General features: G+C 31.2%; 37 protein-coding genes and 1 riboswitch. Of the genes, 33 read left to right on the top strand and 4 right to left on the bottom strand.

All coding sequences use genetic code 11. The features are described from left to right. Positions 1 to 383: 383 nt before the first annotated feature. On the top strand, positions 384 to 1,997 hold the full coding sequence (locus tag N4A57_RS07155; protein WP_293657154.1) for a diguanylate cyclase domain-containing protein: 1,614 nt from the start codon (positions 384 to 386) through the stop codon (positions 1,995 to 1,997). A gap of 365 nt (positions 1,998 to 2,362) precedes the next feature. Then, complete coding sequence (locus N4A57_RS07160; protein ID WP_293657155.1) at positions 2,363 to 2,524, top strand: hypothetical protein; 162 nt, start codon at positions 2,363 to 2,365, stop codon at positions 2,522 to 2,524. Positions 2,525 to 2,543: 19 nt separating this feature from the next. Here the strand turns inward: N4A57_RS07160 and N4A57_RS07165 are convergent, their stop codons facing one another. Then, positions 2,544 to 3,113: a zinc-ribbon domain-containing protein gene (locus N4A57_RS07165; RefSeq protein ID WP_293657156.1), complete on the bottom strand. Its 570-nt coding sequence runs from the start codon at positions 3,111 to 3,113 to the stop codon at positions 2,544 to 2,546. Positions 3,114 to 3,243: 130 nt separating this feature from the next. Then, a riboswitch (Lysine riboswitch) is annotated at positions 3,244 to 3,434 on the top strand. 156 nt (positions 3,435 to 3,590) lie between these two features. On the opposite strand from N4A57_RS07165, the gene N4A57_RS07170 reads away from it, so the two are divergent. The 5 genes from N4A57_RS07170 (at position 3,591) to N4A57_RS07190 (ending at position 9,199) form a co-directional block, all read left to right on the top strand. Then, entirely contained in the window at positions 3,591 to 4,796 is a 1,206-nt protein-coding gene (locus N4A57_RS07170; protein ID WP_293657157.1) for an aspartate kinase, read from the top strand. 229 nt (positions 4,797 to 5,025) lie between these two features. Further along, a complete protein-coding gene (locus N4A57_RS07175) occupies positions 5,026 to 5,805 on the top strand; it encodes a short-chain-enoyl-CoA hydratase (RefSeq protein WP_293657158.1) in 780 nt (259 codons plus the stop codon). Positions 5,806 to 5,823: 18 nt separating this feature from the next. Beyond that, entirely contained in the window at positions 5,824 to 6,672 is an 849-nt protein-coding gene (locus N4A57_RS07180) for a 3-hydroxybutyryl-CoA dehydrogenase (protein ID WP_293657159.1), read from the top strand. A 212-nt stretch (positions 6,673 to 6,884) separates the two neighbouring features. Then, a complete protein-coding gene (locus N4A57_RS07185; RefSeq protein WP_293657160.1) occupies positions 6,885 to 7,826 on the top strand; it encodes an LCP family protein in 942 nt (313 codons plus the stop codon). A gap of 230 nt (positions 7,827 to 8,056) precedes the next feature. Next, positions 8,057 to 9,199 (top strand): hypothetical protein, encoded by a 1,143-nt coding sequence (locus N4A57_RS07190; RefSeq protein ID WP_293657161.1) that lies wholly within the window; start codon positions 8,057 to 8,059, stop codon positions 9,197 to 9,199. Positions 9,200 to 9,219: 20 nt separating this feature from the next. Here N4A57_RS07190 and murC read toward each other — a convergent pair whose 3' ends face one another. After that, a complete protein-coding gene (gene murC / locus N4A57_RS07195; RefSeq protein WP_293657163.1) occupies positions 9,220 to 10,611 on the bottom strand; it encodes a UDP-N-acetylmuramate--L-alanine ligase in 1,392 nt (463 codons plus the stop codon). Between the two features lie 209 nt (positions 10,612 to 10,820). Between murC and purR the strand changes: the two genes are divergently transcribed. Further along, positions 10,821 to 11,636, top strand: a complete 816-nt coding sequence (gene purR / locus N4A57_RS07200) for a pur operon repressor (protein WP_293657164.1) — start codon at positions 10,821 to 10,823, stop codon at positions 11,634 to 11,636. A 56-nt stretch (positions 11,637 to 11,692) separates the two neighbouring features. Here the strand turns inward: purR and N4A57_RS07205 are convergent, their stop codons facing one another. Continuing rightward, positions 11,693 to 12,613 (bottom strand): EamA family transporter, encoded by a 921-nt coding sequence (locus N4A57_RS07205; protein ID WP_293657165.1) that lies wholly within the window; start codon positions 12,611 to 12,613, stop codon positions 11,693 to 11,695. Positions 12,614 to 12,976: 363 nt separating this feature from the next. Between N4A57_RS07205 and spoVG the strand changes: the two genes are divergently transcribed. The 3 genes from spoVG (at position 12,977) to N4A57_RS07220 (ending at position 16,004) form a co-directional block, all read left to right on the top strand. Next, entirely contained in the window at positions 12,977 to 13,246 is a 270-nt protein-coding gene (gene spoVG / locus N4A57_RS07210) for a septation regulator SpoVG (protein WP_293657166.1), read from the top strand. A gap of 416 nt (positions 13,247 to 13,662) precedes the next feature. Further along, a complete protein-coding gene (glmU, locus tag N4A57_RS07215; protein ID WP_293657168.1) occupies positions 13,663 to 15,039 on the top strand; it encodes a bifunctional UDP-N-acetylglucosamine diphosphorylase/glucosamine-1-phosphate N-acetyltransferase GlmU in 1,377 nt (458 codons plus the stop codon). 17 nt (positions 15,040 to 15,056) lie between these two features. Further along, a complete protein-coding gene (locus N4A57_RS07220; protein ID WP_293657170.1) occupies positions 15,057 to 16,004 on the top strand; it encodes a ribose-phosphate diphosphokinase in 948 nt (315 codons plus the stop codon). 127 nt (positions 16,005 to 16,131) lie between these two features. Here N4A57_RS07220 and N4A57_RS07225 read toward each other — a convergent pair whose 3' ends face one another. Further along, on the bottom strand, positions 16,132 to 16,476 hold the full coding sequence (locus N4A57_RS07225; protein WP_293657205.1) for a DUF805 domain-containing protein: 345 nt from the start codon (positions 16,474 to 16,476) through the stop codon (positions 16,132 to 16,134). A 191-nt stretch (positions 16,477 to 16,667) separates the two neighbouring features. On the opposite strand from N4A57_RS07225, the gene pth reads away from it, so the two are divergent. The 22 genes from pth (at position 16,668) to N4A57_RS07335 (ending at position 45,448) form a co-directional block, all read left to right on the top strand. Further along, a complete protein-coding gene (pth, locus tag N4A57_RS07230; RefSeq protein WP_293657172.1) occupies positions 16,668 to 17,225 on the top strand; it encodes an aminoacyl-tRNA hydrolase in 558 nt (185 codons plus the stop codon). Between the two features lie 64 nt (positions 17,226 to 17,289). Then, positions 17,290 to 20,793, top strand: coding sequence for a transcription-repair coupling factor (gene mfd / locus N4A57_RS07235; RefSeq protein WP_293657173.1), 3,504 nt, complete (start codon positions 17,290 to 17,292; stop codon positions 20,791 to 20,793). Positions 20,794 to 20,887: 94 nt separating this feature from the next. Beyond that, positions 20,888 to 21,910, top strand: a complete 1,023-nt coding sequence (locus N4A57_RS07240) for a peptidylprolyl isomerase (protein WP_293657175.1) — start codon at positions 20,888 to 20,890, stop codon at positions 21,908 to 21,910. A gap of 348 nt (positions 21,911 to 22,258) precedes the next feature. Further along, positions 22,259 to 22,810 carry a stage V sporulation protein T gene (gene spoVT / locus N4A57_RS07245; RefSeq protein WP_293657177.1) on the top strand — a complete coding sequence of 184 codons (552 nt, stop codon included), beginning with the start codon at positions 22,259 to 22,261 and terminating at the stop codon, positions 22,808 to 22,810. A 179-nt stretch (positions 22,811 to 22,989) separates the two neighbouring features. Continuing rightward, positions 22,990 to 24,597: a putative polysaccharide biosynthesis protein gene (locus N4A57_RS07250; protein ID WP_293657179.1), complete on the top strand. Its 1,608-nt coding sequence runs from the start codon at positions 22,990 to 22,992 to the stop codon at positions 24,595 to 24,597. A gap of 269 nt (positions 24,598 to 24,866) precedes the next feature. Beyond that, positions 24,867 to 26,324, top strand: a complete 1,458-nt coding sequence (gene mazG / locus N4A57_RS07255) for a nucleoside triphosphate pyrophosphohydrolase (RefSeq protein ID WP_293657181.1) — start codon at positions 24,867 to 24,869, stop codon at positions 26,322 to 26,324. Positions 26,325 to 26,422: 98 nt separating this feature from the next. Further along, a complete protein-coding gene (locus tag N4A57_RS07260; RefSeq protein ID WP_095135203.1) occupies positions 26,423 to 26,701 on the top strand; it encodes an HU family DNA-binding protein in 279 nt (92 codons plus the stop codon). A gap of 119 nt (positions 26,702 to 26,820) precedes the next feature. Continuing rightward, entirely contained in the window at positions 26,821 to 27,063 is a 243-nt protein-coding gene (locus N4A57_RS07265) for an RNA-binding S4 domain-containing protein (protein WP_293657182.1), read from the top strand. Between the two features lie 103 nt (positions 27,064 to 27,166). Further along, the gene (gene yabP / locus N4A57_RS07270; protein ID WP_293657183.1) at positions 27,167 to 27,457 is read left to right on the top strand and encodes a sporulation protein YabP; all 291 of its coding nucleotides are present in this window, start codon (positions 27,167 to 27,169) and stop codon (positions 27,455 to 27,457) included. 321 nt (positions 27,458 to 27,778) lie between these two features. Further along, positions 27,779 to 28,279 carry a spore cortex biosynthesis protein YabQ gene (gene yabQ, locus N4A57_RS07275; protein WP_293657184.1) on the top strand — a complete coding sequence of 167 codons (501 nt, stop codon included), beginning with the start codon at positions 27,779 to 27,781 and terminating at the stop codon, positions 28,277 to 28,279. A 71-nt stretch (positions 28,280 to 28,350) separates the two neighbouring features. Continuing rightward, on the top strand, positions 28,351 to 28,647 hold the full coding sequence (locus tag N4A57_RS07280; protein WP_293657185.1) for a septum formation initiator family protein: 297 nt from the start codon (positions 28,351 to 28,353) through the stop codon (positions 28,645 to 28,647). Between the two features lie 86 nt (positions 28,648 to 28,733). After that, positions 28,734 to 29,192, top strand: coding sequence for a S1 RNA-binding domain-containing protein (locus tag N4A57_RS07285; protein ID WP_293657187.1), 459 nt, complete (start codon positions 28,734 to 28,736; stop codon positions 29,190 to 29,192). A gap of 334 nt (positions 29,193 to 29,526) precedes the next feature. Then, positions 29,527 to 30,450 carry a Ppx/GppA phosphatase family protein gene (locus N4A57_RS07290; protein ID WP_293657189.1) on the top strand — a complete coding sequence of 308 codons (924 nt, stop codon included), beginning with the start codon at positions 29,527 to 29,529 and terminating at the stop codon, positions 30,448 to 30,450. A gap of 548 nt (positions 30,451 to 30,998) precedes the next feature. Then, the gene (locus N4A57_RS07295; protein WP_293657190.1) at positions 30,999 to 31,979 is read left to right on the top strand and encodes an asparaginase; all 981 of its coding nucleotides are present in this window, start codon (positions 30,999 to 31,001) and stop codon (positions 31,977 to 31,979) included. A 290-nt stretch (positions 31,980 to 32,269) separates the two neighbouring features. Next, positions 32,270 to 34,651 carry a stage II sporulation protein E gene (spoIIE, locus tag N4A57_RS07300; protein WP_293657191.1) on the top strand — a complete coding sequence of 794 codons (2,382 nt, stop codon included), beginning with the start codon at positions 32,270 to 32,272 and terminating at the stop codon, positions 34,649 to 34,651. A gap of 123 nt (positions 34,652 to 34,774) precedes the next feature. Beyond that, a complete protein-coding gene (locus N4A57_RS07305) occupies positions 34,775 to 35,494 on the top strand; it encodes a vWA domain-containing protein (RefSeq protein ID WP_293657192.1) in 720 nt (239 codons plus the stop codon). A 301-nt stretch (positions 35,495 to 35,795) separates the two neighbouring features. Then, positions 35,796 to 36,674 (top strand): protein kinase domain-containing protein, encoded by an 879-nt coding sequence (locus N4A57_RS07310; protein ID WP_293657194.1) that lies wholly within the window; start codon positions 35,796 to 35,798, stop codon positions 36,672 to 36,674. A gap of 44 nt (positions 36,675 to 36,718) precedes the next feature. Continuing rightward, the gene (tilS, locus tag N4A57_RS07315; protein ID WP_293657196.1) at positions 36,719 to 38,101 is read left to right on the top strand and encodes a tRNA lysidine(34) synthetase TilS; all 1,383 of its coding nucleotides are present in this window, start codon (positions 36,719 to 36,721) and stop codon (positions 38,099 to 38,101) included. Positions 38,102 to 38,204: 103 nt separating this feature from the next. Beyond that, positions 38,205 to 40,151: an ATP-dependent zinc metalloprotease FtsH gene (gene ftsH, locus N4A57_RS07320; RefSeq protein WP_293657198.1), complete on the top strand. Its 1,947-nt coding sequence runs from the start codon at positions 38,205 to 38,207 to the stop codon at positions 40,149 to 40,151. A gap of 137 nt (positions 40,152 to 40,288) precedes the next feature. Continuing rightward, positions 40,289 to 42,445: an ATP-binding protein gene (locus N4A57_RS07325; RefSeq protein WP_293657199.1), complete on the top strand. Its 2,157-nt coding sequence runs from the start codon at positions 40,289 to 40,291 to the stop codon at positions 42,443 to 42,445. 4 nt (positions 42,446 to 42,449) lie between these two features. Continuing rightward, a complete protein-coding gene (locus tag N4A57_RS07330; RefSeq protein WP_293657201.1) occupies positions 42,450 to 43,784 on the top strand; it encodes a sigma-54-dependent transcriptional regulator in 1,335 nt (444 codons plus the stop codon). A gap of 278 nt (positions 43,785 to 44,062) precedes the next feature. Next, entirely contained in the window at positions 44,063 to 45,448 is a 1,386-nt protein-coding gene (locus N4A57_RS07335; protein ID WP_293657203.1) for a hypothetical protein, read from the top strand. Positions 45,449 to 45,742 lie beyond the last annotated feature (294 nt).

The raw sequence follows: 45,742 nt of genomic DNA on the forward strand, positions 1-45,742 counted from the left end.
ATCGCTGGTCTACCCATGATTAGGACTCCTTTTCTTATACTATAGATATCTATAATATAAGTTTTTGGAGAAAAAAATTTTATATTCAGTATAAAGCAATTTTAAAACCAAGAAATCTATATAGATTTCGTATTTATAAACCAGCTTTATGTGGGCCTACTTCAGGAAACTATTGAAAATCTTTTCCACCCAAGTCCTTGTCACAAGCGAAAGTGTGAATCTTCGTATATAGGTTCATGTGTCATGTTTAAGTAGCATAGGATGTTGTGACGTTCCAGGGTTCCAAAGATTTTCAATAGTTTCCCTTGTAGGCAAGTTAATGTATAAAATAAATTTAAAACCAAGAAATCTATATACTTCATATAGGGAAGAGGAAATAGTTTATGATTAAGCGGAGTATACGAGTTAAAATACTAATGTACTTACTATTAATAAGTATCATACCTCTTATGTTTATACAATATGTAAGGTTTACAGAAGTAAAAAAAGTCATAGAGGAGAAGGAATTTAGTAAAATAGAAAACTTTTATGAAAATATAGAGAATATATATAAGTCATTTTTAGTTTATTGTGAGGCAGATTTAAATACTTTAACAGAATCTATAGAAAATAGTATGATAAAGGACATAGATGAAGAACATATATATGACAAACTACAAACCTTCCTAAATGATAGACAATATTATAATGAAGTAGCTTATATAGATAAAGATGGAAAAGAGATTATGGCCATAGAAAAGAAACCAGATGGCTTAGGGATTATTTCTACTTGTAAAAATGGAGTGGTTTATGAAAATCTTAGATCCCTATTAAAAAACGAAGAAATATATATGGCAAATATAGAAAAAAGTGAAAAATACCATGGGGATCTTTTAATAAAAGCCCTATACAAAGAAGATCAATTAATAGGATATGTAAAGGTAAAATTAAAGATGAAGATACTTTTAGATAGAATAAAAGCTTACTCTAAAAGGAATGGTTATGAAAACGCTCCCATAATGATAAATCCAGAAAAAACATATGTTTTTCATCCAAATAACAATAAAATATGGACTAAAGTTCAAGATGAAAAAATACTTAATATGATAAAAAGCAATAGTAAGGATATGTTAGTCTATAAGGAAAATAAACAAGTAGTTGTGTTTAAGAAAAGTAAATTAACTGATGACGGAAAACAATCCATATATATGCTTTTGTGTATGGATGAAGATAAGTATATACACGAAGATTTAAACACTAAGATTTTATTTGAAATAATTTATGCAGGAGCCATATTAATAACCCTAGGAATATTAATAACTATTTATTTGGCAAAACCCATATTAAAGCTAGCTGATACAGTAGAAGAAGTTGGACGAGGGAATTTTAATGTGGCTATAGATATTAAAAGTGGAGATGAAATAGAAGTACTAGGAAATAAGATACAAGAAATGGCTAATCATTTAAAATATATGTATCATAATATGGAAAAACTAGTAGATGAAAGAACTAAAGAACTAAAAATGGCCCATAAGGAGTTAAAGGAGTTAGCCAATACAGACTCATTAACAGGTCTTTATAATAGGCACTACTTCAATAGATTTATAGAAACACAGGAAAAAGCAATAAGACATAATAAAAATTCCTTTGGTATATTCATAATAGACATAGATAAATTTAAATATATAAATGATTTTTATGGTCATAATGTGGGAGATGAAATATTAGTTCAAGTGGCCAATATACTAAAGAACTCCACCACTAATGAGGATGTGGTAGTTAGATATGGTGGAGATGAATTTTTAATAGGTCTTGTGGACAGCAATGAAGAAAGGGTAAAAAATATTATAAACAATATAAACCATGGAGTTAATATATTAAATAGGGACAGTTCATTTCTTAGTCGTGATATTTCCCTAAGTATAGGTTATGAAGAATATGACTTTAAATCTACTATAAATGAATGTATTAAAGGGGCAGATGAAAAAATGTATAAAGATAAAAGAAGGAAGGGATAATTCACTTCCTTCTTTTAGGCATATTCAAAAGATAAATTAGTCATTTCACTGGTTATTTGAATTATTTTCTTCGTTATGGAATCGCTTACATATGTTTAATATGCTTGCTCACCATGCCTTGAAAATAATCCAAATCCCTCAGAGAACTGACTGGTTTATTTCTTTCATATGCCTTAATTACTTTATTATTATACTAAATTTTGCTGAAAATAAAGACCCTTTAATGAAAAGTGTATATATGCACTAAAATATACAAAAATAATAATTGGAGATGTCTAAATATTCTTTACAAATCACATGGATTTTTGTATAATGAAATACATAGAGTTGTGTAGAAAAAAGTCGAAAAGGAAGGAAGTTCTATAATGGAATATGTTAAGATGTTGACCAAGAGAAGAAACAATTTAATGGATCGATATACTGACTTAATAAATCGTAATAATTTATCTGAAAAAGAATTGATGATAAAAAGGGAATTAAGAAAGCAGATTATGGATTTAGATTTTGAAATAGAAGAGATAGAATAAAAAAAGACGCTAAGTAAAATTACTCAGCGTCTTTTTCTTCACATTCACAGGGTTCTAAATTATCCTCTATCTTATCCTCTTCTAAGGATGGACATTCTTCTACCTGCAAAGATTCTTCCAAGAAATCTTCATTTTCTTGTAAGGGATCTTCTTTTTTTTGTGATTTCTCACATCCACAGTTACAATCACAATCACATTTGTTACCATCTTTACAATTACAAGTGTCCTTTATGGGATGACCACAATTAGGACAGTAGTTTACATGATCATCTAGTTGAAATTGGCATTGAGAACATTTAAAAATTCCCTTTAATTGATCCATAGTATTTTTACTTTCTTCGATTCTAGAGTCAATTTTGTTCATTTCTTCTAAAAGAAATAGGGATTCTTCAGATAAGTTTTCAATATTATATTTTTTAAAATCCTTATACAGTGCTTTACCAAGGTCATAATAAAGGCTATCTAAACTAGCCATATCCTTAGAAAGACCCATTTTCAATTTAGTCATTTCCGTCACATCAAAGGAAATGTCCTTAATTACTTTAGTACTGTCGATCATACCTTTTTTTACCTTGTTAAAGATACTCATGTGATACCCCCTTTAAAATCATTTCTATATTATTTTATTGACAATAAATTATATATATGCTAAAATGTCAGAAATAAAAAACTTTTATTGAAATTTTGATAAAAGGCACTATTCAATTAAATATGTCAGTTTGTGTGTTATGAGGTTGCAATGATTATAAGTACCAAAAGTGAGAGATAGGGACTCTAGGATCTTATGGGAAAGGAATCATTGCCGAAATGTGTAAATCATCTCTAAATTTACATGTTGGGCATATGCTTAATAGGTATATGACTGTTATTGATAAATTCACCACTTTATCAATAAGGCGCTGATACACAAAGGGTGAAAAGGAAAAATAACAGTCAATGGCCTTTTTACGCTTTGGCTGTTTTTTATTTTGCAAAAAACCATATAAAAGCTTTAATAAATGATCATATAGGAAAATATAAATAAAAGCTTTAATAAATATGTATGAGAATAGGGGAGGTAAATCATATGGCCGTAGTAGTACAAAAATATGGTGGAAGTTCAATTGCTACATTAGAAAAAATAAAAGCCGTAGCAAGTAGAATATCAAAGAGAAGGGAAAGGGGAGATAAAATAGTAGTTGTTGTATCAGCTATGGGAAAGACCACAGATAGCTTGATAAATATGGCTAACTCCTTAAGTGATAATCCTGACAAAAGAGAATTAGATATGCTCATATCTACTGGAGAGCAGGTATCCATATCCTTAATGAGTATGGCCCTTCAAAATGAAGGTTGTGAGTCCGTATCCTTAACGGGAATGCAAGCAGGTATACAAACTAAAGGTTTCCATTCAAAGGCTAGGATTGAACATATAGATTTGACTAATTTAAAGAATCATCTAAATGAAGATAAAGTTGTAGTTGTGGCAGGTTTCCAAGGGGTAAACCATAATGGTGATATAACTACCTTAGGCCGTGGTGGAAGTGATACTACTGCAGTGGCCTTGTCAGCTAAATTAAATTGCAATTGCGAAATATATACGGACGTGGATGGAATATATACAGTAGATCCACGATTATTTCCTACAGCTAGAAAATTAAAGAGTATATCCTATGAAGAAATGCTTGAAATGGCAAGTCTAGGTGCAGGAGTTATGGAAACTAGATCCGTTGAAATTGCACAAAAGTATGGGGTCAAAGTTTATGTGGCATTAAATACAGGGCAGTGGGAAGGGACTTATATAAAGGAGAGTGACAATACTATGGAAAGTAAAGCAATAACAGGACTATCTTTGAGTGATAAGGATTTAATGGTTACTATAGATAATGTTAAATATGATATACAAAATATAAGCTATATTTTTAATGAGTTGGCAAGTAAGGATATTAATATAGATATGATAAGTCAAACGGCTCCAGCAGGAGGTCATGTGAGTTTATCCTTTACAGCCCCTAAGACAGATGAAAAAACTATACTAGATATATTAGAGGATGTGGAGAGAAAAATAGGAAATATAAACGTAGAAATAGAGAAAGATATAACAAAGTTGTCCGTTGTAGGAATAGGTATGAGAAGTCAGTCAGGGGTTGCTGCTAAGGTATTTCATATACTGGCTAGCAATAATATCCAATTTAAGCAAGTAACTACTTCAGAAATTCGAATTTCATATACTATAGATACGTCAGATAGGCAAAGGGCTTTAGAAGCTGTGGCCAATGAATTTAATTTATAGATAAAAAATTAAAGATAGGTAAGGTCAAACATAAAGTGATAAGGTGTTGACCTTACCTATTTTTCTTTTTTCGGAATAATTAGAAAAGAAAATAGAAGGATTTGTTATATATTTAACGAATATAACATTAGACAGGTTATATTTATGGGAAACATAAGAAAATAGATGTTGGTATTTCTATGTAAAAGAGGTATAATTTCCTTGTAGGCTATAATTGGGGGGGAAAGATATGAACTATGAAATGTTAATTCTAGAAAAGAAAGATAGAATGGCTATTTTAAAGTTAAATAGACCAAATGCATTAAATGCATTAAATTCTCAGATATTATTGGAATTAGATAAAGCTATTGATAATATAAAGGAAGACGATTCTGTAGATGTACTTATATTAACTGGAGAAGGGAAGGCCTTTGTGGCTGGAGCAGATATTTCTCAAATGAAGGATTTAAATGCAGAAGAAGGAAGAAAATTTGGTCTATTAGGTCAAAGGGTCTTTAGAAAAATAGAGACTCTAGAAAAGCCATCTATAGCTGCTGTTAACGGTTTTGCTTTAGGTGGAGGCTGTGAGCTTGCTATGAGCTGTGATTTAAGGATCGCAAGTGAAAGGGCAAAGTTTGGTCAACCAGAAGTAGGTTTGGGTATTACACCAGGTTTTTCAGGTACTCAAAGATTACCAAGACTCGTTGGTGTGGCTAAGGCAAAAGAGTTAATATTTACAGGAAACATAATTAAGGCTGAAGAAGCTAGGGACATTGGATTAGTAAACAAGGTTGTAGATAAGGAAAGCCTATTAGATGAAGCTATTAGTATGGCTCAAAGTATAATAAAAAATGCTCAATTAGCCGTAAGATACTCTAAGATGGCAATAGATAGAGGAATGCAAGGTGATATTGATACAGGCATTGAAGTAGAAGCAAATTTATTTGGTTTGTGTTTTGCAACAAAGGATCAAAAGGAAGGTATGACTGCTTTTGTTGAGAAGCGTGAAGCAAATTTTGAAACTAAATAATTTTAGGGGGAACAGCATATGAAAAAAATAGGTGTTTTAGGAACAGGTACAATGGGTGCTGGAATTATCCAAGTTTTTGCTCAAAAGGGTTATGAAGTTTGTGTTAGAGCTAGAAGAGATTCTTCTATTGAAAGAGGATTAGCTACAGTATCTAAAAACTTAGACAGATTAATCAAAAAAGAAAGATTAACTGAAGAGCAAAAAAGTGAAGTAATGGGTAGAATACATACGTCTACAGATATTAGCATAATGAAAGATTGTGATCTAATAGTAGAAGCTGCCACTGAAAATATGGAGGCTAAAAAAGAGTTATTTGCTCAATTAGATGAATTATGTAAAGAAGATACTATTATAGCTACAAATACTTCTTCTTTATCTATAACTGAAATAGCATCAGCTACTAATAGACCAGATAAGGTTATTGGTATGCATTTCTTCAACCCAGTTCCAGTAATGAAGTTAGTAGAAATTATTAAGGGTATTGCTACTTCTGATGAAACTAAGGAAGTAATAGTAGAATTAACTAAGGAGATAGGAAAAACTCCAGTAGAAGTAGATGAAGCTCCTGGATTTGTTGTAAATAGAGTATTAATTCCTATGATAAACGAAGCTATAGGCATATTAGCTGACGGTGTAGCTACTAAGGAAGACATAGATGAAGCTATGAAGCTTGGTGCAAATCATCCAATTGGACCTTTAGCTTTAGGTGATTTAATTGGTCTTGATGTATGCTTAGCTATTATGGAAGTATTATATAATGAATTTGGTGATTCTAAGTATAGACCACATCCATTATTAAGAAAAATGGTTAGAGCTAATCTATTAGGAAGAAAGACTAAAAAAGGATTCTTTGATTATAATAGATAGAGATAAAAAATGCTGCGAAAGCAGCATTTTTTATTTTTGCTTCAAATATGATTTCTACATATATTGCAATTTGTTTTTGGCAAAAATAGTTAATAAAAAATTACAAAAGTAATAAAAAAATGAATAGAAAAGATTTGTAATATATTTTTAACTATTATATTTTTAACATATGTTACAATAGATATGGACATGTATTTGAAAGGGAGATATATATGAAGACATTTATGAAGGTATTTTTCATAGGATTTCTATGTTTTACAATTGTAATGGGAGCTGGTGTATGGGCCTTTACAAAGTTTTATAATCCTCCAGAGGAAATTGTAGTACAAGAGCCAAAGGAAGAAGTAAAGGAAAAAGAAGTACCAAAGGAAGATCCAAAGAGTGAGTTAGAGCTCTTAATAGAAAAAAGTGATAGAATAAACTTTTTATTATTAGGTATGGAAGGTCCTAGAACGGATACTATAATGTTTGCAAGTTTTGATCCAGATACTAACAATATAGATTTAGTATCTGTACCTAGGGATACTTATTATGAGAGAAATAAAAATCATTCTCCAGATAAGAAAAAAATAAATGCAGTTCATGGAGATGAAGGGGTAACAGGAACTAAGACAGCTATTAGTAAAGTTCTTTGTAATGTACCTATAGATTATTATATTAAAGTTAGATATGAGGGTGTAGAGAGTGTAGTAGATTCATTAGGGGGAGTAAAGGTGACTATTCCTATTGATATGAAATATGATGACCCTTATGACAAGCCACCTCTTCATATAGACTTAAGAAAGGGTACACAAGTATTAGATGGTAAAAAGGCTATTCAATTCTTAAGATTTAGAAAGGGTAATGATGGAAAGGGGTATCCAAATGGAGACCTTGGACGTACTAAAGCACAGCAACAGTTTATAAAGGCTGCCTTAAGGAGGGCATTAGGCTTTAGATTACCAGTAGTTGCCAACACCGTCATGAAATATATTGATACGGATCTGTCTGTAGTGGATGGAGTAAAACTTGCTACAGATGCTATTGGTATGAACAGTGATAGTTTAAAGACATATTCTATGCCTGGAGATACTGTAATGAGAAACAGATTATCATACTTTATACATGATAAATCTGGAGCTGAAGATATAATAAAAGAAATATATTCAAGATAAGGGATGCCATGTGCACCCTTATTTATATTTAGGTCTTATTAGACTATATAACTTTTTAAATTAAATTAATATAATGATAGTGAGAAGAAGGACTTTTAAGGCATATGCAGAATATGTATAAAAATATAGTATATGTAAACTTGCTTTATAGACAAGTTAGTGCATAAATAGAGCTTAATATTGATAAATTCATATATAAACATTTTATAATTAACTAGGAGTGGTAAACAGTGAAAAATACGAAAGTAATAGTAAGGTTAATAATACTGTTTTTAGTACTTGGAAGTGTAAGTGGATCTATTACTTTCTTTGTTTTAGATAAAAAGAAAGAAGCAGATGAAAAAAGTACTATAATAGTGGAGGAAGTTAAGGAAGAAGTATCAGTAGTAGAGGAAAAGGATCCTTTTAAAGAAGTTGTTGAAAATATTGATGAACTATATATAGAATGTAAATCTTCTCCTGATAATGTAATAGAAGTGAAGACAGAAGAGTGTAGTAGAATTGTAGATCTCTTAAAGGGATTAGAACTTAATTTACTCATGTCATCTAAGGAAGATAAGGAAAAGTATATGGAGAATTTGTATACTCTTCATGTTAAAAGTGAAAATGTGAAAATAAAATTAAATAAAAACTATATAATAGTGGATAATCCAACTGGTGGAAGTAGTGTATATGAAGGAAATAAGGAAGACATACAAAGGGTTATAGAGGAACTAGGGATCATATATGTGGATGAATATGCTGATCATTTGAGGTTTAAAGATGTGGATAAAATAAGCATTTTAGCTAAGGATATATCTCGTGTATGGACTCTTAACAAGGATGAAATTGAAGGGTTTTTAGGAAATATTACTTTGAAAAATCCAATAGTTATGGAAGAAAACATGAATTTAAGTGCCATATTTCCAAACTATTATATAGAAGTGGCCATAGGAGATAGGGTCCATAATGTAAGACTGTTAAATAAAAAAACCATATTAATCGATTCCTATGATTCTAAGGAATTTTATGAATATGATGGAAAACTTTGGGATTATCTAATGGATAAATATAAAATAGATAAGATCACTAATAGGGATTCAATGGAATATTTATTAAATAGTACAAAGGTAGTAATAGATGATAGGGAGAATATATTTGATTTAGAAGATGAAGTGTTTTATCCTAGGGAATTAGCTAGAATGTTAGTAAACTCCATAAAGTCAGAAACAATGGTAACTCCCTATGAATCAGAATTAAAATACACTTTAACCTTTAATGTGTCAGAAGAGGAACTTGTGGTAAAGATATATGAAAATAGTATTACCTATAGGGATAAAACATATTATAGTGAAAATATAGGGGAAATAATTAAAAGTACTATGAGTATATAATTTGAGGCTAGGATAAAATCCTAGCCCTTTAATTTTTGTACTAACTGTTCTCCAATGCTGTTCACATTTCCAGCTCCCATAGTGATAACCAGATCATTTGGTTTAGCATTTTCATAAATGTAATTTACTATGGAATCAAATTCTTTCATGTATTTCACTTTATCATTATGTTTTTTAATCTTTTTAACTAGATCCTTAGAGTGGATTTCTCCCGTGTCCTTTTCTCGAGCTGCATATATGTCTGTGATAATAAGATTATCTACTTCAGCAAGGGCCTGTGAGAACTCATCTAAAAGGCATAGGGTCCTAGTAAATGTATGGGGTTGAAAAACACACCATAGATTATTGTGATCCATATTAGATAGGGCCTTTAATGTGGCCTCTATTTCTGTTGGATGGTGAGCATAGTCATCTACTATTTTTATATTGTTAATATGACCAAGTAAATCAAATCTCCTATGGGTACCACCAAAGGTATTTAAAGCCTCATTTATATGATCAATATCTATTCCAAAATGATGACAGCATGCAATGGATGCTAGGCTGTTGAATAGATTATGCTCTCCTGGAACTTTCAAATTAATTTTTCCTAGGAATTCATCCCTTTTATACAAGTCAAAAGAAGGATATCCCAGGTCATTGAAAGAAATATTCGAAGGATAGTAATCTGAATTATTATCTTTACCATAAGTAACTAAATTACAATGGACATGGTCTATTATACTTTGTATATTAGGATCATCACCATAGGCTATTAAAAGGCCATCCTTTGGAATTAAATCTATAAATTCTTTAAAAGTTTCTTTTATATGATCTAAGTCTTTGAAGTAATCTAGGTGATCTTCTTCAATGTTTAAAATAATTCCAATGGTAGGGAAGAATTTTAAGAAGCTTCCCACATATTCACAAGCTTCTGTAACAAAATAATCTCTAGAACCAACTTTAACATTACCGCCTATGTTATCTAGTTGGCCACCAACTAATATGGTAGGAGAGTATTTGTTATAGTCTAAAATTACAGAAATCATAGATGTGGTAGTGGTCTTTCCATGGGTACCTGCTACGGCTATGTTGTTTTTGAACTTTTTCATAAGAAGGCCTAACATTTCTGCCCTAGATAGGATAGGAATTTCCTTAGTCCTAGCTTCCACAAGCTCAGGATTATTTTCTTTTACTGCAGCAGTATATACTACTAAATCTGGATTAGATATGTTATTCTTATTATGGCCCATGTGTATAGTGGCCCCTTGAGATGAAAGTTTTTTAGTGATTTCTGAATCATTCATATCTGAACCAGTTACCTTATAATCGAAGTTAATAAGAATTTGTGCTAAGGCACTCATACTTATTCCACCTATTCCGATGAAATGTATGTGGTTTATACTATGTTTATCTAAATCAAAATCAAACATTACAAAATCCTCCAATAAAACTTTATTGTTAATTATAACCATATTTATATATATTTATTAAAATAATGTGAAATGATAAATATGAAGAAAAAGTTTTCTTAGAAAATTATAACATAAAAAGATTTATTAGAAGATAAATGTATTGAATAATTGTGTAAAAAGCAATAATATAATATTAAACGAAAAAATTGAATGGAGAATGGAAAAGAATGAAAATAAAGAGAAATGAACGAATCGGAGCATTAGTTAAAATATTGACTGATAATCCAAATCATTTATTTAATCTTAGTTATTTTACGGATAAATTTAATGCGGCCAAATCTAGTATTAGTGAAGATATTGTAATAGTAAAGAAACTAATGGAAGATCTAGAATTGGGCAAGGTAGAAACGGTGCCAGGGGCTGCAGGAGGGGTAAAATATATACCTGTCTTAACTAAAGAAGAAACTAAGGAAATATTAGATAAAGTGTGTGATAAACTTAAAGATCCAAAAAGAATCATACCAGGTCCATTTTTATACATGGCAGATATAATATATAACCCTGCAACCATGAGAAAGGTTGGGAATATTTTTGCTAGCCAATTTATGGATAAGGAAATTGATTATGTAATCACAGTAGAAACTAAAGGTATTCCCATAGCCATGATGACGGCAAATGCACTTAATGTACCCCTTATAATATTAAGAAGGGATAGTAAAGTTACGGAAGGATCTACTGTTAGCATTAACTATCTATCTGGATCAACGGGTAAAATCCAAACCATGTCCATATCTAAGCGTGCCATTAAACCTGGGTCTAATGTAATCATAATAGATGATTTTATGAAGGCTGGAGGAACGGCTAAGGGTATGGTAGATATGATGCGTGAATTTGACGCAAATGTGGTAGGAATAGGAGTACTAATAAGTACAAAGGAACCAGAAGTTAAGGTTGTAAAAGACTATATCCCCTTACTTGTATTAGATCATATAGATGATAAGGAAGAAAATGTAGTAATATATCCTAATGAAGATTTAGTTTAAAAGGTTAGCCTCGGCTAACCTTTTTTAAAATTTTTTAAGAATCTGTTTAAAGATATTTAATCCTTTGCCTTAAGCAAGAATTTCATTGGTGCTAGGTCAAAATTAGATATGACTATACCAAGAACTATTACCAAACCGGCTACTAATTGTAGTACTGAGAGTTTTTCTCCAAGGACAAGGCCCGCTGTAATAAGTCCAGTGACAGGAACCAATAAGGATAATGGTGCTACTCTACCTGTAGAATATCTAGCAAGTAATCTACTCCATGTGCCGTATCCAAATAATGTTGAGAAAAAAGCAAGATATAAGACAGCGAAAATGGATATGCCATTTAAATTAGTAATTGAGTGTAATAATGTTTCTGGTGTGTCAAACATAAGTGCAAGAATCATAAGAGGTATGGGAGGTACAAGACTTGACCATACAACAAGGCTAAGCATATCCAATTTTTGTCCCTTAGAAGTTGCACGGGCAACAGCATATCTTATTACTATATTGGATCCACTCCAAGAAGCGGCAGCTAAAAGGCTTAATGAAAATGCTCCAATGGGAATAGATAAGGTTCCGTTAGAACCTCCATTTGTACCTATGAGGTAAAGACCTAGTGAAGCAATTATAAGACCTATTATTTGCCTTGTTTTTAGTGGTTCTTTTAAAAGAACTGCCCCAAATAAGATCGTGAAAAATGCTTGAGATTGAAGGATAACAGAAGCAATACCAGCAGGCATTCCTATATCCATAGCATAAAACAAGCAACCAAATTGTCCAACACCTACTGCTAATCCATAGGCAATACAATATTTCCATTCTATGGTGGGACGACTTACAAAAAAAATAGCTGGAAATGCAGTTAGCACATAGCGCAAAACGGCTAATAGCATGGAAGGCACTCCAGCAAGACCCAATTTAATCACAGTGAAATTAGCTCCCCAAACTATAACCACAAGAAAGGCAAGGCCAATATCTTTTTTACTCATTTTTTCATTTGTAATAATTCTCATCTCCCTTCTATTATTAAGTCATTAAAATTATGTTCTTATTCTTATTATTAATAGATTCAATTATACCACGGAGCCCTTATCTTAATAGATATAAATCTTAAAAAATATTAATAAATTTATTTCTTTCATGTGTGTAATTTAAAAATCTTTGTTCTTTTAATATATTCAACTACTATACTGTATCATTCTAAAAATAAAGAATATTTGAAAATACAACTTCCATCATTCAGAAAATTAAAATTTTTTAAAAATTTTCAAAAATAAAGAAGGAAATATTAAATATTTGGAGAACATGTTAAATAGCTTATTTTGTATGAGACCAGGAAGGAGGTAATAGGTATGGAAGTTACAGATGTTCGTGTAAGAAAAATTCAAGATGAAGGAAAAATGAAGGGGATAGTGTCAGTTACTTTCGATAATGAGTTTGTAGTACATGATATTAAAATAATAGAAGGATTAAATGGACTATTTATTGCTATGCCTAGTAGAAAGATAGGAGAAGGTGATTTTAGAGATATAGCCCATCCTATTAATTCAGAAACCAGATCTAGATTACAGGAGAAAATATTTGATGCCTATGAAAAGGCAAAATTAAATCAAGACGAATAGGGTACAAGCCTAATTTTTTAAAGTTTAAAACCTTTATGATGAAAATACTCATTGTAGTTTTCATCAGTAAGGTTTTTTTTATGTGTTTTAGGCATATTCAAAAAATAAATTAGTCATTTCACTGGTTATTTGAATCATTTTCTTCGTTATGGAATCCCTCACATATGTTTAATATGCTCACTCACCATGCCTTGAAAATAATCCAAACCCCTCAATGATCTGACTAGTTTATTTTTTTCATATGCCTTATCTTAAAAAAATTATAAATATTAAGTTTATTATTGGTTATATCTCATAAAAAGTGATATACTATTTATCGGAAAAAAGGAAAAAATAAGGACGTATAACTTGTCGAAAAATAAAGTTTTGTGTTCTATAGTATATATAAATGATGTATAATAGGGAGTGATTGTAAAATGGAAAAGACTACAGCCATTATATTGGCAGCTGGTGCAGGTACTAGAATGAAATCTAAGTTTCCAAAGGTAGTGCATAGGGTATGTGGAAAATCTATGGTAGAACATGTTATACATGTGGCTAAATGTTCGGATTGTGAAGAGACAGTAGTGGTAATAGGTCATGGTGCAGATGTGGTAAAAGAAACGGTTAAAGAGGATGTACATTTTGTTTTGCAAAGGGAGCAATTAGGAACAGGTCATGCTGTAGCCCAAGCAAAAGAATATATTAAAGATGAAGGATATGTACTTTTATTATATGGAGATACTCCTTTAATTCAAGCACACACATTAAAAGCAATGATAAAGTATCATAAGGAAAACAGCTTAGGAGCAACAGTTTTAACAGCTCATGTGGATAATCCTTATGGATATGGAAGAATTGTGAAGGATAGTACAGGGTATGTGGAAAAAATCGTTGAACACAAGGATGCAAATGAAGAGGAACTTAAGATTACTGAAATAAATTCTGGAATGTATTTATATGATGCAAAGCTTTTAAAAGAATCCTTAGGTCTATTAAATAATAATAATAGTCAAAGGGAGTATTATATAACAGATGTGGTAGGAATACTAAATGACAAGGGACATAAAGTTGGTTCTTATGTATTAGAAGATATGGAAGAAATTTTAGGAGTAAACTCAAGAGTTCAGTTAGCCCAAGCTGAGAAGATAATGAGGGACAGAACATTAAACAAACTAATGGACAATGGAGTTACATTGATAGATCCTAACAATACGTATATAGATGCCCATGTGGAAATTGGCCAAGATACTATAATTTATCCAGGTGCAATAATAAAGGGTAATACTATTATTGGAAATGAATGTATTATAGGACATAATACTAGAATTGAAAACTCTACTATTAAGGATAAGGTGGAGATTCAAAGTTCTACTATAATAGATAGTTTTGTAGATGAAGAGACTATTGTAGGACCATATGCATATTTAAGACCTAATAGTAAGATAGGTAAAAAAGCTAAAATAGGAGACTTTGTTGAAGTTAAAAATGCAACTATAGGAGATAATTCTAAAGCATCCCATCTAGCTTATATAGGAGATGCACAAGTTGGATCAGGTGTTAATATAGGTTGTGGGGTAGTATTTGTTAACTATGACGGGAAAAATAAGCATAAAACCATAGTTGAGGACAACGCTTTCGTGGGAAGTAATTGTAACTTAGTAGCTCCAGTAACTATAAAAGAAAATTCTTATATTGCTACAGGTTCTACTATAACTAAAGAAGTTCCAGAGGGAGCATTATCAGTAGCTAGACAAAAGCAAAGGAACATAGAAGGATGGGTAGAGAGAAAAGGACTTCTAAAAAACAAATAGCCTAAGGAGGATATTAAATGAATACTAATAGACAAAAGATCAAAGTATTTGCAGGAAATGCATCTAAAGAATTGGCTTCTAAAATCTGTCAGGAATTAGAGATTGAGTTAGGAGATGCTCATGTTGGAACTTTCAGTGATGGAGAGATTTCAGTAAATATCAATGAAACTGTAAGAGGTGCAGATGTATTTGTAATTCAATCAACTTGTGAACCAGTAAATAATAACTTAATGGAACTTTTAATAATGGTAGATGCATTAAAGAGAGCTTCTGCAGGAAGAATTAATGCGGTTATACCTTATTATGGATATGCAAGACAAGATAGAAAAGCAAAAGCTAGAGATCCAATCACAGCAAAATTAGTAGCAGATTTAATAACAGCAGCAGGAGCAGACAGAGTACTTACTATGGACTTACATGCTGCTCAAATCCAAGGATATTTCGAAATTCCACTAGATCATCTTTTAGGTGTGCCAATACTTGCTAAACACTTTAAAGAAAGAGGTATTGAAGATTTAGTAGTAGTATCTCCAGACTTAGGAAGTGTAACTAGAGCTAGGAATTTTGCAGGATACTTAGATGCACCTATAGCTATAATTGACAAGAGAAGACCTAAGGCTAACGTATCAGAGGTAATGAATATTATAGGGGATATAGAAGGTAAAAATGTAATATTAATTGATGACATGATAGATACGGCAGGAACTATTACAAATGCTGCTAGTGCTTTAAAGGAATTTGGAGCTAAAGATGTTTATGCATGCTGTACTCATCCCGTATTATCAGGTCCAGCAATAGAGAGAATTAATAATTCTGCTATTGATGAATTAGTAATACTTGATACTATTGAACTTGATGAAAATAAGAAAATAAAAAATATCAATTCTCTATCAGTGGCCGGCATATTTGCTGAGGCAATAAAGAGAATATATGGAAACCAATCTGTAAGTAAATTATTTGATTAATAAAAGGTGGAAGACTTGTTCTTCCACCTTTTGCTCTTTTAGAAAAGAGTATTAGTAAAAAAGGAACTGTCTTAGAATAATAATTAATATTATTTTAAGACAGTTCCTTTTATGAAATTTCTATTATTTAATACTGAGTATCAGTTAAAGATAATGGGTCTTCACCATATTGATTTGGACCATCAGTTCCTTTAACAAATGTAAGTACAATTGATGGATATAAATTAACCAATGGAATTAAACAAAGCAATATGAAAGAACCAGATTTATTAAGATCATGAGACCTCTTTATATATAAACATGCCATGGGATAAAGTGAAGCTACTCCAACAATACCAGAAAGCATTAAGCCAACTGAATTCTGAATAAGACTATTAATTATAAATGAGATTATTCCAGAAACAGCAGAAAGTAAAATATTGTAACCAAAAAACTTAGCTCTATTAATTCTTCCATCATAACTAAAAAACATTTCTTTCAATTTAGTCACCTCCTAATCTAAAAAAACAAATATATACATAATATTACAATAAAATCAAAAATATGTAAATAGACCTGAGGGTATATTTTGTATATACAAGGAATTTAAAGTGAACACATATTTAGGATTACTACCTAACTATGATATAATTAAAGAGTTGAATGTTTAGGAGTGTGATAAAAGTGTACGTAATAGTTGGTCTTGGAAACCCAGGTAAAGAATATAATAAAACTAGACATAATGTTGGGTTTCATGTTATAGATAAAATTGCAGAAAATAATAATATAGATATTAATAAGGTAAAACATAAAGCTGTAGTAGGACAGGGAAGAATAAATAATGAAAAGGTAATCCTAGTAAAGCCTATCACATATATGAATTTAAGTGGTCGTAGCTTAAAGGAGATAGTGGATTATTACAAAGTGGATATATCTAAACTAATTGTAATATATGATGATATAGATACTCAAGTGGGAAAAATGAGAATAAGAATGAAAGGAAGTGCAGGAAGTCACAACGGTATGAAATCCATAATATATGAATTAGTATCGGATAAATTTCCAAGAATAAGAATAGGCATAGGAAAGCCTCAGTATGGAAAACTTGCCGATTTTGTTTTAGGAAAATTCTCAAAAGAGGAAGGTCCCCTAATAGAGGAAATTGTAGACAAGGCAGCAGATTCTGTAGAAGTAATAATAAAAGATGGTATTGATTTAGCAATGAATAGATATAATGGTTAAAGAGTCTAGCCCAAATACGAAAATTTGGGCTAGGTCTATTTGACTTGGTGAGGTGATGGTTTTATTGAAAGATAATGTTTTTATTAATGAGATAAGAAAAATAAAGGCCTATGATGAGATACAAGATTCCATAAATAGGCTAGAGAGCCCAATACAAATAGGGGGTACCATAGATTCTCAGATTTCTCATATAGTATCTTCCTTATATGAACTTAATAAGAAAAAGTGTTTGATAATTACTCATAGTCAGATAAAGGCAAAAGAAATAGTTGAAGATTTAAAGTTTTTTATAGATAAAAACGTCAACCTGATTCCTAATAAGGAAATATTATTTTACAATTACGATGCCCATAGCCATGAAAATTTAGAAGAGAGGCTAAAGGCACTAATTAGTATTAATAAAGATGAACCTTCCATATTAGTTTCATCTATTGAAGGTCTATTATATAGACTTATTCCTAGGGAAGAATTTAATAAAAATATATTTTCACTAGAATATGGTCAGATAATAGAGAGAAATGAGATTATCAAAAAACTTTTAAGTTTAGGCTATGAACAAGCCTCCATGGTAGAAGGCAAGGGCCAATTTAGCCTAAGAGGTGGAATCATAGATATATATTCTTTCCATGATAAATTACCCTATAGGATTGAATTATTTGATGATGAAGTAGATTCCATAAGGTTGTTTGATATAAACTCTCAGCTATCTAAAGAAAAACTAAAAAAGATAAGTATAGAGCCTGCTAATGAAGTTTTATTAAATATAGACTATAAAGAGTCCATAGAAAGACTAAAAGTGGAGATGAATGGTCATCTTAATAAGTTAAAAAAGGGACCTAAGGATAATCTTAGGAGTAAGATAAATGGATTAATAGAACAATTAGAAAATGGCATTTTGCCACAGGGAATAGAAAATTATTTAAATTATTTTTATGAAGAAACTAATTTAGTAACAGATTATATGAGTGATGATAGCTTAGTATTTATAGATGAACCTTCCCGTGTGGAAGAGAGGTCTAAGTTTATAAATGAAGAATTTAGAGAGTCCTTTAAGGTTTTGCTAGAAAAGGGGGAAGTACTACCAAGTCAAGCTAATATAATGGTCACCTATGATCATGTGGTAGAGAGTATAGAAAAAAAGAGACTTTTCATATTTAACAATTTGCCTAAAAAAGATGACAAATTAGTTCCTGTAAAAAAGATTAATATATTATGTAAGATGGCTCCTGTGTTAAATGGAAAAAGGGAATTGCTTTCTAAGGAAATTAAAAATTTTAAATATGATGGATACAAGATTATTTTATTGGCCTCCACTGTAGATAGGGTACAAGCCATTAAAGAGTCATTAGAGGAAAATCATTTAGAGTCCACTTATTTTAAAGACTTAAATATTTCTATAAAACCAGGCCAAATAATTATTTTACAGGGGAGTTTAAGTAGTGGATTTGAGTATGTAAAGGATAAGATATTACTTCTTACGGAGAAGGAAATATATGGTGCAGTAAAGAAAAAGAGAAGAAAGAAAAAGAAAAAAGATGGAAAGCCTATTAAATCTTTTAGGGATTTAAAGGTAGGAGACTATGTGGTCCATGAAAACCATGGTATAGGAAAATATATTGGAGTAGAACAATTAAGTGTTCAAGGAGCTAAGAAGGACTATTTAAAGGTAAAGTACTTAGGTGAAGATATATTATATGTACCTATAGAACAAATGGATATGGTTCAAAAATATATAGGCTCAGATGGAATTAAACCTAGACTAAACAAATTAGGCGGTTCTGAATGGAAAAAGACTAAGGCAAAGGTTAGGGGAGCCATAGTTGATATGGCCAATGAACTCCTTAGATTAAGTGCCATAAGAAAAACTGCTAAGGGGCATAAGTTTGATCCAGACACCACATGGCAAAAGCAGTTTGAAGACATGTTTCCCTATGAAGAAACTCAGGATCAATTAAGATGTATTGAAGAGATAAAGGGAGATATGGAGCAAGAAATGCCAATGGATAGGCTTTTATGCGGCGATGTGGGATATGGAAAAACGGAAGTTGCCATAAGGGCCATATTTAAAGCAGTTATGGATGGAAAACAGGTTGCTTTTTTAGTTCCTACTACCATATTAGCTCAACAACACTATAATACCTTAAGTGAAAGGTTTAAAAAATTTCCTGTGAATTTGGAAGTTTTAAGTAGATTTAGAACAGCTAAGCAACAGCAAAAGACCATAAAAGAATTAAAGGTAGGAAATGTGGATGTAATAATAGGAACCCATAGAATATTGTCTAAGGATTTACAATTTAAAGACATAGGATTATTAATAATAGATGAGGAACAAAGATTTGGAGTACAGCACAAGGAAGCATTAAAGCAACTTAGGAAAAATGTGGATGTACTTACTTTGACAGCCACACCCATACCTAGAACCCTTCATATGTCTTTAATTGGCCTTAGGGATATGAGTGTAATAGAAGATCCTCCAGAGGATAGGCAACCAGTACAAACCTATGTTATGGAGTATAACGAAGATATGATAAAAGAGGCCATATTAAGAGAAGTAAATAGAGGTGGCCAAGTATACTTTGTGTTCAATAGGGTAAGGGGAATAGAAAAAATCGCATTAGATTTAATGAATCTAATACCAGAAGTTAAAGTGGGTGTGGCCCATGGACAAATGGGTGAGAGAGAATTAGAAAATGTAATGTTAGATTTTATGGAAAAAGAGTATGATGTACTAGTATGTACTACTATAATTGAAACGGGATTAGATATATCTAATGTGAATACGATTATCATATATGATGCAGACAAAATGGGACTATCTCAACTTTATCAATTAAGGGGTAGGGTTGGTAGAACTAATAGAAGAGCCTATGCATATTTAACCTATGAAAAAGATAAGATACTAACAGAAATTGCTCAAAAGAGACTAAGGGCCATAAGGGAGTTTACAGAATTTGGTTCTGGTTTTAAAATAGCCATGAGGGACTTAGAAATAAGAGGTGCTGGTAACTTATTAGGTGGAGAGCAACATGGCCATATGTCTGCTATAGGATATGATCTATACTGTAAGCTCTTAGAAGAAACTGTGAAAGAATTAAAGGGTGAAGAAGTGATAGATGATATAGAAACAAGTGTAGAAATAAATATAAATGCCTTTATACCAGGTAGATATATTCAAGATGAAAAACATAAACTTGAAATATATAAAAAAATTGCAACCATAAGATCTAAGGATGATTCGGAAGAAGTTGAAGAAGAGATTTTAGATAGATTTGGTACTTTGCCAAAGGAAGTGTCAAATTTAATAGACATAGCCTATATGAAGGCCATAGCTCAGAAACTGGGCATCATAAACATATCTGAAACTAAAACCCATGCCAAGTTAATATTTAAGGATGCAAAATATATGAATCCTATGATTTTAGCAGAGTTAATAAGTTTTTATAAAAATAGGATAGAGATAAATGGTGGAAAAGAACCTTATATTAGGCTAAAATACTACAATGATGCTAGAAAATATAGTGATTTGAAGCAACTATTAGATAAAATAGATAGTTTGCAGAAAAAGTAAATTAATATATAATACCTAGTATAGGCATGTTAAAGGAGTAATGCTTTAATATAGATTTTAACTAATAACCACTAAGGATAAAGGAGCGATTAAATTGAATTTTAAAAGACTAAAAAAGAAATCAATGTTAATACTAACTTTAATATTAACATTGGTATTTTCAGTAGGATGTGCTGAAAAAGTGCCAGCCGATGCGGTGGCAAAAGTAGGAGATACTTATATAAAAAAGGATGTATATGATAGACAACTTTCCATATTTAAGAAAAGATATGAACAAATGTATGGAGATAAGATTTGGACTGTAGATATAGGTGGAAAAACATTCCTTCAAGCCGTTGAGGAAAATGTATTAGAAAAAATGATTAATGATGAAGTTATCAAAAGATATATGGAAAAGGAAAAAATTCAAATAACAGATGAAGAAGTACAAAAGGAATATGAACAATACAAGGAAAGCATAGGAAAAGATCAAGATTTCAATGACTTCTTAAAGGCAAATAATATGGATGAAGAATTTGTTAAAGAAGAAGTAATTAGAAGTGGTCTTTATGCTAAGAAATTCCAAGAAAAAGTAATTGGTGATACAAAGCTTGATGATGAAAAATTAAAGAAACACTACGACGAAAATAGTTCTGTATATAATATAGAACAGGTTAGAGCAAGACATATACTTATAAAACAAGATGAAAAAGACGCTGAAAAAAAAGCTAAGGAAATTCTTGAAAAGCTAAAGGCAGGAGAAGATTTTGCAGCCCTTGCAAAGGAGTTTTCTAAGGATCCAGGTTCAGCTGCGAAGGGCGGAGATTTAGGATTTTTCCCTAAGGGAGTTATGGTTCCTGAGTTTGAGCAAGCAGCATTCACATTAAAGCCAGGTGAAATTAGTGAATTAGTTAAAACTCAATTTGGATATCATATAATTAAAGTTGAAGAGAAGAAAAATGAAGTAATAAAGTTTGAGGATGTTAAAGAAGAAATAAAAAGTAAGCTAACAGATGAAAGCATAGTGAATAAATTAGAATCATTAAAGAAAGAATACAAAGTAGAAAAGTATGAGATAAAAGCAGAAGAAAATACAGAAGAGAGCAAGGAAGAAAAGAAAGAAGAAAAGAAGGAATAAAGAATTAAAAATTGTTTAAATAAGAAAATAGCCTACACGTAGGCTATTTTCTGCTTTCTGAAGAAAAATGTTAGTATTTCCTAAAATTGGAATATTAAGGGAGGGAATTAAGCTTAGGAAGGATAGCCTATACATGGGCTATTTTCTGTTTTAAGGGTGAATGCTAATATTTTCTATAATTATGAAAAAAGAGGGAGGTAATATGGAAAAGAGCAAGTATTTTTAAAATAAACTTTTTAATAATAAAAGATTTCCAACCATGTATAAAAAAAGTATAAGAGTAAAATAATAAAGCTATAAGAGGATGGAATAATAAAAGTTGATTACAGTACTAGGAGGGAAGTTATTGTGAAAGCAACAGGTATTGTTAGAAGAATTGACGATTTAGGAAGAGTAGTAATACCGAAGGAAATAAGAAGAACTTTGAGAATAAGAGAAGGAGATCCTTTAGAAATATTTACAGATAGAGATGGGGAAGTTATTCTAAAGAAATATTCACCTATAGGAGAATTAAGTGAATTTGCTACAGAATATGCAGAAGCTTTAAGTGACTCTTTAGGGTGTATGGCCATGGTAGCAGATAGGGATACGATCATATCCATAGCTGGAGGCTCTAAAAAAGAGTTTTTAGAAAAAAGAGTAAGCAAAGCCTTTGAAAGGATAATGGAGGATAGAAAACCTGTATTATCAATAGAAAAAGAAAAGGTTTATCCATTAACATCAGATTTTAGCGATGAACAAAAATATTCTTCTCAAATTATAGCTCCAATAATTACACAAGGAGACTCCATCGGTGCGGTAGTCCTAATGTCTAAGGACGAAGATAAGGAACTAGGAGAAATTGAATTAAAAACTGCTGAAACGGCAGCTAGTTTCTTAGGAAAACAAATGGAACAATAATACATAATAAAAGTAGTAGCTGAGCTTGGCTACTACTTTTATATTTATGTTACAATTGATATAATGTATTTGTTATGGATTTGTTGATGACTAAGCAGATTTACCTTCCTAGGCAATCTACTATGTAAGGAAAGCTTTTGATTAACAAATTTGTAAATATGAAATTTGGAGGATTTTTGATGAGTAGTAAATCGTTTTTAAAGGGAGCGGCCATATTAGGGGTAGCAGGTATAATAATTAAAATAATGGGAGCTTTTTTTAGGATACCACTTACAAACATAATTGGGGCAGAGGGAATGGGATATTATCAGGCTTCTTATCCCATATATGTATTATTGCTTGTTGTATCTACAGCAGGGATTCCAACGGCCATATCTAAACTTGTGGCAGAAAAGAATGCTGTGGGGGACAGATATGGAGCCCATAGAATATTTAAAGTGTCCTTTAGACTTCTGTTAGCAGTGGGGATAGTAACCTTTTGTATACTATTCTTTGGAGCCAATATATTAGTTAAAATTATAAAAAATGAAAATGCATATTATTCTATGAAAGCTGTAGCACCAGCTCTCTTGTTTGTACCTGTTATGGCAGCTTTCAGAGGTTATTTCCAGGGACTCCAAGATATGTTTCCAACGGCCATATCACAGATATTTGAACAATTTGGTAGGGTAGTAATAGGAATAGCTTTAGCCATGTTTTTACTTCCAAGGGGAATAGAAGTGGCAGCAGGAGGAGCTTCCTTCGGAGCCGCATCAGGAGCCATAATGGGAACTATAGCAGTAGCTATTATTTATTATAAAAAGAGGAATAAAATTCTAAATGAAATAAAAAATAATAAGGTAGGAGAACAAGAATCTGCTGGATTTATAATAAAAAGGATTTTGCAAATAGCCATCCCCATAACTATAGGGGCTGCTATACTTCCTGTAATGAATACTATAGATGCAGCATTAGTAATGAGAAGGTTAACTTCAGTAGGATATACTCAAGAAGTGGCAAATAGTTTATATGGGCAGTTTACTGGTATGGCAGCACCACTTATAAATTTACCACAAGTTTTAACGGTGGCACTAGCCATGAGTTTAGTACCAGCCATATCCCATTTTTATAAGAAAAATGATTATAAGGGTTTGGAAGATACGGTTTTATCAGGTACTAGGGTTGCTTTACTAATAGGATTGCCAGCAGCAGTGGGATTAGTAATATTAGCAAAGCCTATAATGTTGCTTTTATTCCCACTTCAGATGGATAGTGCAGCTAGTGCATCAGAGATTCTTAAAGTCTTAGGTTGGGGAGTTATATTTTTAACTTTAGTTCAAACATTTACAGCCATACTTCAGGGCTTAGGAAAACCAATCATACCTGTTATTAACTTGTTTATAGGTGCCATTTTTAAGGTGGGTTTTACATATACTTTAACAGCTATACCTTCTATTAATGTTAAAGGAGCAGCATTAGGTACTGTGGTAGCCTACTGTGTAGCTAGTATATTGAATTTTATACAGGTGAGAAAATATACTAAAACTAAATTTAGTCTTGTAAACTTTGTTATAAAACCTGCAATAGCCGTAGGGGCCATGGCCATTTCTGTAATGTTTATGTATAATACAATCATAAATTTTGTAGGAAATAAAATAGCCACATTAGGTGGTGTGGCAACAGGTGGAGTTATATATGTACTGATGTTATTATGTTTAGGTGCTGTAACGAGTGAAGATTTTCAAATGGTTCCAGGTGGAAATAAAATAAGTAAGATATTAAATAAAATAGGACTACTAAAGAAATAGAATATGGATTTATAATTTATAAACTTGCTTTATGTGGGCCTACTTCAGGAAAATATATTGAAAATCTTTTCCACCCAAGTCCTTGTCACAAGCGAAAGTGTGAATCTTCGTAGATAGGTTTATGAGTCATGTTCAAATAGCATAGGATGTTGTGACGTTCCTCAATTTGAAAAATTTTCAATATATTTTCCCTTGTAGGCAAGTTACTGTATAGAGAAAGCTTTTAGTTCATAAATTTATAATCTAAAGAAAAATAAGAAGGTGATTTTTTGAATAAATTAACTGTTGTAGGATTAGGGCCTGGGAGTAAAAATTATTTGACTATAGGGGCATTAGATAAACTAAAAGAGTCAAAGAAAGTGATTTTGAGGACTAAAAAACATCCTGTAGTTAAATATTTAGATGAAGTAGGAATAAAATATGAAACCTTTGACCATATTTATGAAGAAACAAAGGATTTTAATGGGGTATATGAGAGTATAGTAGATAATATATTAAAGTTACTTAAGGATGATGAAATAACCTATGCAGTGCCTGGGAGTCCATTTGTGGCCGAATCTACTGTGACCCTTTTAGAGGAAAAGGGTATAGATATAGATTATGTGGAATCTAGCAGTTTTATAGAAGCCATGCTTTATGTCCTTAAAAAGGATCCTGTAGAGGGATTAACTATAGTGGATGCTTTAAGACTAGATGATCAAATGCCTAATAGGAGAACTAATGTTATAGTAACTCAAGTATATGACAAAATTACAGCTTCTAATGTGAAACTTAAAATGATGGAATATTATGAGGATGATCATGAAATCATAGTTATAAGGGGAGCTGGAATTGAAGGGATAGAGGAAATACATCATATAAAGTTATATGAAATAGATCATTTAGACATGTATGACTATTTGACTAGTATATATATACCAAAAATCGAAAATAATATAGAAAACCCTAGAAATATTAGCGATTTAGTGGATATAATGAAATTATTAAGAAGTGAAGATGGTTGTCCTTGGGATAGGGAACAAAGTCATGAGAGTCTGAAACCCTACGTAATTGAAGAGGCCTATGAAGTGGTAGAGGCCATAGAAGAAAAGGATTCCATATTACTTGAGGAAGAACTTGGAGATTTACTTTTACAAGTGGTATTTCATGCTCAAATAGCCCATGAAAACCATGAGTTTGCTTTAAATGATATAATTAAAGGAATTAGTGAAAAACTAGTATCTAGACATCCTCATGTATTTAAAGATTTAAATATTAAAAATTCAGATGAAGTAATAACAACTTGGGAAGAAATTAAACGTGAAGAGAAAAAGGAAGAAAGTTATACGGAAGGTTTAAAGAGAATTCCAAAGAGTTTGCCTGCTTTAATTAAAAGTTATAAGGTACAAAAGAAGGCTGCAGGTGTGGGTTTTGATTGGGACAGGGTAGAAGATGCCATAGATAAAGTTCATGAAGAATTAGGTGAATTACTAGAAATTTACAAATCACAGAAAAGAGAAAAGGTAGAAGAGGAATTGGGAGATCTGATATTTGCCGTTGTAAATGTGGCAAGATTTTTAAAGATAGACCCGGAAATTGCCTTAAATAGAACTACAAAAAAGTTTATAGAAAGGTTTGCATTTATTGAAGAATGTGCTAAAATACAAGAGAAAGACCTTAAGGACATGTCTTTGCAAGAAATGGACAAACTATGGAATGAAGCAAAAAAAATAGAAAAACATACATAAAAACAGAAAAAATATAAAAAATACTAGTTAAAAGAAGGATTTTAAAATAAAAGATAGAATATGCATATACGTATTCTAAATAAGAGGAGGAAATTATTGTGAATAAAGCGGAATTAGTAGCAAGCATGGCTGACAAGGCTGGATTAACTAAGAAAGATGCTGAGGCTGCATTAAATGCATTTATGAAAAGCGTTGAAGAAGCATTAGTTGATGGAGGAAAAGTTCAATTAGTTGGATTTGGAACTTTCGATGTTAGAGAAAGAAAAGCTAGACAAGGAAGAAACCCAAGAAATCCAGAACAAGTAATTGAAATCCCAGCTTCTAAGGCACCTGTATTCAAAGCAGGAAAAGCTTTAAAAGACATGGTAAATGCTTAATAGATTATAATAAAAAAAGCAGCTAGTCTGCTTTTTTATTGTACTAGAAGATATTATTAAAAAAGTCAGCCTTGAGAGTTTGTCTAAAGGAAGGCTTTTTGTCATATGGGAGGAAAAAAATGAGACTAGATAAATTTCTTAAAAATTCTAGGTTGATTAAAAGAAGAACTGTAGCAAAGGAAGCCTGTGAACAAGGTAGAGTGAAAATAAACGATAAATTAGCTAAACCTTCATCAATAGTAAATATAAACGATAATATAAGTATTACATATGGTGAAAGAGAATCTGTTATAAAGGTACTAGAATTATTAGACCATGTAACTAAGGAAACTTCTAAGACCATGTATGAAGTGATTAAGTAGAAACCTAACTTAGAAATCTAATGTTAGGTTTCTTTTTATGTAATAAAAATCCATATTCTTTCATAACTTTAATTAAGAAGAAGGCTTTAAGAAGGGTGATAATATGGAAGAAAGAAGAAGTATAAAGGGAAGAAGTCAAAATATTATTCTTGAAGATAGAGAAAAAATCAGCATATCGGGAGTTGAACATGTACATAGTTTTGATGAAAATGCCGTAATACTAGAGACTATTAAAGGAATTTTAACCATAAGAGGCAGTGAACTTGATATGAACAAATTAAACTTAGAAGATGGGAATGTGGTTGTTAAAGGTATTGTAGATTCTATGGTATATACAGATAAGGAATCCTTAGGAAGCAAAGGTGTAGGCTTTTTAGGTAAAATGTTTAAATAGTATAGTTTTCGTATTTATAAACGGACTTTATGTGAGCCTATTTCAGGAAACCATTGAAAATTTTTTCCACCCAAGTCCTTGTCACAAGCGAAAGTATGAATCTTCGTATATAGGTTCATGAGTCATGTTAAAGTAGCATGGGATGTTGTGACGTTCCAGGGTTCCAAAGATTTTCAATATATTTTCCCTTATAGGCAAGTTGCTGTATAAGGAAAACTTAGTGTTACGAAATCTATAGACTTATTAAATCCTAGATTTAACATGAAAAATAAAAAATAACAGATGACCGCCTAGCGGTTATTTTTTTTAAGAGGTGATTATATGTGGACATATGTATCTGAGCAGACCTACGTGTTTTTAGTAACTTTATATGGTGGAATAATAATTGGATTCATATATGATCTATATCGTATATTTAGGCTCATATTTTCACCTAAGAAGATAGCCACTATGGTGGAGGATTTCATATTTTGGATACTCATATCCATAATAGCCACATTAGTATTAGTATTTGGCAATGAGGGGCAAATTAGATTTTATACTATAGGAGGATTCTTTGTAGGGGCCCTATCATATAATTTACTTTTAAGTAAAATCATAATTACATTTATAGTAAGAACTTTAGTTAAAGTGAAAAAAATTATTATAAAGATAATAATAAACCCTATAAAAAAATTATTTCATATGGGTAAAATTCCTCTTAGGAAGATACAAAAAATCACAAAACCCCATATGAGAAAATTAAAGAGAATAAAAAAGATACCTAATAGGGTAATAAAAGATACTAGAAAATATTTAAAATACATTAAAGATAAAAAATAAAGAGGATTTTTTAAAAATCCATAGAAATGTTCTAATAAATATGTATATTGAATGCTAGGAGAGATTAGGGTATGCAAAAGAGAAAAAGAAAAAAAATTAAAGTTTTGCATATAATTTTTATATTGTTGTTATTATATGTAGGAGGGACCTTTGGGTATTGCAAAATGAAAATACATAAATTGGAAGAAGAAAAAATAATTTTAGAAGAAAAATTAAAAGGTCTAAAGGAAGTTAAGAAATCCTTAGAATATGAGTATGAAAATAGTAATAGTATAGAGTTTGTGGAACGGGTTGCCAGGGAAGAACTAAAAATGGTTCAGGAAAATGAAATTATATACATAGATGCAAATAAATCCATAAAACCTTAGAAATTACTTATATTGACACTAGTATAAATATGACATATAATTGTATCAGCAATTGTTTATTATTTAAAAGGAGGAAGATTTTACTTATGCCCGTTGAAATAGGTAAAGTTGTAGAGGGCACTGTTACAAGTATAACTAGCTTTGGTGCTTTTATTCAACTATCAGAAGGAAAAACAGGTTTATGCCATATCTCAGAGGTGGCAGATGGATATGTAAAGGATATAGCTTCTCATTTACAGGAAAACCAAAAGGTTAAGGTTAAAATTATTGGTTTAGATGAAAAAGGAAAAATAAGTTTATCTATTAGAAAGGCTATGCCTAATACTAACTCTAATAATTCTAATGCTACTAGTGGTAATAGGCCAAAGAGATTCAAGAAACAGGATGGCCCTCAATGGAAAAAGAAACCACAAGAAAGGGCTTTGAGTTTTGAGGATAAGCTTTCTCAGTTCTTAAAAGATAGTGATGAAAAACAACAATCCATGAAGAAATCTATGAAGTCTTCTAGACGTTCAAATGGACATGGAGCAAAGAGAAGTAGCTAGATAATAATACCGAGACATTTTGTCTCGGTTTTATAATGTATAGGAACGGTTAGCTATATGTCTAACTATAGATTTCTGGTGTATAAACTTGCTTTATGTGAGCCTATTTCAGGAAACTATTGAAAATCTTTTCCACCCAAGTCCTTGTCACAAGCGAAAGTGTGAATCTTCGTAGACAGGTTCATGTTTCATGTTGGAGTAGCATAGGATGTTGTGACGTTCCAGGGTTCCAAAAATTTTTAATATATTTACCTTCCTAGGCAAAGGGCTGTATAAGGAGAGCTTGGAGCTACGAAATCTATAACCTTAATTTAAATACTAAGAGGTGTTTGACATGGATAAATATGGAGCTATAGATGTGGGGACTAATTCCATAAGGCTTTTAATATGGGAAGAAAAAGATGGTAAAGTAAATAGAAAAAAGATGCTAAATAGTACCCGTATTGGACAAAGGGTTGATCATACAGGTTGTTTATCTCAAGAAGGAATAAATATTAGTGTGGATGCCATAGAAGACTTTGTATCTAGGGCAGAAAATGAAGGAATTAAAAATATTCCCATAATAGCTACTAGTGCCGTTCGGGATGCTAAAAATAGAAATGAATTTGTAGATGCTGTATTTAGTAGAACAGGTAAAAAGGTCCATGTGATAAAAGGTGAGGAAGAGGCCAGATTAGGATATTTAGGAGTCATAATGGGTCTAGGGCAAGTGGGGAATATTCTCATAATAGATATTGGTGGAGGAAGTACAGAATTTATTTATGGAGATAGTAAAAATATTAAACTATTAGAAAGCATAAACATAGGTGCTGTTAGGTTAACGGAAAAATTCATAGAAAATCAATTGGTTACAAAGGCAGAGGAAGAAAAACTTATAGATTATATAGATGAGAGTATAAAAGATATAATAGACATTATGAAGGATAAACCTATAGATTGGCTTGTGGGAATAGGTGGTACAGCCACAACCATGGTATCTATGGATAAGAAAATGATAGTTTATAATGAAGATGAGGTCCATAATACTAAGCTAGAAAGAAAAAATATAGATATGATCATAGATAGATTAAAGAAAATGACTTTAGAGGAAAGAAAAGGAATAGCAGGGTTGCAGCCTAAAAGAGCAGACATTATATATGCAGGGGCTGTAATTTTAAAAAGAATATTAGATAGAATTGGAAAAGATAAGATACTTATAAGTGAATATGATAATTTAGAAGGATTAGTACATGAACAAAAAAGGGGTAAGATTATTTAAAATCTAATCCTTTTTTTATTTTTAAAGTATACTTTAAAAATAAATAGATTTCGTATTTATAAGCCAGCTTTATGTGAGCCTACTTCAGGAAACTATTGAAAATTTTTTCCTTTGAAGTCCTTGTCACAAGCGAAAGTGTGCATCTTCGTAGATAGGTTCATGAGTCATGTTCAAGTAGCATAGGATGTTGTGACGTTCCTCAATTCAAAAAAATTTCAATAGTTTCCTTTGTAGGCAAGTTACTGTATAAAACAATTTTAAAACCAAGGAATCTAAAAAATTTAAGGATTTAACTTTAAATAAATATGTGGTAATTTTTTTATCCATTTATTCACATCCTAATTATAGATTTATTATTTGGAAGTTGGATTTATGTGGGCCTGCTTCAGGAAAATATATTGAAATTATTTTAACCTTAAATTAAAATAATTAAGAATTAAATACTGATTTCTTAACAAATTAAAGAACTGGGACAAATTAATAGAAATAAATTGATTATATAGTAAAATAAGGATAGACACTTTAAAAGTATATAGAGGAGGATATTAATGAGAAAAAAAGTAGCTATTGTATTTACTGGTGGAACCATATCTATGAAAATAGATCCTAAAATATCAGCGGCAATTCCTGCTTTATCTGGAGAACAAATCATGTCCATGGTGACGAATATAGATAAGTATGCAGATATAGAGCCAATAGAGCTTGCTAGAATACCTGGACCACATATGTCTCCTGAAAAAATGTTGGAATTATCAAAATTAGTAAAGAGATTGGTGGCAAGGGAAGATATAACAGGAGTAGTAGTAACCCACGGAACAGATTCTTTAGAGGAAACAGCCTATTTTCTAGATTTATCTATTAATACGTACAAGCCAATCATTGTTGTAGGAGCCATGAGAAGTAATTCGGAGCTTGGTTATGATGGGGCTAGTAATATTTCGGCAGCCATATGTACGGTTATTAGTGAAGAAGCAAAAAATAAAGGTGTTTTGGTAGTTATGAATAATGAAGTTAATGCAGCAAATGAAGTGACTAAAACTCATACTTTAACATTAGATACTTTTAAATCACCAGAATTTGGACCTTTAGGAATAGTAGATAACGATGAAGTGATATTTTATAGACATATTACTAAGCATACTTATATAGAAACGGACTCTGTTGAAAGTCGAGTAGATTTAATAAAAACAGCAGTAGGTATGGACTCAAAATTGATAAAATATTGTGTTGATACAGGAACTAAGGGTATTGTACTAGAAGCTATGGGAAGGGGAAATATTCCCCCTTTAATGGTAGAAGGAGTTAAATATGCCATTAAAAAGGGTGTAAAAATAGTGATGGTTTCAAGATGCCATATGGGAAGGGTCCTAGATACTTATGGATATGAGGGAGCAGGTAGAGAGTTACGTGAAGCGGGAGTTATATTTGGAGGAAGTCTTCCGGGTCAAAAGGCTAGAATAAAACTTATGCTTGCCCTTGCTTCTAAAGAAAATATAAAAGAAATATTTGAAAAGGATCGTTATAAGTAAAGAAATTTCTAATATAAAAAGGATTTTGTTAGAAAAAGATAGATCATATGACAAAATAAAAAAAATATTCCATAAAAATTTTAATATAGTCAAAGAATGACAATGAAAACTATGCTCAAAATGGAGCATGGTTTTATTTTTTATCTAAAAAGAAAGTAAAATAAAAAAACTCTGTTAAATATAATCAGTATATGTCTAAAATTTCTTTATATGGACCTTACCTAAGTTGACAAATTATTTAAATTTCTACGTGATATAATTTGCACTAACAAATCAAAGGCGGTGATTGGATGGAAAAATACGATGCTTTTTCATATGAAGGTCAATATGTAGATACTACAGATTCTGTTTTTAAGTATGAAAATTCGGATATATTAAAAGAGTTTTATAGGAAAGATGTGATCCTTTTCATAATAGGAGCTTTTTTATTGGGACGAGCTCATATATTAGGTGGACTAGCTCCATTTGGCATTGCATTATTTGGTTTTTTAGTTAGCCAAAATAGAAAAAATATATATTTGGCCGTGTCTGTTTTAGGAGGTATAACTAGTACTGGAATGGATTTTAATATTGGAAAATATATGTTTGGAATGATAATAGCGTATTCTGTTTTTTACTACATGAAAAGGATAAATTATAAGGCCCATGTTATAGGAATCATATCCTCTGTAAGTATTTTAATATCAGGAAGTATATATATTTATTTAAACGGGCTATATCTATACGATATGTTAATGTTATCATTTGAGGCTTTAGTGGTCTTTGTATTTACTTATATAGTCTACTATTGTGTACCAGTTCTTCTAAAAAGATCTAATAGAAGTATATTATCTAACGAAGAAGTAGTATGTATGGCTATTTTCGTAGCTGTTATTATTTCTGGCCTTTCGGATTTATTTATTGGAAGTTATGAAATTAAAAATATGTTTGGAATATTAATAGTTATATTATTTGCATATAATGGGGGAGCCAGTATTGGAGCTAGTACGGGTATAACCATAGGAATTATTACTAGTATGTCTAGTGTGGATGCACCTTATATAGTGGGTATATACGGATTTTGTGGACTTTTATCTGGTATTTTTAAGGATTTAGGTAAATGGGCATCCATAGTGGGGATGCTTCTTGGAAATATAATACTTACATTCTATGTTAATGGAACTACAGAAGTATTCATACAGCATGAGGAAATGATAATTGCCTTTATAATGTTTTTGTTTATGCCTAAGTCCTTATTAGAGTATACAAAGAATTTTGTGGGATCTAATACTACAGAGGATAGCTTGTATAGTGAAAAGATAAAGAATATAGGTGTGAAAAAATTAAAAGAATACTCAAGTGCCTTCCTAGATTTGGCGTCCACATATAAGAATATAGCAGATAAGGAGAGGAAAATAGATAACGAGGAAGTTTCTAGGATGGTAGATGAGGTGGCTGGTAAAGTATGTTCTGATTGTGGTATGTGCAGAAGTTGTTGGCAAAATAATTTTTATTCCATGTACAATGGAGTGGTAGAGAGTATTTCCCTATTAGAAAGTGAAGGGGTACTAAAAAACAGTAAAGTTCCTGAAATATTAAAGAAAAGATGTATTAAGGTAGAATTATTAACTCAATCCATACGAGATCGATTTGAGATATGGAAATTAAATTATCATTGGGAGAAAAAGAATTTAGAAAATAGAAGGCTAGTAGGAGAACAATTTGAAGGCATATCTGAAATATTTAATAATTTGGCTGAGGATATGAATAACAATGTAAATTTTTTAACCCATGTGGAAGATGCGTTATACGTGGCCTTTGATAAAGCTCAAATTCAGGTGGACAAAATAAATGTTTTAGAGAAGGAAAATAAATTTGAAATAGAAATTCAAAAAAGGACATGTTATGGTAGAGGCCAATGCGAAGAAAAAATAATTGGCCTAGTGTCTAACGTGGTCGGAAAGGACTTGGTGTGCAAAAAGCGTATGTGTAATATGGGTGATGATAAATGTGTATTTGTTTTAGAAGAGGCTCACAAGTATAGGATAGCCACGGGAGTAGCTAGGGTTGCTAAAGATAATAGGTGGATTTGTGGAGATAATTATTCCTTCTTAGATCTAGAAGATGGTAAACATATGATAGCCCTTAGTGACGGTATGGGTTCTGGTGAGAAAGCTAATAAAGAGAGTAAAGTAACTATAAACATATTAGAACAGCTCATGGGAGCTGGTTTTGAAAAGGATTTAGCCATAAAGACCATAAACTCCATATTAGTATTAAAATCCTCTGATGAGATATTTTCTACTATGGATTTATCCATGGTGGATTTATATACGGGGAAAGTTGAATTTGTAAAGATAGGAGCAGCATCTAGCTATATCAAAAGGAAAAATGGGGAGGTGGAGCCTATAAAGTCAACTTCATTGCCAATAGGAATTTTGAATAATGTGGATATAGAAACCTTTGGATATAAATTAGATGAGGGTGATTTTGTAATAATGATGTCAGATGGTATTAGTGATGCGGATAAGGAAGGATGGGTATTAGATTTCTTGAAAAATAACAAGAGTAGAAATCCTCAGGACATAGCAGATAAATTATTAGATGAGGCTATAGTTAAGTATGATAATGAAATAAAGGATGATATGACCGTTTTAGTATCTAAAATGTGGTCTCCTAATAAGTGCGCATAGGTTAGAAAAATCTTTGGATATGACGAAAAGTCCAAAGATTTTTTTTGTTAAAATTTATAGGCCTCTGAAAGTATAACATATGAAAAAAATGGAAATTACTTATGTTAAAGGGGAGGTGTATTTATGAAGGATACATGGATAAAACAAATTATAATAGCTACAGATGGGAAGTCTAATATAGGTGGAGATCCTGTATATGAATCTAAATTGGCGAAGGAAAAAGGCATAGTAGTTAATGCTATTGGAATAATAAAGGCCAACGAATCTAATGAAAAGTCCTTGTTAGAGATTGAGAATATAGCCAATGCAGGTGGAGGCATGTGGGAAAGGTCTACTATAGAAAAGTTAGGAAGAACCATGTGTGTTATGACTCAAAAGACTATGAATATGACTATACACAATGTGGTTAACGAGGAATTACAAGAAATATTAGGGACTAATATGAATGGCATAAGTCCTAAAGACAGAAGTAAAATTGTAGATTATGTGGATAAACTATCTGAGAATATATCATTAAAATGCTGTATTTTGATGGACTGTAGTTCAAGTATGGTTCATAGGATGGATAAGGGAAAGGAAAGCATCTTGGATTTGATAGATAGTTTGATAGGTAGAGTTGGAAAAAGTGAAGTTGCCCTAATAGGATTTCCCCATGGGGATGAATATTATAAGGTTATATGTGATTTTACTAGTGATTTAGATTTAGTAAAGAAAAAAGTAAATGAGTTAAAATGTGGAGGAACTACCCCTACGGCTATGGCCATAAAGGGTGCAGTAAGGCTTATGGAGGATAAAAAGGAAGAAATAGTAGAAGAGGGTTTTCTTCGAGATAATATAGTGTAGATTTCGCATTTATAAACCAACTTTATATGAGCCTACTTCAGGTAAATATATTGAAAATTTTTTCCACCCCAGTCCTTGTCACAAGCGAAAGTGTGAATCTTCGTAGATAGGTTCATGAGTCATGTTGAGCTAGCATAGGATGTTGTGACGTTCCTCAATTCCAAAAATTTTCAATATATTTACCTTCGTAGGCAAGTTACTGTATAAAGAAAGCCTAGCGTTACGAAATCTATTAAATAGACTAAAATATTTAAACTCTCAAATTGTGAATTGAGAGTTTAGTTTTTATGCGGGTGAAGTTATGATTAAGGTTATAAAGGGAAAATGGAATAAAAAAATATATAGGGTAATAGAAAAGATAGGACAAGGGGGGATTGGTGCTGTCTATAAGGTTGTGGATGAGGATAAAAATATAAAAGCATTAAAGATAACAAAGAATATAAATTCCATAACTAGGGAGCATAAATTCTTAAATGAATTGAAAAGTTATTATACTCCAAAGGTTTATGATATGGATGATTTTCAGATAAGAAATAAGGTGTATTATTTCATAGTAATGGATTTGTTTAGTGGTAAGAATATAAAAGAATATATAAAGGAAAATAAATTTGATGAAGGGCATATATGGAAGATAGGTTGGGAAATAGGCTCTTTTTTAGAACATATACATGGGAAAAAATATATCTATGGAGATTTAAAGGGTGAAAATGTAATAATTACGGATGATAATAAAGTAAAGATTATAGATATGGGTGGAGTGAGTAAAAAGGGGGAGAGTATAAGGGAATTTACCCTATTGTACGATAGAAGTAAATTTAATAAAGGTATTAGGAAGGCTGAGGAAAGTTATGATTTGTTTAGTCTCACCTTGCTTATTATTAATATGATTTTGAAAAAAGATTTCAAAAAAGGAGTGGGAAAGGCAGACCTATTAATTAGGAAATGTAAAAATGTAGGCATGGGTAAGGCCCAATTGAAATTATTAGGGGATGGATTAGATGGGAATATTAGTCTTAAGGATTTCTTAAAGGTAGTGAAGTCTTTAGAGAATAATTATAAAATAGCTAGAATGAAAAAAATAAAATTTAAAATAGACAGGGTTGTTAATTATATGTTAATATCTAGTATCGTATTTTTTTTAAGTGTATTAATCCTGAATTTAAAAAGGGTTTTGGACTGATTATATAGAAATACTACAATATATATGGAGTGAGGATAGAAAGTATGATAGAGAAGTTTTTGCAAACTATTGAAGAACATAATTTAATCCAAGTTAATGAAAAAATAGTAGTTGGAGTATCAGGAGGCCCTGACTCTATTTCTTTGTTACACTTACTTTTTAAAATTAAAGAAAAGTATAATATTCAAATATATGGAGTTCATTTGAATCATAAATATAGGGGAAAGGCAGCAGATGAAGATGCCCAATATGTTAGTGAATTTTGTAAAAAATTAGAAATTCCGTCCTATATATATAGTGAAAATGTGGAAGAATACAGTAAAAATAAGGGTATAAGCTTTGAAGAGGGAGGCAGAGAGTTAAGATACAAATACTTTTATGAAGTTTTGAAAAAGGTGGGGGGAAATAAAATTGCTGTAGCTCAAAATTTAGATGATCAAGCAGAGACCATGCTTATGAGATTTATGCGTGGCAGTGGAATAGAAGGTCTTTGTGCTATGGATTATAAAAGGGATGAAATAATTAGGCCCATTTTAAATATTAGAAGAAAAGAAATAGAAAAGTATTGCCAAATAAATGAATTGAACCCACGAATAGATAAAACTAATTTAGAATCCATATATACTAGAAATAGAATAAGATTAGAATTGATTCCATATATAAGTGAACATTTTAATAAAAATATAAAAGAAACCCTATTTAGAACATCAGAGTTAATAAAAGAAGATAAAAAATTTTTAAATGAATGTGTGAAAGAATCTTATAATAGGGTAATAAAAGAAGAAGTGGGTAAAGTAATAATAGATAGGCTAGAATTTAATAAATGCCATAAGGCCATTCAAAGTAGAATAATAAGGGAATGTATATTATACATATGTAATGATTTGAAAAATATAGAAAAAAAGCATGTGGAAGATTTAATAAAGTTTATAGAGCGTGCTAGGAGTGGAAGTTCTATAGATCTACCTAAAAACCTCATATCCCTAGTAAAGTATGAAAAAATAGTTGTTAAAAAAAGAGAAAATTCTAAGAATAAAGACTTCCTGTATACTATGGAAATAGGAAAGAAAGTTTATATAGAAGAATTAAATGGATATATTTATGGAGAAATTGTAAATATGGATGAATATAATTCTTCTGATAATGGTAAATATAATATGTACTTTGATTTTGATGAAATTAAAGAATTATTTATTAGGAATAGGCGTAATGGAGATAAATTCAAACCATTAGGCCTTAAAGGTACGAAAAAGTTAAAGGATTATTTCATAGACGAAAAAATTCCAAAGGATGAAAGAAGTGAAATTCCCATACTAGTAAGTGGTGATGAAATATTATGGGTAATAGGTTATAGGAGAAGTAATTTACATAAGATAAAGAGAAATACTGGAAAAATTCTCAAAGTAAGTTATACAAAAGGGAAATAGATCTTTATATAATATATCTTTACTAAAGGAATCCTTTTTAAAAATTTAAAAATATGATAAAATTAAGGAATGTATAGTGAAATAATAGAAGGGAGGGCTTCTGTTGAAGAAGTTTTTTAAGGGAGCTAGCTTTTACATTCTAATATTCGTAGTAATAATCTTGATTGTGCAGTTTTATGGTCAGCCGACACAAGAAAGATTAAAGATAGGGATATCAGACTTTATAGTAGAGCTTCAAAAGGGAAATATATCTGAAATTGATATTGTGGAAAATAACGTAAGTGGAACACTAAAAGGGAATGAGCCTTTTGAAACATATATACCTTCTGTAATGAAATCAGAAGCATTGGTGCAAGAATATATACTTCCTAAAATAAAAGCAGGTAAGTTAAAGGTTACTGCACAACCTCCTGCAAAAACTCCATGGTTCTTTGAAATACTTCCGACCATATTTATGATTTTAATATTTGGAGCATTTTGGTTCATATTTATGCAGCAATCTCAAGGTGGCGGAAGTCGTGTCATGTCATTTGGTAAAAGTCGTGCAAAACTTCATAAGGAAGATGAACATAAGAAAGTTACATTTGATGATGTGGCAGGCCTAGAAGAAGAAAAGGAAGAGTTACAAGAAGTTGTAGATTTCCTTAAAAATCCTAGAAAATATATAGAACTAGGAGCTAGAATACCAAAGGGAATCCTTATGGTTGGACCTCCAGGAACAGGAAAAACATATCTTTCTCGTGCAACGGCAGGAGAAGCTGGAGTTCCATTTTTTAGTATAAGTGGTTCTGACTTTGTTGAAATGTTTGTAGGTGTTGGTGCTTCTCGCGTTAGAGATTTATTCGAACAGGCCAAAAAAGAATCTCCTTGTATAGTATTTATTGATGAGATAGATGCTGTAGGTAGAAAAAGGGGAGCAGGTCTTGGTGGTGGACACGATGAGAGAGAACAAACATTAAATCAATTATTAGTAGAAATGGATGGATTTGGTGTAAATGAGGGAATAATAATAATTGCGGCTACAAATAGACCGGACATATTAGACCCAGCCCTTTTAAGACCAGGTAGATTTGACCGTCAAGTAATGGTTGGAGTTCCTGATGTTAAGGGTAGAGAGGCCATACTAAAAGTTCATGCTAGAAATAAACCCCTTGCAGATGATGTGGATTTAAAAGTCTTAGCAAAAAGAACACCTGGATTTACTCCAGCAGATATAGAAAATCTAATGAATGAAGCAGCCCTTTTATCTGCTAGAGCTAATAAAAAGACAATTGAAATGCCTATTGTGGAAGAAGCCATAACTAAGGTTATTGCAGGGCCAGAGAAAAAGAGTAAAGTTATTACGGAAAAGGATAAGAAGCTTACAGCATTCCATGAAGCCGGCCATGCTTTAGTATCTAAAATGCTTCCAAATTCTGATCCAGTACACCAAGTAACTATAATCCCAAGGGGCAGAGCTGGTGGATTTACCATGTATCTACCTAAGGAAGAAAAGTCTTATACTACTAAGAGTGAGATGGAAGAAAGAATTGTAAGTCTACTTGGTGGTAGAATGGCTGAAAAATTAGTTTTAGATGATATTAGTACGGGAGCTAGTAATGACATAGAAAGGGCTACATCCATAGCTAGAGCCATGGTAACTAAATATGGTATGAGTGATGCCCTAGGTCCAATTAGTTATAATAGTGATGAAGAAGTATTCTTAGGAAGAGATTTCTCTTCAAAGAGCAATTACTCTGAAGAAGTTGCTTCTAAGATAGACGCTGAAATAAGAAGAATTATAGATGTGGGATATGAAAGAGCAGAGCAAATTTTAACTGATAACATGGAAAAACTTTATTTAATAGCAGAAACTTTACTTGAAGTTGAAACATTAAATGCAGAAGAGTTTGATGAACTTTTTAATGGAAATAAAATAAGTTTAAATAAAGTAAACAGAGAAGTGGTAGCAGATGAAATGAAATTAGATACGGAAGAAATTAAAATTGACGATGAAATAAAAATTGATGATGAAGTTAAAATTGACGAAGATAAGAATAATGAAGAATAATAAATTGGTCTCCTTTAAAAAGGAGGCCTTTTTATTATAGTAAATAAAAATAGCATGATGAAATGAATAAATATTCTATATAATGTGATTATATAGAATATAGCCACAAAGTGATGTAAAATAGTATGTGGAGGGATGTGGTTTTTATTAGAAGTTTAAAGTTAAAGATACCAACAATAATAATAGTGTTAGCATTAATATCCATAGTACTAACGGCATTTGTATCCTATGGTTTGTTTACAAAAAAGATTAGACAACAAATAATAGATAAAAATGAAACTATAAGTAATACCACATCAGACCAAGTATCTCAATATTTATCTGATGCAAAGGGTGTTATAGAGTATTTAGCTAGGAATGTGAATGTTAATGATATGGATAATGTGAAAAGAGAGATAGATAAGGCATATATAGGGTACCATTGGATTGATGTTATAATTTTCATGTCCCCAGAAGGGAAAATACTATATAGTAAACCCCATAATGACATAATATATGAAAGAAGTTATGTGGATAGGGATTATTATAATTATGTAATGAAAGAAAAAAGTAGTTACATAAGTAAAGTATTTGTGGGGAGTATTGTAAAGCAACCCCATATTATGATAGCCGTACCTATAATGGACCCTATAACTAATGAGGTAAAAGGAATAATAGGAGGGGGAGTACCCTTAAGAGCTATAAAAAATATTGTTAATAAGGCTTATGGAATATATGATGGACATATATATGTGATAGATACGGATACTAAGGTTTTAGTAAGTCCCCATGATAATGTATATGAAAAAATGTATTTAAAGAGAAATGTAGGTATAGATGGAAAAACTATAGATTTAAAGGAATTAGCAGGAAAATATGAAAAGGGCACAGGTCTTTATAGGAAGGATTTTAGTAATGTGTATATATCCTTTAATAAAATAAAAAATTATAATGGCATGATCATAGTTGAAAAGGATGAGAAATCCATATTAGATGAAATAAATGTGATCAAAAGTAAATTTCTTTCCTATCTATTAGTTATTTTAAGCTTAATATTAATCCTCAGTATTTCCCTTGCTAATAGCATTGTAAGGCCCATAAAGGATCTGGTCAATTACACTAGAAAAATTAGTGATAATATAGATAAGGGAGTTTTAAACACAAAGGATATTGAATTGAATAATAATAGTGAAATAAGGGAACTAGAAATATCCTTTAGGAATATGGCTATAGAACTTTATAAGAAAATAGTGGCTCTTAAACTAATGCATAAAAGGGAAAAGAATTTGAGGAAATACTTAGATAACATATTAAAAAGTGCAGGTAGTGGAATAATTGTTATAAATGACTGTGGCCACATTGCAATTTTTAATAGGGTGGCTCAAAATATTACGGGAATAAAAAGTGAAGAAATAATAGATAAATCTAGTGATGAGTTATTAAAACTGTTAGGACTATCTGAAGAAATCATAGATCTAAAGAATAAAAAAACTACAGAAGGACAATTTGTAATAAATAATATACACAATAAAGAAATTCCTGTAGATGTGGTCATATCTCCTGTCCTAGATAAGGAAGAAGGAATTGTGAGTATAGTATGTATATTAAGGGATTTAACGAGAATAAAGCTATTAGAAAAGGAGCTTAAAATAAAAGATAGATTAGAGACTATGGGACAATTATCCTCTGCCATAATCCATGAAATAGGAAATCCACTAGCTGGAATGACTAATTTATTAGAAGTTTTAAGGGAGAATATAGAGGATGAAAATGTTAGGGAAGACATAATTAGTGCTTTAAACGATGAAGTTGATGTTTTAAACACTATGGTTATTAACTTTTTAGACTTTACTAGAATTAGTAAAAATGAGAGGGTGGAGGCTAATGTGTATCATATTATTAATAGTGCCCTTAACATATTAAATTCTCAAATTAAATATAAAATGATACGTATAATAGAGGAAATATCACCTAATATTCCTAATATAAAAATAGATCCTATGGGAATTAGGCAGGTTATTGTAAATATACTGAAAAATAGTATACAGGCAGTAGGGGAATATGGAATTATCCATGTGAAGGTAGGGCCTAAAGGAAATAATCATGTGGAAATAGTAATTCGAGATAATGGAAATGGTATAAAAAAAGAAATGATAGATAAAGTATTTAATCCTCTATTTACCACTAAGGAGGAGGGCAATGGCCTTGGATTATATGTGGTTCATAATATAGTCGTAGAAAATGGAGGTAGTATAACTGTAAATAGTGAAGAAGGAAAATATACAGAGTTTATACTTGATTTTAAAGGGGAGTAAGATTATGAAAATATTAATAATTGATGATGAAAAAAGTATTAGATTATCCTTAAGTCTTGGATTGAAAACTTTTACAGACAAAATATACTCAGCATCATCTGGAGAAGAAGGTATAAAGCTATTTGAAAAACATAAACCAGATATATTAATAGTAGATATAAACTTAGGGGGGATAAGTGGCTTAAAGGTCCTGGAAAAAATTAGGAGGAAAAATAAGAAGTGCATAATAATAATGATTACCTATATAAGTGAAGTGAAATTAGCAGTAGAAGCTATGAAGTTAGGTGCTAATGATTATTTTACAAAGCCATTTAATATTCAAGAAATAAAGAAAACCATAGAAGATAACATAAAATATATAAAAAAATCTAGAGAGTTATCCAAAGAGGATAATAAAAATGGTATAAGTCTAGTTGGAAATAGTGAATATACTATGAAGGTTAAGGCCGTAATTAAAAAGGTATCTAATATTCCCCACGATACTTTCATACTAATACAAGGAGAAAGCGGTACGGGAAAAGAGGTGGTGGCTAAATCTATTCACTTTAATGGAATTAGAAAGGATAAGGCTTATATTGCTCTAAATTGTGCTGCCATACCAAAAAGTCTTCAAGAAAGTGAGTTGTTTGGTTATGAAAAGGGTGCCTTTTCTGATGCTAAAAATCATAAGAGTGGACTTATAGAAGAAGCCAATGGTGGAACTTTATTTTTAGATGAAATTGGAGATATGGATATATTATTACAAGCTAAACTTTTAAGAGTATTGCAAGAAAAGAAGTTTAGGAGTCTAGGTAGTACGAAGGAAAAGTGTTTTGCTGCTAATATAATAGCCGCAACTAATAAAAATTTATTAGAAGAAATTAAAAAGGGGAACTTTAGGGAGGATTTATACTATAGATTAAATATCATTCCTATAAATTTAAAACCCTTAAGGGAGAGAAAGGAAGACGTTAAAGATTTAATAGGGTACTTTATAAACAGTTATAATAATAAACTGGATAAAAATGTATTAGGTATGTGTCCAGAAGCTTTAGACATATGTATAAACTACGAATGGAAGGGAAATGTCCGTGAATTAAAGAACTTTATTGAGAGAATTATGATTTTTCAGGAAAATGACTTCATAGAAGTGGAAGACTTGCCCCAAAATGTTATAAGTCATCATAGCGTTGAAAATACTCCAGCTATTAAGGGAATGAATTTGGAACATGTGGAAATGGAAACTATAAGTAGGGTCTTGAGGAAAAATAAATGGAATATAACCAAGACAGCTCAAGCCTTGGGCATATCTAGAATAACTTTGAGAAGAAAAATAGAAAAATATAGTATAAGAAAATAGGTGGTAAAATATTTACCAGTTACCACTGGTAAGTGGTAAATAATGATACATTTTTGACAATCTTCCAGGGGTCTGTTATAATATTAACAAACCAAATTTTGTAAAAAAATATTTGTTATGCTTTTTGTCGTACTATTTACAGATAAACTCCTAAAAATAGTTGAAAAAACGTTTTCAAACATGCAAGTTTTGGAATGAAACTTGCATTTATATAATCAACGTAAGGATATTGAAAAAGAATTAACAAATATTTAACAAAAATAAAGGGGGAAGTCATAATGAAATTTGATGTAGTTGCCTGGTTAACCAATCCATTTATACTTATGTTTATATCAGTATTTACGGGATTATTGTTTGGTAAAATCAAGTTTGGAAAATTTAACTTTGGAGTTTCAGGAACACTATTTTCAGGCCTCTTAATAGGGTCGTGGGCCCTTGGTTATGCTAAGAATATAGGTGAAGGAGAAGTAGGTTTTAAAGCGGCTCAAAAGCTTATTAAGGCTGGTGTTGTAAGTAAGGATTTTTTCTTTTTATTCTTAATTTTATTCGTTGCAGCAGTGGGACTTTTAGCCGCTAAGGACATGGGTACAGTTCTTAAGAAATATGGCGCTAAGTTTGTTTTATTAGGATTTATAATTACCTTTTTAGGTGCAACTGCAACTTATGGAATGACTTTAGTAGGGTCTAGCTTAGGTTCTGATTCTACTCCATATGAAATATCTGGAGTATATACGGGAGCATTAACTTCGTCTCCTGGTTTGGCCGCTGCCATAGAAACGGCTAAGGGACATGCAACTCATAAGGCAGAAATATATTCAGAAATGACAGATGTAGAGAAAAATAAGGTACTAAAAATAATAGACCCATCTGGAGAATTAAATGCACAAAACACACCAGAATTAACACCAGAATTAACACAACAGTTCATAACTAGTGCAGAAGCAGGTATAGGTGTAGGTCATGCCATTGGATATCCATTTGGTGTTATCATAGTTATATTAGCTGTTAACTTCTTCCCTAAAATCTTTGGTATTAATGTGGAAAAAGAACAAAAACAACTTAGAGAAGAATTTGCAAAGGCAAAGGCGGAAGTTGCCGCAGGTAAAGAGATTGAAGAAGTGCCTTTTGATTTAATTGGTTTTGCTCTAGCTTGTTTTGTAGGATATACAATAGGTAAGTTTAAAATATACCTAGGGCCATTAGGTTGGTTTGGTTTAGGTTCAACTGGGGGAGTATTAGTAGGTTCTTTGGTATTGGGACATATTGGAAAAATAGGATTTATAAACTTTAGAATGAATAATAAAATATTAGGTGTTGTAAGACAGGTAGCCCTTGCATTCTTCCTAGCTATTGTAGGACTTAGATATGGATTTAAAGTATTCTATGCCCTAACTCATGGTGGAGCATTCTTAGCAGCAGTATCTTTAGTTGTAGGTGTTGTAGCTATGTGTATAGGTTTCTTCATAGGAAGATATGTATTTAAGATTAACTGGGTTATGTTATCGGGAGCGATTTGTGGTGGTATGACTTCTACTCCTGGACTTGGAGCTGCCATAGATGCAGTTGGAAGTGATGATCCAGCAGCAGGATATGGAGCAACTTATCCATTTGCATTATTAGGAATGGTTATATTCACTATTGTTTTACACAACTTACCAATGTAATAGATTTAATTCCACATAAGTTTAACTTATGTGGAATTACTTAATTAAACACATATAGATTTGGTAATGATAAATTAGCTTTATACAAAAATGTTTTTGGCAATCAAAGGGTTTGTTGGATTTGGTTAGCCGTTAATCGCTAGTCGTCTTTCGTTAAAACCAAGAAATCTATATAGATTTATTGGTTTTAAAATTGCTTTATACTGAATATAAAATTTTTTTCTCCAAAAACTTATATTATAGATATCTATAGTATAAGAAAAGGAGTCCTAATCATGGGTAGACCAGCGATGC

The organism is Anaeromicrobium sp., assembly GCF_025210435.1.
Taxonomy (GTDB): domain Bacteria; phylum Bacillota; class Clostridia; order Peptostreptococcales; family Thermotaleaceae; genus Anaeromicrobium.

Excerpts from the sequence above, each read along its gene's own strand:
- purR (WP_293657164.1), top strand. The coding sequence starts at position 10,821 with ATGAAAATAAAGAGAAATGAACGAATCGGAGCATTAGTTAAAATATTG.
- N4A57_RS07180 (WP_293657159.1), top strand. The coding sequence starts at position 5,824 with ATGAAAAAAATAGGTGTTTTAGGAACAGGTACAATGGGTGCTGGAATT.
- N4A57_RS07160 (WP_293657155.1), top strand. The coding sequence starts at position 2,363 with ATGGAATATGTTAAGATGTTGACCAAGAGAAGAAACAATTTAATGGAT.
- N4A57_RS07265 (WP_293657182.1), top strand. The coding sequence starts at position 26,821 with ATGAGACTAGATAAATTTCTTAAAAATTCTAGGTTGATTAAAAGAAGA.
- spoVG (WP_293657166.1), top strand. The coding sequence starts at position 12,977 with ATGGAAGTTACAGATGTTCGTGTAAGAAAAATTCAAGATGAAGGAAAA.
- yabP (WP_293657183.1), top strand. The coding sequence starts at position 27,167 with ATGGAAGAAAGAAGAAGTATAAAGGGAAGAAGTCAAAATATTATTCTT.
- spoIIE (WP_293657191.1), top strand. The coding sequence starts at position 32,270 with ATGGAAAAATACGATGCTTTTTCATATGAAGGTCAATATGTAGATACT.
- yabQ (WP_293657184.1), top strand. The coding sequence starts at position 27,779 with ATGTGGACATATGTATCTGAGCAGACCTACGTGTTTTTAGTAACTTTA.
- N4A57_RS07335 (WP_293657203.1), top strand. The coding sequence starts at position 44,063 with ATGAAATTTGATGTAGTTGCCTGGTTAACCAATCCATTTATACTTATG.
- N4A57_RS07205 (WP_293657165.1), bottom strand. The coding sequence starts at position 12,613 with ATGAGTAAAAAAGATATTGGCCTTGCCTTTCTTGTGGTTATAGTTTGG.
- N4A57_RS07250 (WP_293657179.1), top strand. The coding sequence starts at position 22,990 with ATGAGTAGTAAATCGTTTTTAAAGGGAGCGGCCATATTAGGGGTAGCA.
- N4A57_RS07220 (WP_293657170.1), top strand. The coding sequence starts at position 15,057 with ATGAATACTAATAGACAAAAGATCAAAGTATTTGCAGGAAATGCATCT.
- tilS (WP_293657196.1), top strand. The coding sequence starts at position 36,719 with ATGATAGAGAAGTTTTTGCAAACTATTGAAGAACATAATTTAATCCAA.
- N4A57_RS07295 (WP_293657190.1), top strand. The coding sequence starts at position 30,999 with ATGAGAAAAAAAGTAGCTATTGTATTTACTGGTGGAACCATATCTATG.
- N4A57_RS07305 (WP_293657192.1), top strand. The coding sequence starts at position 34,775 with ATGAAGGATACATGGATAAAACAAATTATAATAGCTACAGATGGGAAG.
- N4A57_RS07185 (WP_293657160.1), top strand. The coding sequence starts at position 6,885 with ATGAAGACATTTATGAAGGTATTTTTCATAGGATTTCTATGTTTTACA.
- N4A57_RS07290 (WP_293657189.1), top strand. The coding sequence starts at position 29,527 with ATGGATAAATATGGAGCTATAGATGTGGGGACTAATTCCATAAGGCTT.
- glmU (WP_293657168.1), top strand. The coding sequence starts at position 13,663 with ATGGAAAAGACTACAGCCATTATATTGGCAGCTGGTGCAGGTACTAGA.
- N4A57_RS07280 (WP_293657185.1), top strand. The coding sequence starts at position 28,351 with ATGCAAAAGAGAAAAAGAAAAAAAATTAAAGTTTTGCATATAATTTTT.
- N4A57_RS07175 (WP_293657158.1), top strand. The coding sequence starts at position 5,026 with ATGAACTATGAAATGTTAATTCTAGAAAAGAAAGATAGAATGGCTATT.
- murC (WP_293657163.1), bottom strand. The coding sequence starts at position 10,611 with ATGTTTGATTTTGATTTAGATAAACATAGTATAAACCACATACATTTC.
- N4A57_RS07170 (WP_293657157.1), top strand. The coding sequence starts at position 3,591 with ATGGCCGTAGTAGTACAAAAATATGGTGGAAGTTCAATTGCTACATTA.
- N4A57_RS07330 (WP_293657201.1), top strand. The coding sequence starts at position 42,450 with ATGAAAATATTAATAATTGATGATGAAAAAAGTATTAGATTATCCTTA.
- N4A57_RS07285 (WP_293657187.1), top strand. The coding sequence starts at position 28,734 with ATGCCCGTTGAAATAGGTAAAGTTGTAGAGGGCACTGTTACAAGTATA.
- N4A57_RS07165 (WP_293657156.1), bottom strand. The coding sequence starts at position 3,113 with ATGAGTATCTTTAACAAGGTAAAAAAAGGTATGATCGACAGTACTAAA.
- N4A57_RS07155 (WP_293657154.1), top strand. The coding sequence starts at position 384 with ATGATTAAGCGGAGTATACGAGTTAAAATACTAATGTACTTACTATTA.
- N4A57_RS07310 (WP_293657194.1), top strand. The coding sequence starts at position 35,796 with ATGATTAAGGTTATAAAGGGAAAATGGAATAAAAAAATATATAGGGTA.
- N4A57_RS07225 (WP_293657205.1), bottom strand. The coding sequence starts at position 16,476 with ATGTTTTTTAGTTATGATGGAAGAATTAATAGAGCTAAGTTTTTTGGT.